Raw genomic sequence first — 45,650 nt, 5'->3', positions numbered from 1 at the left:
CGCTCTTACTTTGACAATGACTACAACGGGCTAATCGGTTATAGCTTACATCTAATATTAATGGTTGATATCCGCTCACTTTTACTATGGAAAATCCAGGTAAATTTAGGATAAGATTGTACTTCGGCACTTTAATCTCCTTTTGATCGCTAAATCAAGGACTTAGTTTATACTAACTCGATTAAAGTGCCCCCTTAATTGGTGTAGAGCCTTAAATTTGCAGCCTCCAATAAATTGCTCAACTCAGCCTGAGAATAATGAGTAGTAATCCTGCCAGAACGATGCCCCAACAGATCCTGTCTATCCTCATAACTTACACCGGCTGCTCGAAGTCTTCTTCCAAAAGTATGTTTTAAATCATGAACTCTCAGATCACTGAGATTTGCTTTTTTACGCGCATTTCGCCAAGCAGTGTTGTTCATGCGTGTAATTGGCTTTCCATTGTAAGAAAACACAAACTCAGAATGAATACCTCTAACCTCCTCAATGACTGCTTTAGCTTCATCATTAAGGATAACCAGTCGATCTTCCCCATTTTTTACCAGTTGTCTTAATTCACCATCCCTATTAATATGGCTAGGGATAATGAAAACGCTCGTATTTAAACTTGGAACACGTTTTTCCCATTCCCAACGTAATTGACATACTTCTTGCTCTCGGCATCCTGTATTAACTTTAAAACGTGCCATTTGATTTAAATGAACTGGCAACGCTTCTAAGAACCTTGATTGCTCTGACCAAGATAAAGGAAATGGTGCTCGTGCATCTTTAACTGGCAATAATTTAATCTTAGGAGCAACCAGAAGCCACGTTAAACTATTCTCATCAATCCACTCAGTTGCTGCAACGTTTAAAATATGCCGAACTAACTCTAGTGTATTATTAATTGATTTCGTTTTAAGTTTCGCTTCCTGTTTTGCTTTTATAAATGATTGCAACGTTCCTATATGTACTTGCTCCAAGGTCAAATCACCAATAAACGGGCAAATAGACTTTAGGAGTATTGCATCGGTATCAATGCTGGCCTTATGTTGATTTTCATTTAAAAATCGCACCGCAGCTTCTTTAAAACTGCGTTTTGGCCTTACTCCATAAATCGTTGCCTGTCTAATCTCTTCGATCCGCCTGGCTAAGTATTGCTCCGCTTCCTGGAGCGACTTTGTGCCAGTGCTTTCTCGAATGCGATGTCCAAGGACTTGCTTTTCGATATGCCAAACTTGGCCTCTTTTAAATAGTCCTGTTGTTTGTTTACGTCCCATGGCTTTGTACTCCTTTGCTCTTTGCCGCCTGGACGCCCACTACACTGCTTATATTGATCTACCCAAGCATCCAGGTCAAGTCGATCAAACGCTACGCCTTGTTTGCCTATAGGAATTTCTATAAGATTAGGTCTTACGAAAGTATTAAATCGATTTCTGTCCATGCCAATATACTTGGGGACATCTTTCAAACGAATAAGTCGAGGTAGTAAAGCGATAGTAGACATATTAAAAACCAAAAAACACGATTTGTTGTTTTATTTAAACATATCGTGTTTTTTGGTTCAATTGTTTTTCTTTAATTTTTTGAAAAATAATTTATTTAGAACACCTGCTATTCATCATTGTCCCACTGTAATGCAAACTCGTGTAACTTATTTTGCAATACAGCTTTACTAATTAATTTGGTTTCATACTCTGCAATTAACGTTGGAGAAGCATGTCTATTCATCGCATATTGAACAACCTCCTCATCCTTCGTTTTGCAAATTAATATACCAATCGTTGGATTTTCATGTGCTTTTTTTATGTTTTTATCCAATACTTCTAAATAAAATTGTAATTGTCCTAAATGCGAAGGACTAAATTCGATGCACTTTAATTCTATTGCAATCATACAGTTAAGCGCGCGATGAAAAAGCAATAAATCCACACGAAAATCTTTCATTCCTACTTGCAAAGGGTATTCCTCTCCCATCAAACTAAAATCTGGACCAAGTTCAAGTAGAAATTTTTTTAGGTTTGCGACCAAGGCTCGTCTTAAATCTTTTTCTTTGTGATCATCAGGTAAATTTAAAAACTCAAAAACATAACTGTCTTTAAACCTCCCCTTGCTATCAGGTAATTCTGTCAGCACTGCTGACAGTTTTTGATCGGCAAGCACTGTTCTTTCAAATGTTCCGACGTTTATTAACCTTGAGAAATCGCGCTCAGAGTAATGATGTTTGGCAGCTAAACGCAGATAAAACTCTTTTTCTTCCATAGACTTTGTTTTAGACAAAATGTGCAAATGATTTGTCCACGTAATTTCTGTCAGCACTGCCGACAGTTCTGTATTCTCATGATAAGTCTCATAAAATTGCTTCATTCTCCATATATTACGCGCTGAAAACCCCTTAATTGTTGGTAGCTCTATTGATATATAGTCCGCTAGCTCTTCTACAATACCCTTGCCCCAACCATCATGTGTTATCTTATTAGATACATACTGTCCGATAGACCAATACAACTGAATAAGAGTCTTATTGACTTGTTGCCAAACCCTGGATTTAGCCTCAGTAATCATTTGATGCACTTTAGCAAAATCTGACTGATTATTTCCTTTTAATTCTTTGGCCACTTATAAATTCCTAAAAATTATTAAATTGATATACTTAACACGTCGGTTGGATGAGAGAACAAACTACCCTCACAAACCACTTTCGCACCATGTTTTTCATATAATCGATTTAAACTAGGCTTTAGCGTATCTAGCAAAATCAAATCCGAACCTACCGCTGTGGCTAATCGTTTTGCTTCTTCAATAATCTGTTTACCAAATCCTAGTCCTCGATAATTTTTATCTACATAAACATACATTAGTTCACGTGCACTTAATCCACGCGAGTTAGGAAATTCATGCTCTAATAGAGCAAACATCGCTACAGGCTGTCCTGCATAAGTACCAATGTAGAGATCACGCCTCAGCGTATGCATCACGCCCTCGCGATATTCAACTCCTTTGTTTCGTATATATCCCCATTCATCTTCAGCCCATTTGGCTGCGAGGGGAATATACTCCATACAATCACTTAATCGTGTAAAAGTAAGTCTATGTTTTGATAAAGCGGAACTAAACAACATCACAAACACCTCATTTTTAATAAGCTAAAGCAGATTCCAAACGCATCAATTTTCTTCGACCTTGTTCACAAATCATTATGGAACCTAATCCTACGATTGCCCCAAACATATAATACCAGGCTGGCGAAATAAAATTACTTGTTGTATTCACCAACCACATCATCACTACAGGTGTTGTACCACCAAACAATGAAATACCTACATTAAAAGCGACCCCAAACCCACTATAACGATATTGATGAGGAAATAGAGAAACCATATATGCGTTGAGTGGCGCATAAGTAATGGCAATCAAAATAGACATGAAAACTAATCCTAGTGCAATCAAAACAACATTCCCAGTGGCAAGTAGGAAAAAAATGGGAATACTTAAAAGTAACATAGCAACCATACCCAATCGAATTACTTTTAATAACCCTATTCTGCCTGCTAACAAAGCAATAAATGGTTCAAGTGTGGCATCAACTGCTAAAGCTATGGTGATAATTAATGTAGCTAAACCAAGTGAAATATGAAAATAGCTATGCAGGTATGTGGCTGTAAATACATAGGTTCCAAAAGTCATTATACTGACTAACCATGCTATCCCTATAATACCAACTACTGCCAAAGGCGCTTCTTTTAGCGCAGCTAGAAATGGCAGGCGTCGTTTATCATGTTGAACAATATTTTCATATTCAGGTGTTTCAGCAACATGGGTTCGTAAATAAAAAATCAAAATGCCAGCAATCAAAGCCAATCCAAAACCGATTCGCCATCCCCAGTCTGGCATAAATGAGGCCGTAAAGAATGAAGCAGCTAAGCCTGCTAGTATCAAACCAGTGCTGTAAGCCGAACTGGTTAAACAACCATACAATGCTTTTTTCTCAGTCTTAGCATGCTCAACAAGAAAAATAGCGGATCCAGTAAATTCGCTACTTGCGACAAAACCTTGAATTATCCTCAACAAAGTAATAAGAAGAGGCGCTGTAATTCCAATATATTGGTAAGAAGGAACAATACTGATCATAGCTGTAGGGATCGCCATTGCTAAAATACTAAGAGTTAAAGCACGCTTCCTGCCGAACTGATCACCAATATAGCCAAAAAAAAGTGAACCTATTGGCGCTAATAAATAACCAACAGCAAATACTCCAAAAGCACTTAAAAGCGAAGCAAATTGATTGTCATTAGGAAAATAAGTTGCTGCAATAATTGGAGCGAAATATCCAAAAAGTGCAAAGTCATACCATTGTAATGCCGTGCCAGAAACTCCAGCGAATAATGCTTTACTCGAAGAGGATATGTTCATTAGCAACTCCTATGCTCATCAAGTTATTAATACCAATTTGGTCACATTTAAAAATTTGCCAGTCTAATAAAGCGACCCCACCAATTTTTTTATAAAAATGCCTGGCTTCTCGATTATTTCGAGATACCCACCACTCTATTCTTGAACAGTTATGAGCTGCTGCTTTACACGCAACATACTTGAATAAAGCACACCCAATCCCTTGACGCCGATATGGAGGAGAAACATATAAATTCTCAATATAAATCCCCTGCGTTACATTGACACAAATATTATTTTGAGTGTAATTGAACATCACTAAACCACAAATTTTTTCTTCCACCAAAGCAACACCAATGAAATGGTTAGGCTGATTACAAAAAAGAAGTTCACCAAGCTGTGATTCGGTTATTTTAATTTTATCCAGAATGTTCTCATATTTTGCCAGCTCCAGAATTATTGTATAAATTTGACTCAAATACTCAGATTTTGCTTGAATTATTGCCACCATAGGATATCTTAATAACGGTTGTAAATAATGTGATCATAACTATGAAGGATATAGTACTCATTCCCGGAGCATTGGCAACCCCTAAGCTTTGGTATCAGCAAGAGATATTTTTTCAGAGAAGCAGGCGACTTCATTATGTTGATGTGCTCAATAGCGATTCTATTGTGGAAATGGCTCATCGCTTTACCTCAATCGCCCCTAAAAAATTTACTTTAATTGGTTTTTCGATGGGGGGCTATGTTGCCCTCGAGTTATATCGTCATATCCCCAATAAAATTGAAAAACTCATCCTAATTAATTCCGCTGCAAAATTAGTGTCAGAAAAGGGACAATTAGAACGCGAGCGTTCTCTCGATTTAATGAACAAAGGGAAGTTTGATTTCTTAATCAAGCTTATCTTTAAAAACTCAATTTATGATAAAGAAAAGCACAACGTTCTATTACCCGTGGCACAAGAAATGGCTCAGGAAGTAGGGGTTGAGAATTATAAAAATCAATTGAATGCTATTCTCAATAAACCAGATCATTCATCATTATTATCATCAATTGAATGCCCAACACTATTAATTGCGAGCGAGCAAGATCACGTTATGCCTATTGAACGATCGGAGCATATGGCGAAAAACATCAAGCGTTCGGAATTAATTTATATTGAAGAATGTGGTCATATGGCCATGTTAGAACAACCAGACAAAATTAACAAAATATTGGTTGATTGGTTGTAAGTAGTATCGATGTTAGGGATGTATCAATGCATAGCGTCAATGAAGATGGAACTATTTGTGTTAACTTAAATGACTACAATGAACTGTCTGATTCTATTCGATTCCGTGCAAAAATTGATTACCTAATTGAAAAGCTTAACTGCCCCAAAGAAATTCCTAATTTTTCTATTTCAATATTTTTTCATGGTGGTCAACGATATTATATTTCTAATCTTTACCTATGGGCAATCCCTTATCGAACCGAAGGTTTATATCGTGGAGACGTTGATCATGATCGCACTCTTTATAATGGGAAAGAATTTTTTATCCAGCGCGATATAAAATATGATGCGATGCAAATTCCTATTATTCAAATACTCGAATCACGTTACAGTCTAAGCACCACTTTTGCTATGGTGAGGCAATGTGAAGAATGTGATTTTATTATCGAAGCCTACCATTCTGAAAAAGTAGAGGATCCCAAAAAACTCTACTATCAAGTACGCGATAATTTTGAACAGTTTATATGCCTTTTTTTTGATGCGATGCTGCCAGAAATAGTAACAGCCATACCCAACCAAAAATGGTTAGCTATATTCAACGATAGTGAGTTTAGAAAAAATGTAATCATGCGCAAAGCAGTCAAAAAAACCCTGGCACAGCTCACTCCAAGAGAATTACAATGTTTAAGCTTAATTTCCAAAGGAATGACGATTAAAAAAATATCCGAATATCTTCATCTATCAAGCGAAACAGTGAATACCCATGCCAAATCCATCCGAACTAAAATGAGCTGCGTTAATATTACCGAAGCGGTATCAAAAGCATTTCGTTTAGGCCTATTATCTTAAAATACCCAAATTTGGGGATAGGATATTTTGCCAAACATTTTATACTCCACCATGTTGTCATAATATTTACACGGAGTTGTAACATGGGATGTATTATAGAATTTAACAACGGCCTTCGATTTGATTTTATTCAAAATAAATGTAAACAAAAACTATGGATTGACGTTTTATTGCGATCTAGTAAAGCTAATATTGAGCATTTAGCACATATCCTTGATTTACCAATTGAAACGGTAATCAAGGTACATCAAGGAAACCTTTATCTTGAGGAAGAATCCGCCGAACGTTTGGGACAATTATTCCTGGTAACATTTGGAACTTAAGAAGCAGACCGAGCTATAATAACAGCTCTTTAAGAATAATCAACGTCTATTTTTCAATAATACATATACAGAAAAGTACTCTATAATTAACAAGTAAATGGAGACTAAACGAAAGGAGTAATGCCATGTTTAGAGATATCGTTCTATTTTTTGCGGGATTTGAATTTTTTCATACGATGGCACACGTCTTTTTTGCATTTTTAGTTCCGTTAGACCTCAAATTTATAATTCTGACTCCCACTTTAAATACTTGGTCAATTGTTATCAATGCCCTGATTACTCTAGCTCTACTTTGGTGGGCAAAACGATTACGAAGTAAGTAGTTATCTATCAAAACAATTAGGAAGAAAAATGAATAATATTAAATATGGATTTGGAAAAAAGACATTGTATTCATTTGATGATGCAATTAAAAAGGTTACTGAGGAACTGCAAAAAGAGGGGTTTGGAGTTCTTACAAATATTGATGTGTCAGCAACTCTGAAAAAAAAGTTAAATCAGGATATGCCTCCTTATCAAATTCTTGGTGCATGCAATCCCCAATTTGCTCATCATGCTTTAGAAAAAGAACCATCTATTGGTTTGCTTCTACCCTGTAATGTAGTTGTACGCCAAGATAATACAGGCATAGTGTATATTGAATTCATGGATCCGCAAGCGGTATTGGAATTGGTCAGCAATCCTGAAATTAATCAGATCGCTAGTGAAGTCAGGAAACGACTGGAGAGGGTATTAAACGCATTATAATTACTCCTCTACGGTTAAGATTTTAACATACGAAGACCACTTGCAATAACAATAAGCTCACTGATTTCATGAGCTAAAACTGCTATCGGCAACGTAAAATAACCTGTTACTGCCCCGACAACAAGAGAGCTAATTACAATTATAGAAAGTCCCAAATTTTGTAAAATTATATTCCAAGTTCGACGACTAAATGCGATAAGATAAGGTAATTTTAATAAATTATCACCCATTAAGGCTACATCCGCAGTTTCTAATGCAACATCGGTTCCGACAGCACCCATAGCAACTCCTACATGAGCTGCTGCGAGTGCTGGAGCATCATTTACTCCATCACCAACCATCATTACCTTACCATAACGTCTTTCTAACTCTTCAATTTTTCGTGTCTTATCTTCTGGTGATAAATCAGAAAATACTTCATCAACACCCGCCTGTTCACCAATTGAAGAGGCAGTTATCAAATTATCTCCTGTGAGCATAACCACACGTTCAATACCCATCAATTTTAAGTTAGACACCATCTGCCTTGCTGTTGGTCTTAGAGGATCAGCAATTGCAATTAAACCGAGGATTTCCTTATCAGTTCCTAATAATACTACTGTCTTTCCAGAGGCCTGTAATTTATTTATTTCCTGCGTTAATGTTTCTATCAATAGGCCCATATCAATAAATAATTTTGGATTGCCTATGTAGAATTTTTTCCCATTGATAAAACCAAGTACACCTGAACCAGTTAATGACTTAAACTGTTCAACAGGATTATATTGAATATTTTCTTCATTGGCTTGTTGCAAAATGGCTTGGGCCATGGGATGCTGGGAGCGCGATTCAAGAGTTGCTGCTGCATTTAAAATTTGGTTCCGAGTATGGTTATTCAATGGAATGATATCAGTAACCTTCGGTTTACCTTGTGTTAATGTTCCTGTTTTATCTAGTGCAATAACTTTTATCTTCACTAGTTGCTCCAAATATAATCCACCTTTTAGTAATATTCCATTTCGACTTGCTGTGCCAAGAGCAGCTACAAGTGTAATGGGTATAGAAATCACTAGGGCACATGGCGCTGCAGCAACAATAAATACTGTGGCACGAATCACCCACTCTTGCCAAGGTTGCCCAAATAGAGGTGGTAAAGTAGCTATGAGTATTCCCGCCAAAAGGATAAATGGACTATATAGGTTGCCAAAACGTTCTATAAAACGTTGACTACGCCCCTTTTTGTCTTGTGCTTTTTCAACAAGAAATATGATACGAGATAATGTATTATCAGCAAATTTTTTGGTTGCACGAACAGTAAGAGTTCCTTCACCGTTTATAGTTGCAGAAAAAACTTTACTCCCTATAGTTTTTTCTACTGGAATTGACTCACCCGTAATAGGTGCTTGATTAACACTAGAATGTCCTGAAATGACTTCTCCATCTGTAGCAAGACTTTCACCAGGAAGAACAATGAATTCATCTCCAATATGAATTTCTTCTATGGGTATTCGAAATTCAGTATTATTTCGCCGGATTAATGCTGTTTTTGGGGCAAGATCCATCAATGCTCGGATAGCATGCCGCGCTCTTTCACCGGAATAACCTTCCGCAGCTTCAGAAATAGAATACAAAAATACCAATGTTGCTGCTTCCGCCCATTGCCCCATGATACCTGCAACAATGGCTGCAAGAGACATCAAGAATTCAATACCGATTTCATATTCTTTGATAAATTCGTCTATTGCTTCGCGTGCGAAATAATATCCGCCAATTAATACTGCGCCTATGTAAAACCCATTAGCGATAATCATTGGTAATGCCAAATATGAGCCTACAAAACCAATAGTTAATAATAAACCAGCTATAGTTGCTGTAATGACTTTGGGATTATGCCACAACTTTGGCATTGGCTCCTTATGTGAAGAGCATGTCGAGCAGCCCATTTATTTACACTCCTTATTCGTAATTTTTTTAAACACTGATGCTATATGTCGCGTAAAAGTAACGGTTGTTAGAGAACCATCTCTATCATAGATATTGAACAGATCCATTTACTTTGTTATTTCAATGTTACCAAGGGAGTCAATTTATTGATGACCTAACCAAAATACTCCATTTTATTATTAATACACTTGCTAAGCTATTTTGATGTTCCTCCAACAACAAGCAAAACATCATCAAGAACTTATGACAATTATATCTCATCGATTAGAAAATATTTTAAACCTTCATTCTCTAAAAAAAAGCATTATAAAGAACTGGAAGGATGGATTAAAAATGAGTTACTGCCAACTAACGGATCGTATTCCGAAGTGCTAGGCCAATTAATGAAGCTTAAATGATACTCCATGTAAAAAAATAGCAAGCATGATAAGAAAACTCACTAAGGAAATAATAAAAGATAACTTTTGCTTATTTTTTTGAAAATAAATCATAAGACTGAATAAAATAATGAGAAAAATAACAAACATGCCTAATACCCAAGCATTTATTATCACTTTTATCCCTAATTCTAGTCGTTATAATAATCATGCTCATGCTGAGCTTTGCCATCTGAACCTTTATCATGGCCACTTTCAGGATGTGCTCCAGAAGCAGGTTGTGTGTGAGTGCATGAAGTTAATCCAAATCCTGAAATAAAAATACCTATCAGTAAGAACATCTTAAATCTTGGCATAGTCATTACATCTCCATATATAATCATAAAAAAATTCATCTTACTAAATTGGAAAATAAGATACCTCATATACTAACATAATAAATACCCACTTTGATGGGGGTAAAAATCAATTATTTTTATTCATTAATAATCACAATAAGATTAAAACATTTAGTTTTGTAATGGATTTGTGCTAATGAGCCATCAAATACCAAAATTGACTCATTTTTCATCCTTTACTTTAAAAAATATCTTAGACTTACGTTATTTTATTAACTACTTTCTTGATTAATCATCTGGGGACATATACAACAATCGCAATCCATTAGCCACTACGATTAAACTCGCTCCCATGTCTGCAAAAACTGCCATCCATAACGTTGCATACCCTACAAGAGCCAAAATAAAGAAAATGCCTTTAATCGCAATAGATAAACTGATGTTTTGATAAAGAGTACGTGCTGTCTTACGACTTAAATCAATATAAAAGGGGAGTCTTGCTAGATTGTCGTTCATTAGGGCAACGTCTGCAGTTTCTAAGGCAGTATCTGTTCCTTTCCCCATCGCAAAACTCACGGTAGCTTTTGCCAATGCAGGGGCATCATTAATTCCATCTCCTACCATCCCAACGCTATTATAGTGATCTAAAAGACCATTAATCGCTTGCAGTTTTTCCGCAGGTAATATATTTGCATTTACTTCATCAATACCTACTTTTTTAGCAATAGCCTGAGCCGTTACCGCATTGTCTCCCGTTAACATCGCGGTTTTTATACCCCGTTCATGTAGTTGTGCAATCGCCTGTTGGCTTGTAACACGTAAAGTATCAGCTACTGCAAAAATAGCCAAAACAGTCGTAGCATTACTTAATATTACGGTCGTTTTACCTTCTTCCTCCAAGCGCTTCAGCTCTTGTTCGACAAAATGATTGCATACCTGATTGTCTTCAGCTAACTGATGATTGCCTACAAAATAGAGTTCTTGACCCACTAATCCCTTTACTCCTCGTCCAGGAAGTGCTGAAAATTGCTCAATTTCAAGTAAAGCGTTTTGAGGTTGTTCCTGTTGCCAGTACTGTACTAAGGCATTAGCGACTGGATGCTCTGAGTGACTATCAAGGCTTGCAGCTAACAATAACAAACTCTCCTTAGTTCGATTTTCATCCCAAGCTATGAAGTCAGTTACAACTGGCTTTCCTTCCGTTAAAGTACCTGTCTTATCTAAAGCAATTAACCTCAGTCGATGACCAACCTCTAAGTAGCTTCCTCCTTTAATAAGAAGCCCTTGTTTTGCTGCCGCTGCAAGGCCACTTACAACAGTCACGGGTGTTGAAATCACTAAAGCGCAAGGGCAAGCAATAACTAATAAAGTCAGTGACTTATAAAGAGAATCATAAAAAGGATAACCAAATGCTAAAGGTGGAATTAATGCAACAAAAAAAGCCATCAATACCATAATTGGAGTATAATATTTAGAAAACTGATCAACAAATCGTTGTGTTGGAGCTCGATCCGCTTGCGCTTGCTCTATCGCTTTACCAATTTTAGCAAGCAATGTATCGCCTGACACTTTACTGACCTGCACTTCAAACGCGCCGTGCTCATTTAATGTTCCTGCAAAAACCAAATCACCCACTTTTTTTGTTATTGGCATTGATTCACCAGTAATCGGCGCTTGATTGACCGTGCTCTGACCTGAAATAACCACGCCATCCAGGGGAATACGCTCTCCAGGTTTTACTCTAAAAATAGCACCAGGCACCACTTTTTCAATGGCCAAGGTTTGCCATTGACCATCGTCCTGTTTCACTGAAGCCACCTCAGGGGCAATTTGCATTAAGCTTCGAATCGCAAGACGTGCTTTATCTAAGGAGTAGCGCTCGATACGTTCGGCCAATGCAAATAAAACAGTCACCATTGCCGCTTCAGGCCACTCTCCAATAAGAACAGCCCCTGCTATCGCAATGAACATCAAGCTATTGATATTCATTGTTTTAGTCCCTAAGGCAAGCCACCCTTTTTTAAAGGTAGAAGGCCCACTAAGACCAATAGCCAACAAAGCTGGAAGAATAGTCCAAATGGATTGTTCCGTAGCCAAAAAATAAGCTGCCAGCTCAGAAAATAGGGCAAGAAAACCTGCTAGTCCAATAATTTTCCAGGAAAAATCCAACGATAATTGTTTTCTTTGTGGTATAGGTAAAGTGCTTTCCAGCGTTCGAACACTCATTCCCAACGCCTCAATGCGTTTTTGCAATTCTTCACTTGAAGCCAACCGGTGATGAATAGTAACTTCTTCAGCAATAAAATTAAAATCCAACTGCTCCACTTCAGGAATATCCTGTAACTGCTTTCTGATTAGTTGCTCTTCCGCTGGACAATCAAGTCCTGCAACAAAAAATTTGGTTTCATTTAAAGGTACTGTCATTTGGTTTTTCCGCATTGTCCGTAAAATATAACCTTTGTAATGAATAAAGCATCACAAGAACATCGTCTGATACACATCACTCTGTGATCTCTTGCTTAAGACCTTGCTTCTTGCGCCGCTCATGAAATATATAATACAACCCTGGCAATACCAGTAATGTCAAAAACGTGGAAGAAATAATTCCACCAATAACCACAGTGGCCAGAGGTCTTTGTACCTCAGAGCCTGTACCCGTAGCTAATGCCATGGGGACAAAGCCTAATGATGCGACCAGTGCAGTCATTAATACCGGACGAAGACGAGCTAGAGATCCTTGCAACACCGCATCCTTTAAATAGTATTTCTTCTGTTCGCGTAGCTTATTGATGAACGTAATCATCACCAAACCATTTAAAACAGCGACTCCTGACAAAGCAATAAATCCTACTCCTGCTGAAATTGAAAGTGGAATGCCTCGCAGCCATAAAGCAAAAACGCCTCCAGTCAAAGCCAAGGGAATACCAGAAAATACTAGCAATGCATTACGTGCGTTCCCAAAACTCATAAATAAGAGTAGAAAAATACCCAATAAAGTTATGGGCACCACGATTTGTAGTCGTTGCGATGCCGATTGCAGCTGCTCAAATTGACCACCCCAGGTTATCCAATAACCACTAGGTACCTTAACCTTTTGCTCAATACGCTGCTTTGCTTCATTAACAAAAGAGCTTAAATCCCTGTTCCTCACATTTGCAGTGACTACTACACGACGTTTACCCACTTCACGACTGATTTGATTGGGACTTTCACTGCGTACCATTTTAGCAACTTCACTCAATGGAATAAAATGACGCTCTCCGTCTTTTGCAAGAGGTAACGGAATAAACACTTGCCTTAAAACAGTAGGGCTTGTACGTAATGCCTCAGGCAGGCGCACGATTAAATCAAATCGCTTGTCACCTTCAAACAATTCTCCACCTTTTTTCCCCCCTGCAGCAATGACTATAGCGTCTTGGACATTACCAATTTGTAGACCGTAACGAGCCAATGCATCACGATTGATTTCTATGGTCAGAAGCGGCAACCCACTGACTTGTTCGACTTTCACATCAGAAGCACCCGGTACTTTTTTAAGCTCTGCACTAATTGCGTCCGCAGTCTTTAATAAAGTAGGCATATCATCACCGAACACTTTCACTGCGACATCGCTTCGAACTCCTGAAATTAATTCATTAAAGCGCATTTGAATCGGCTGGGTAAATTCATAATTATTTCCTGGAATTTGTTTCACAGCCTGCTCAATTTCTTGTACAAGTTGTTGTTTGCTTTTCTTAGGATTAGGCCATTCGTTACGTGGCTTGAGCATAATAAATGTATCAGCCACATTAGGCGGCATGGGATCAGTAGCAACTTCTGCGGTCCCCAATTTGGCAAACACACGTTTTACTTCAGGAAATTGCCGCACGCGTTTTTCAACTAAATCTTGCATAGCAATGGCCTGAGTTAAACTGGTTCCAGGAATACGCATCGCATGCATAGCAATATCCCCCTCATCAAGACTGGGAATAAATTCCCCACCTAAGCGAAACGCAAGCATAAAACTGATAATAACCAGAACAACTGCTGCTCCAATCACTTGCCTACGTGCATGAAAGCACCGTCTTAATACTTTGGCATAACCTATAGAAAGGAAGTGAACCAGTCGATTTTCTTTCTCTTGTATGTGTCCTCGTAAAAAAATAGCGACCGCTGCCGGTACAAACGTTAAGGCAAACAGCATGGATGCCAAAAGTGCAATAATGACGGTTTCTGCCATGGGCAAAAACATTTTTCCTTCAACACCTGTTAAGGTTAAAATAGGCAAATAAACCACAGTAATAATAAAAACACCAAAAATACTAGGTCGAATCACTTCAGTGGTAGCATAAGCAATGGTCTTTAAACGCTCTTCAAGGTTTAAAATTCGCTGTAGAGCATGCTGTTGCTCTCCTAAATGCTTGATGCAATTTTCAACAATGATAACCGCTCCATCGACAATCAAACCAAAATCAAGTGCACCTAAACTCATTAAGTTGGCACTGATTTGATTAGTCACCATACCAGTGATAGTCAGCAGCATGGATAATGGAATGACCATCGCCGTAATGAGCGCGGCGCGAACGTTTCCCAGAAAGAGAAATAAGATAACGCATACCAATAAAGCACCCTCAAGTAAATTCTTCTTTACAGTATTAATGGTGGCATTAACAAGCAATGTCCGGTTATACACCGTGACCGCTTCGACTCCCTCGGGTAATGATTTATTAATTTCCTTCATTTTTGCAGCAACGCGTTGAGACACGGTACGACTGTTCTCACCCATTAGCATAAATACCGTTCCTAAAACGACCTCATCACCATTTTCCGTTGCAGCACCCGTTCTTAGCTCCTTGCCAAGAGCCACCTCTGCTACATCACGAATTCGAACAGGAGTTCCTTCAAAGTTTGCCACCACAATGTTTTCTATGTCGGCGATATTCTTTACTTGACCGGGTACACGAATAAGATTTTGCTCACCGTTTCGTTCAATATAACCTGCTCCAACATTGGAATTATTGCGTTCAAGCGCTTCAACGACATTATTTAAGCTCAGACCATAACGCACTAATTTGGTTGGATCAGGGGTAATATGAAATTGTTTTTCATATCCACCAATGGTATTAACTTCTGCCACCCCTTCTACATTGCGTAATTGGGGTTTAATTATCCAATCTTGAATAGTGCGTAACTCCATTGGGTTGTAGCGTTGGCTTTTAGGTAGGTTTGATTTGTTAGTCACGGTATACATAAAAATCTCACCAAGTCCTGTTGAAATGGGACCTAATGTTGTTTCTGCTTCTGGTGGTAATTTATCTTTGACTTCCTGTAAGCGTTCGTTAATAAGCTGTCGTGCAAAATAAATATTCGTTCCGTCTTTAAAAACCACAGTCACTTGCGATAAACCATAGCGCGATAAAGAACGGGTATAGTCAAGATTAGGCAGACCACTCATGGCCAATTCAATAGGAAACGTAATACGTTGCTCCACCTCAAAAGGCGAGTAACCTGAGGCTTGTGTGTTGATTTGTACTTGCACATTGGTGATATCAGGGACTGCATCAATGGGAAGGCGTTGAAAATTGTAAACACCAAGCACTGCGATAATAAATGTAAACAAAAGAACAAACCAACGGTGTTTTAAAGAAAAACGTATGATTTTTTCAAGCATCACTATTCCTTAGTGGTCATGGCTTGCGCCTTCTTTGCCTATTTCTGCTTTCATATAAAAACTGTTTTTGCTCACATAGCGCTGCCCCGCATCCAATCCCGAAATCACTTCTGCCCACTGCTCGTCTTTTTCACCCAGATTAACTGGAGTGGCTTCAAAATAATCGCCTTGCTGAACAAAAACCACGTCTTGTTCACCCATTTGTTGGAGTGCCGAAAGAAGTACTGCAACTGGGGCTGTTTTCTCTTTAATCACGATGGCACCATTCACATACATACCAGGAAGCCAGATGCGAGTGTCATTATTAAGAACAGCACGTGCCAATGTGGTTTGACTGTCCTCAACCCCTAAAGGTGAAATGTAGCTAATGGTACTTACTGATTTGGGCTTTCCTTCATCCCCAGTCACAATGACTTCCATACCTGGCTTCACTAAAGGCGCATCCTTGCGATATAAGGTAAAATCAGCCCAAACAGTAAGTAAATTGGCTACCTCAAAAATAGGTTTGGTGTTTTGAGCAAACTCACCATTGGTTGCATATTTTTGTACTATCGTTCCCGTTATGGGTGACCTTATTTCGTAATTTTGCAAACTCTCATTACTTTCAATCGTTGCCAACACATCCCCTTTTGTCACTTCATCGCCTAAATTTTTATTCAATGCTTTAATAATTCCCGAATAACGTGCATAAATAGGTGCTGAAGTATCACGATTGGTGACGATTTTACCTACAGCATTTAATTGCGTTTTTATCGTTTGTTCTTGGGCAACTGCTGTTTCTATCCCCGCTGCTTTAAGAACAGCAGGAGCAATTTTTACTCGACCTTCATACGTGGAGTAATGCCAACTCAATGGCTTTCCAAAACTATTTAATTGAATTGTTACATCAAAAGAATGAGGTTCTTCAATGATCTGGTTGCTTTGCAAAAAATTTTCCACAGGAATAAAAGTAATCTGCTCTTTTTTTCCACTAAATCGAGTGAGATTTACGATTAATTTTGCCTTTTGGGGCAAAATCATTTCCCCATTTTTATAAAGATAAGCTCTAAAGTGAGGTGGCATACCACGCTCAAAAATTAAAAACTCTAAGGCCAAATCGCCATCTTTAAACAAACGGCCTCCATGAGGTCCTTTTTCCATGGTCTCTTGATGATTATTTTCTTCTGTAGCATGAGTTGTTTCTTCCGCCCAAAGCGAAAAAGAGCTCATTCCTAACAGGAACACAGCAAGTTTTAGGGATAAACCGATTGGTTTTAATAGATTCATTTACTCTCCTTGGTAGGATGAAGACCTAAAAGCCCTGTAAGTTGAATTAATGTTTTATGATAATCTGCATGTGCCTGTTGATAGTGTCGTTCCTCTTCATACAAAGCATTTAAGGCTGTAGATAATTCAATGTAGGTATAGCGTCCCATTTGATAGCCATCTTGAGCGAGTTTTATTGATTTACGAGCAAGTGGTAACAAAGTACTGGTTACTAATTCTGCTTCATAATGACTTTGTTGGGCTTGTAAAAATACAGTATATGCTGTTTGACGTATATCGAGCTTTGTTCCCTGGTATTCATGCGCAGTTTGCGTGAATTGCGCTTCCGCTGTCATTATTTTTCCTTGATTGCGATCAAAAACAGGAACTTGTGCATAAGCCGACATCACTGCAGCATTGCTTCCATCATCAGAAAAATGGCGAGCGCCTAATTGAATGTTTAAATCCGGCCAAACGGATTTTTTAACTGCTGTAATGGTTGCTCGTTTGGCTTTTAGTTGTTGTTGCATTTGTATCAATTGCGGGCTTTGAGGTAATGTTTTTAAAAGCACTGACCAATTTAATGTAACATCAGGTAGCCCTTTATCTACTAATGGTTGATCCACCCTTAATCCGATACCTAATAAACGAGCCAATTTAGCACGTTGTGACAGTGCATCACGTGCCGCTTTTTTTTCTTGAATGTGCGATTCACCCAATCGAATTTGAGCTAAACGTAAATCCAATTCAGCTCCCGCACCCGCTTTAACACGCCGCTCAATTGCTTTAACGATACTCTCATTGAGTGAAATAAGCTTTTTAGTTACCTGGTGCCATTGTCCGGCATACAATGCATCGACATATGCGCCACCAACAGCCATATAAATCGCTGCTTTTTGGACTTGAATTTGTGCTAATGAGGCTAAATAATCTGCATAGCTGGCTTTTTTCAAATAAGATAAACGATTACCTAAAGGAATAGGCTGTGTCACTGATGCGGTAGTTTCTGCAGATTCGTAACTGGAATAACTGCCAGATCCGCCAAAATTCTCGGCAGTTAAGGTAAGTTGTGGATTAGGGTAAAGCCCGCTTTGTACAAAATACCCACGCATGGCCTGCGCTTTATCTATTTCAGCTTGTAATTCCGGATTATTCCGATATGCAATTGCCAAAGCATCTTTGAAAGTAAATGAGGATGATGCCATAGCTTCATGAGTCATGAGGTTCATCCATGCAATAACTAAATAAAAATAAATACGCATCCCTTAACTTACCCTTAACTTGCAAATATACTTTTTTAGTTTAATTGTATTTGAGTGTTTTTACACGTTTATATTGTGATAACTTATTGATAAATCTTCATTCAATTAGATTCGAAGCATTTGCTCAGTCGAATAAAACTAATTTTATGAATGACACCTAAATTTATGCTTTGAATAACAAGGCCAACAAGAGCGATAACACAAAAAACAATACCCATATAGAGCAACTAACATATCCTTTTTCATAGCTATAGCCTAAACATCTATCGTAAGTATTTTCTGATTTCAGTAACCACACCAATCAGATGAGCATCATTAGATTGCTTGATACTTATAGTGGCCCATAACTCACTACTTGCTAACAACTGAAATAAACAACCATCTGCTTCTCCGTATTGACGTAACACCGTCTGCTTTTTTTGTGTTAAATAAACTAGAACATAATGGCCTGGACTAGGTTGCAATTCACCATCGACAACTACTACATCTCCAGGGTTAAGCTCTGGCTGCATGCTGCTATCTTCTACTAAGGTGGCAAATAACGCTGGACTTTTAATCGAAGGATTTAACGAATCAATCAAAATTGTTTTTTCAAAAATAAAGGGTTCTTGTTCCCCTAAAATTTCTTTTGCATGTGGCGCGTCCTTCACACTCAATATAGGAATGTGTCGAAATCTATTTTCAGGATTCTGAATCAAATCGCCTTGCGGATTATCCGTTAAGCATAACAAATAAGCAGCAGATACATTTAACTGATCTGCAAGCAATTTAGCTTCCAACGGCCCAGGGCTTCGCGTTCCCTGCTCCCAATTACTAATTCTTGCAGGAGATAGTTCTGCTGTTCTTGCTGCTAATTCTTTAATCGTAATACCCAGTTCTTTACGGGCTTTGGTAATACGATTACCTATTTGCTCTCTAATATCCATTGTGATCCTTCAAAAAAATGAGACATACCCATTGACAAAAACACGTTTCGTTTTATATTATAAGCTAATTAAAACGTTTTGTGTTTTATAAATTAGTGATACTTACCATATTTAATCATAATTTTATTTAAAAATCACATCCTGTTTTATTTTTCATTTTTATTCATTGATAATAGGTCATGCTATGGAATTTTTTATTATCACCCATCAGGAACTTTCTGCACTTAGTGGTTTACCATATCTACAACAATTAACTTATCTTCAAGGCATTAAACCCTACGTTGATTACAAAACAGGGTTAGTCGGTATTCGTCGTGGTATTAGTTATCAGTCATTAAGTGAAGCGCTTTACATAGAACCTCATTCAGGTATTAGAAGCGGTAGCCCAAGTAAAGATCAATTGCGACGTGCTTTGAAAGGGCTTGAGAAGGCTGGTTTAATTCAAATTCAGTCTTGGGAAAGGAAGCTTGTTTTACGTTGTTTATTACTGGACAGGCATGATTCTGCTCATAATAAAGCCGCCATAAAGGCACATGACTATAGCGCATCTCAAGACCCACAAAAAAGTCTATTAGATTCAACAAAATCCGATACGAATAAACAATATCCCGACACAACCTCAAAGGATGAACCCGCCACTCCTCAAGATAATAATAATTATTTTTTTATTTCTTTCTCACAAGCCTTTGAGGCCTTCTGGGATCTGTACCCTCTGAAAAAAGAAAAAGAAAACGCTTTTGAGGTATTTAAAAAACTAAAGCCCTCTCAGAGCTTAGTCCAGCAAATCATTGCCCGCTTAACTGAACAAATTCAACTTGAGACAAAAAAACGCGCCGAAGGCGTTTGGGTTCCGGCCTGGAAGTATCCAGCAAATTGGTTAACACAGCGATGCTGGGAAACAACATCAACAAACCTTGAAGCCAAGGAGAATGACTATGCAATCCATGAAACAAATCGTAAATACGCATCATCTACAAACAGCATCAGGACTACAGAGTTGCGTGAAAGCCCAAGTTTCAGTGACTCCGAGTTCCAAAACCTCTGGAAATTGCATTGAGCAAGTCAACAAACTGTTTCTGAAATTTTCAACCTTCTATGGACATATATGGCGTAGCCAATTCAAGAATGAAGCTTATTCAAATTTTGCACGTCAAGAATGGTCAAAAGCACTAGAAGGATTCGATGTGCAGTTAATTGATCAAGCAATTGATGAGTGTCTTAAAAACCGCGAAATGCCACCTGCGCTGGCGCAATTTATTGAGTGTTGCAAGCAACTATCAGCCAGAAAAAAACAGTGCTTTCACAGAGAACCTTACAAACCTTGTGACCCTGTTGTTGCCAACACACACCTGAAAAAAATAAAAGCAATCTTAAACATGAAATAAAAATAACCGGAGAAAAATAATGTTGGTACTGACAAGAAAAAAGGGTGAGCAAATATTAATTGATAAAGGGCAGATTGAAATACACGTCATTTATCAACGAAGAGGCGTGGTCGCTTTAGGTATTAAAGCTCCAGCTCATATTGATGTTGATAGAAAAGAAATTTTTTTAAGAAAGCAAACCAATCCTCAAAACACCAATATAGAGGAACCAAAATGAAAATAAGTGCTCAACTCTCTGTAATTGGCGTACTTAGCCTGGCAGTCTTTTCTTCTATGGCAGCTAATGTTACTCAAGTAAACCGCTACGCGACTGTTGCTAACAAACCATTAGCAGCCCAGATCAATCCACTCCTTGCCATTCAACAAGTCCATTTTCCTCATGAAGTACAAACCATAGGTCAGGCAGTTGAATGGTGGTTGAAGTTTTCAGGATTTTCTCTGGTATCAAAAGAAAAACAACCTGAAAGCCTGCAAACTGTCATGCGCCAAGCCTTACCTCAGATTGACAGAAACCTCGGCCCTTTGACTGTTAAGGACGGTCTTGAAGTCCTTGTTGGCCAACAATCTTTTGTCTTGATCGAAGATCCCTTATTGCGGCAGGTAAATTTCAAATTAAAAGCTGGAATGCGAAATGGGGGTAAATCATGATCAATCGAGCAACAACCTTAAAGTATTTATTGGCAGCAGGTTTAGGCCTGGCAGGTGTCATTGTTGGCATTAACTCTGTTCCAACAAATAAAATGAATGATTCAGATGTTATTTCACATCGTCTTGATACGTTGCAAGCACAGCTTGGTGCTTTGCACGAGGAAGTTAAAAAGCCCGTTGAGACAGTAGATTTAACCGCGATTAACCAGGATTTTCATAAACTGACCTCCTTGATTGAACAGCTCAAAAATCATAATGAAACAGATATTAATCGCCTGATCAATGATAATCGTACTGAATTAACACAAAAGTTGGATGTCTTGCGTGAAATGGTGAGGTCTTTGGATAAAAAGCAGCATCCTATTAAATACCTGCCCATTAACACCTTACCGTTTAAAGTCATCAGTATAGACAGCATTCAGGAAGTCAGTGTGGCTACAGTGGCTTATAACTTTAAGACAGTGCCTTTGGAAAAAAGCGACCAATTAGCTGGCTGGACAGTATTAAGTATTGACTTCGGTCTACAACGCATGGAATTGGAAAACGGTAATAAAGAGCATGTTGTGGTGAAGATGAATGTATTGCAGGGGGAATCTGATGCTTAAGTATTCTGCTTTCCTGATTCCAATATTAGCCTGTCATGCAGTACATGCTGAACTGACTATTCCAGGATTAAATCAACAGCCCTTAAATCACTTTGCCATTGAAGATAAAACATTGGCAAAAACAGGGTTAACGGTTAATGAAGACGAGCTGACCTCAGAGCAAGACATCAATAAAATTACACTGACCGATACCCAACTGCATGAAGCTAAAGTGTGGGGATTAACGCCTGACGAAGAGAAACGTTATGTCCTACTCATGCAAAATAAAAGTAAATTCTACTACAAAGGCTTAAGACAAACACCTATTGATATTCTGGGTATTAATGCCAGAAATGAAACCGAACGCAACCATTTTGCAGAATTAGCAGCAAGACAGGAAGCCCAGAAAGTAGCTAAAAATATTGCCTGGAACAATGCTTTTTACAAGGCCTATAACGAGTTGTTTGTTAATGTCCCTGTGGTTGGTGATTTTGACCCAACTCCTTATTCACCCTATGCCCACAAACCAGTGCAATTAAGCCAGGGCGATACGCTGTATTTCTTTATCAAAGAACAAGATGCTGTAAAAACCATTTTGCTGATGCTCTTTGATGCCATAGAGCAAACACCAAATGCACGGTTGCATCTGATGTTACTGGACATGAATGATACGACCATCCAAATCTGGGCAAATCAACATCAAATACCACAACATCTTGTAAATGGTGGCCGTATTACCCTTAACCACGGCGAACTAAGCTACCAATCTCTCAAGATCAAAAAGTCACTACCGATGTTGCTACTCTCCCAAAACGGTCATTCCAGCATTGTGGATTTGGGGAGGTTTTAATATGAAAAAGTCAGCCATACTCTTTGGATTGTTGATGATTACCTCCTGCTATGCCTGGCAAGCCATTAACATGGAGCAATTCATTAAAGAAAGCCAAGCTCAGATCACCGAAGAATCTTTAAAACTACAAGAAAAGTTGGATGCAAGACTGCCCGTATCAAGTAAAGCCACTACTGGCAAAGTAGAAAAGCGAACACTCACACTCGTTAATTTCTCAAACCCTGTGTTCATCATTGGGGATGATACGGACTCTTACCAATGGTTGCAAAAAAACGCGAAAAAGCTGGAAGAAGCACAAGCCTTGGGCTTTGTCGCCAACATTAATACCAGTGAACAACTTCAAGCATTACAACACCTCACCAAAGCGCCTTTATTACCAGCTAACGTTGATGACTTAATGGAACTCTTTCAAGAAACCCATTACCCGCTCGCTTTCTTTGGGGAAGAATTATGGCAATAAGGACTGCAACGCCCAAACCCTCCAAAAAAACGGTCATGAGTTTTATGCTGCTTGTTTTATTGGGCTGGTTAATCCTTATGGGTTGGGTATCCAGTCTTTGGTGCTGTTTAGGATTTGAAAAAGCGTTTAGTTCAGTCACCACACTTTCCCAAAAACAAACGCAAGCAATTACCGCATTTAACGGAGTGATAGTTGCTAACACTATTAAATCCTGGTTAAAAACCATTCCTACTCAAGGTGTTGCCAACAAAGCGGCGCAAACAGGCTCCCTGATTAAAAAAGGGCTGGATGAGGTGATGCCTGATGAAACCAACGATTTAAATGAAATAGGACAAGATTTTATCCTAATTGCCAATCAAGTTTGGTTACTGATGGGATTAACTACTCAAGTAATGTTCATCAAACTGGTTATTCTGATTTCGGCTATCCCTCTGTTTTTATTAATGGTCGTGGTTGGACTGGTTGATGGGTTAAATCAACGCGCTATCCGCACCGCATCATTAGGCCGTGAATCATCCTATGTCTTTCACCAACTCAATCGCCACGCCAAGCGAGGCCTTTTATTGTTATTAAGCTTATGGCTTGCGCTGCCCATAAGCATCACGCCTGCCTTTGTTTTTGTACCTGCAAGCCTATTGCTAGGCATCATGGTTTCAATCACCGCCAGTCGATTTAAAAAATATTTGTAGGAGAAAAACATGAAACGATTATTGTTATTACTCATATTAAGTCTGCCAATGGCCTCTCATGCGAGTGACGATGCACTCAACCAAACGCTAGTCAGAATAATTAATCAGATTAATGCCATCATGCCTTTGCTTGATGAAGCGAAAACGGAAATTGAACCCAATACCCGCATCCAATTGCATATAGATCATTTTGAAGGCTCTGATGGAAAGATACACGCAGGCCTTCGTACCGATTTACTGTCCATTCGTAATGCGCTGATTGATTACATCAATAAACCAGTCATTGAACCTAAAACCATCAAGCCGTTAGCGTTGGATTTTATAGGAAAGTGACTATGAGCAAAGTAGATATTGCCAAAACTTTTGCTTCCAGTTTTAAACAAGCTGCGGGCGATACAACTGCAAGTGCCTTTTCCGGCAGCATCCGATTTGTCGCCATCATGCTAGTCATTATTGGCCTTATTTGGTGCATTAATCAATTCATGGGCAATACAGAAAAAGAACAAGAAGGATTTCTTATCCTTCTAGGTTCCCGCTTAATCCGCATTGTTCTTGGGTTTTGTTTATTCATTCTAATTTTAATCGTTAAGGGGAATTAATCATGAAAAAGTCAATTGCAGGTGTCAAACAATGGGGGCAACGAATGGGTGCAGGACTCATTACTTTAAATTATGCGCCTGCATTGTTTGCCGACAACTGGTTTCCAAAAATCTCTAATGCCGATGACATCAGTGATGGTAATAAAAGCATGATGACAGTTACAGGTAACTATGTTCGTCAAGGCCTGGGATTATTGCTTTTTATTGCTGCGGTCATGAGTTTTATTAAATTCATCACCACCATTCAGCACGGCATTGAAGAATCCAAGAAAAATGACGGTTCTATGGTGGCCTTTGGTACGTTTGCGGTGATGGGGATTACTTATCTTGCCATCAGTATTGTAGCAGGTTATGTCGGCTACAGCATGATTACCAAATTCAAGATTTAGGGGAACTCATGAATCAACCATCCTCACGTCATCTGTCGTTTGATTATGAAGCCTATAAAGGGTTAAGCCTAAGAGAGCTTTTCTGGATAGTGGTGGTAACAACACCACTAATTAGCATGGGATGTACTTTGGCAGGACTTTTTATTGGCTATCCGTTGGCCTTCGGATGTATTGGTTTCATTGTTGGTTTTATTGTGTCCATTACTTTTTGCCCTAAACGGGCAGCTGCCATTAAGGCTGGTAAACCGCATGGCTATTTAATGAAAAAAACCGTGTTGTTGATGGCAAAGTGGGGGTTAAGACACTCGCCCTACATTCACCATCAAGGTGTCTGGCAAAAATCAAGACTCGTGAGGTAGTTCTATGTTTCATTACTGGAAAAAAGTGGACAGTTTAAATCATATCAATCGGTTGTTATTAGCCTTTGTATCCGTACTCATTTTGATTGTATTTGGCCTGATCATTACGCTGGCTAAAATACCCAATCGTTTTGAATTTTGGCTAACACCTTCTATGAGTAGTAATGGTGGATTAGTCAAGGAAAACGCCATACCCAAAGAGTACGTTCAGGGTTTTGTTGCCACACTGCTACCCACCTTAAACACCTGGTCACAAGGTGGTAAAAAAGAATTTGCTACTAATCTTTCAGGCTTTCATTACTACTTCACTCCACGACATCAGGCATTAATGGATAAAACCTTGATAGCTTATAAAGATGCTCAACTTTTTAATCGCATACAAGTAGCAAGTCTTTATCGGTTTATGGAAAACGAAGATGTCAAAGTAATCGCTCATAACACATGGGAAGTTCATCTGGTTTTACGCATTACCCAACGCTTAAAAGACGATAGCCCCATGGTCATTGCAGACAAGATTGTGGACTACCATGTGCGTGTGGTCAAGGTCAATCTCTCTCGCTTACAAAATCCTTTTCAACTGGCATTGGATGGTTATACCCAACCAGAAACACTAATCACCGATTTATTGGCAACCAATACAAGAGGTACACAACATGACAACAACTAAATGGTTACTCACCATAATTGCCTTAATTAGCAGCCAATACGCGCTAGCTCTGGATGCAGAACATGTCTTGTGGGATAAAACACCCATCCCTGTCGAACTATCCTTGAATGAGGAAAGGCTCATCCATTTTCCTCAAGCCATTAGTATTGTAGATAATGAAGCAGCCTCTCAAACCGCGCTTTTGAAAATTCAGGATGCTTTGTATCTGAAAGGCAAGGACGTTTTTAAAAACAAAAGGCTCTTGGTGCAGCTCATGCCTCAAGGTGAGGTCATTATCTTAAACTTAAGCGTTAATGATAAAACTCATGATGTAAAACCAATAGAAGTACTTTTGGAATCCAAAGAAAATACCAACTCCCCTCAAGAAGTGGTTAACCCGCTGGATTTAAATGCAGTAACACTGACGCGCTTTGCCATCCAATCTTTGTATGCCCCACAAAGACTGTTGGTTATTCCTGATGCTGTGGGGCGTGTTCCTATGCAAACCCGAAAACAAGTAAGCCTTTTTTATGGTGCCAGCATCGAAGCAAGACCATTGATTTCATGGCATGGTGGTGCATTTTATGTAACTGCGGTGGAATTGAAAAACCTGCTGAACAAGGAAGTAATTGTTGATCCTCGCCAAATGATGGGTAACTGGCAAACCGCTACCTTTTACCCCACCAACACTTTATCACCTCGTAGTAATAAAGAGTCCACTACGGTATTTCTGGTATCAGACAGGCCCTTTGGTACAGCGCTTTCCGCAAGTCGGGAGTACGTACGATGAAAAAAAATGCTGGACTCAAAATATTAACCGTAACAGTGATCGCTGTTGTTGCACTCATTATGATGAACAGCAAACATCATGACCGTGAACCCGAAGTCACTCGCCCCGATCCCAATAATCTGAATGAAGCCATTGCCAGCCAGTTTAATGACAACATCCGTGATGTTGCTGCAAGACTACAGGAAACCGAAAAGAAACTTGCCAATCTTGAGTCGGAAAACAAGCAACTCAGAAGCAAAAAAGAAAATGTGCAGGCTTCTTATAATCCTGAGGTGATTAAAGAAATAGAACAACTAAAATCCGAATTGGCCAATGTCAAAACCAGTCAGGAATCCCAACAAAACTCTCAACCCTACACCGTCAATGGAGAATCGACTCTTGCTAAAGAACAAAGTGTTAAGGACATCGATGCTTTATTAATGAATCGTGAAAGTAATCCTAATGAACAAGCCTATTGGGAGGGATTAAAGAAAACAAAGCAAGCATTAACCCCAAAAGTTAAAACAGCGGCTTTAAACAGTAAAGATAAAAAAAGTATTCCCTATTACACCATTCCAGCTGGCTCTGATTTAGGCAGAACTACCTTGTTATCGGCACTGATTGGTGAGGTGCCAGTTGAAGGCAAACTCATGCAGCCTTTATTTCCCTTCTCAGCCATTATTAATCGTGGTGATTTAATGGCTGCTAATGGTATCCCTTTGCCTCCCAATATTTCAGGTATGAAAGTTAATGGTTATGCAATCGGTGTTGGTTCTTTTTTGGATAACATCAGCTGTGTTAGAGCCTATGTTACTTCTGCTTTGTTTGTTTTTGATGACGGCCATTTTGTGACTGTGGGTAAAGAGCAAATAACCGGAACGGCTGAAATGGTCAATAATGAAAGTTTAGGTTATCTCACCACCGCTTTTGGTAATCCTTGTATTAAAGGTCAGTATTTCACCAATGCTCCCAGAGTACTTACGGCACTTGTGGCCACAGATGGAATCAAAGGGTTTGGTAATGCACTTTCCCAATGGCAAATGACCTATACAGCCAATACCAATGGCGCGACAGGTATACCTACCGGCTCTATGGGCAATTATGCCTTGGGTGGCGCGCTTTCCCAAGGAACAGTCAAAGCCGCTGACTGGCTCGAAAAACGCATTCAAGGCAGTTTCGACATGGTTTTTGTTCCGGCATCTCTGGGATACAGACCGACACAGCTTTCATTTCACGTCACACAAACCATCAACCTTGATAAAGAAACCAATGGGAGGGTATTGGATTATGGTCATTTACAACAAACTACACACGATTTTAGCCTTAGGTAGCATCTTGGTGCTTAGTGCTTGCGCCTCAAAGACAGTTGGCTCCACGGCTATTCCCGAAGGAGGATTGACTGTTAGCCAACTTTATCAGCAAAGCTTAGGTGATGCCATGCCTGGCTGGTCTGTACCTAAAAGACAGGCGAAGATCGTCAATTATTCAGGGTATACACGAGATGCTTCCAACGAGATCCAACATTTGTTCAAGCCTTTGGATAACCCACAAGTTCCGATTTATGTGTTTCCTCATGTTGCTGTCATTGGTGATGAGCAATTGTTAAAACCAGGCTATACCACAGCCTTTTTTCTCTACAAACAAAATCAATTTGCACTAGCTTCCGAACACTATTAAGAGGTAAATAATGAAATTATTCAGCCAAATAAGTGACTGGCTGTTAGGACAACCCAATAAACCAGCATTAACGCAACAAAACATAAAAAAAAGATTTGAGAATCACAATCCTTCCTTTGCCAATCAATTGTCTATGGTGGATTTCAATGATGAGCTCAATTTCTTTTTACTCAATGATGGAGTCAGCATTGGTTCAGGTTTTGAATTAGCGTCCATTCCAGCGGAGGCCGCCTCTACTGAACATTTACACGCAGTGTTTAGCAAAATTCGAGATACTTTTGCCACGGTAGTCCCTTTGCACAAAGAAGATCCCTGGGTGATGCAAATGTATGTCAATGACGAATACACTTTGAAACCTGTTCTCACTCATATTCAAAAAAGCATTGCACCAGACATTGCTGAAACAGCCTTTACTCATGACTATTTGGCAAGGTTGGATGATCTGTTTTGTAAGATGACAAGACCCGAAGGATTGTTTGTTGATCCCAAAACCGATGCACCTTATCGCGGCAGACGAAGACGAATCAGGGTTTTATTTTATCGCCTCTATCAAAAAACGCAAACCACCAGAGAGCTGGCACTTGCCGAGCATCAGGAAGTCATGGCTCAAATTGAAAGCAAATTACTATCACCTGGTCTTCAACTAAAACAACTAACCGGTAAAGATTATTATCAGTGGTTAGTGCGTTGGTTTGCAGCCAACCCCGAAGATCTATTAGCTCGCTTTCCTTATCCTAAAGACAAAAAACCCGCAGGTTATACCCTAAGCCAGAATGTTTTGTTTCATGAACCACAAAGTGACGAGCAAGGTTTTATATTTGATGAGATGGTCCATCGTATTCTTTATATTGATGGGCTGAAAGAAGCGCCTGAAATTGGTCTTTTATCTCGTGAAAAACCACAAGCCAATCCCAAACATCGGTATGCACTTTTAGATAAGTTGCCTGAAGGCGCTACCTACACCATTCAGGTTATCTTTGAAAATGATGAAGCCTTAGACGCGCATTTGATGCGTCTTGAAAAGGGTGTAGTAGGGACAAGCCTTAAACCTTCACAAGTCAGAGAAGACATAAAAACCGCACGAGATGAATTGTCTATAGGAAACCGTCTGTTTTGGGTTAATCAATCCATTTTTTATCGTGCCAGCACAAAAGACCAAGCAGTACTTATTGAAAAAGAACTAAAAGAATTATTCATTGAAGCCAAAATGCCTTTGATTTCTTCTGGTTTTGACATTCATCCCATTAACAGTTATCTCAATGCCTTACCTTTTAATTTCAATCCACAATATGCTCGCCAATACTTGCGCTTTGACCGATTGATGTATGCATCCGAATTAGCCTCTTTACTGCCTGTATATGGACGTAATCAAGGGGCAAGACACCTTCCCTGTTTCACCTTTTTTAACCGTTTGGGAGAACCAATACTCTTCGATGTGTTGCATCATGATTTTATCAGCCAAAACTCCCACATGGCCTTGTTTGCTAATTCCGGTGGCGGCAAATCAGTGGCTACAGGCTGGATGATTAATTCGCTGATGGCCACTAAAAATGCCCGCATCATTCTATTTGAAATGGGAAATTCTTTTGATCGTATACTTCTACATGCCAAAACACACGGCAAAAAAACCAAGCAGTTATTACTGAGTAATAAAAAAGATGAAGCCGTTCCATTAAATCCATTTTGTGAAGCTTATAAAGCCATTCCTGAAATCACGGACAATCTGAGTGCAGAACAAGCAATCTTAATTGCGCAAAAAATTAGAACAATCAAAGAAAATCTCGAACAGCCTGCCAGCTCAGAAGAGTTGGCCTGTAATGATGGCTCTCGCTCGTATCTAGCAGAGCTGGCCTTAGCGTTGCGTACCATGATTACTGAAGCCAATGCACTGGAAGAAGAGCAATTTACTCTGGCCGATGAAACACTGTTAATCGAAGTCTTAAGTGATGCCATCTTAACGTCTTTTAATCATGATATCCCGCAAATGCTAACTGAGCATATTGTAAGTGGCTTTAAACGGCGACTGGATAAAGAAACAGTTCCCCGCAAAAAAGACCGCATTTTGGATATGCACGACCGATTAAACAGTTATGTCATTAACAGCGCCAAATCACGCTTTTTTAATGTGCCAACTGAACCTTTAGGAGATTTTGATATCTTCCATGTTGATATCTCCGCGATTAAAGATGATACCGGAAAGCTCGCTTTAGTGATGGTGTCTTTATTACCAAGAATATTGGCTATGGCAGAAGCCACTCAAAACGACAACAGACCAAGCTTTCTTTTTATTGATGAATCTCATTTGCAATTTCAAATTCCTTCGGTAGTGGCCGTGTGTTTACTGGTTGCCAAAGTAGCCAGGAAGTTAGGTCTTTGGCTGGTTGCTATTACCCAAAACGTCACCGATATGAATTCGGAAAAAGCCACCAAGATTTTATCGCTAATTGAAACCTGGATTTTATTAGGCCTTGATGAAAAGGAAATTAGCGATGTCAAACGCTTTAAATCATTAACTCCACAACAAGAAGCCTTAATTAGAGATATTGATTCTCAAAAAGGCTTATATGCAGAAGCGGTTTTATTAGGCTCACGTTATCAAGGATTATTTCGTGTCATTCCACCTCGCTACTTGCTTGCTCTTTTAATGACTGAAAAATCAGAAAAAGCACAGCGCCATACTCTGGAGAAACAACATGATGTCCTTAAAGCCGCTGAATTACTTGCAGAACAACTCGAGAATAAAAAACAAAGCAAAAATCATGATGCTTATTTCTATGATGATTAGCTTACCCATCCATGCAAGAGAAAGCATAGAGCCACCTAGTCCTATTAGCAGTTTTGGTATTGCCACCAAGGTATTGGGCAAGATCTTTACCAACAGCCACTATAAGGTGATTGGTTCCTGTACCTGGGCAGTAGGAAAATTTCCGCCTAAGCTGGTAGCTGTTCCAGCAATCGAGCAGTTTTTACCTGATCTAATTATCACAGTGGCCAATCGCCCCGAAACCAATCCATGGATTGAAGCGCGTGCCCTTTATGAAAATCCGGCAAGCCAAGCCTTGTATCAAAAAACCTATCGACTGGCGACTGGTTCAGCGCTAGGGTTTGGCGATGATGCAGGACAAACCTCAGCCATGCACATCAATGAAGAACGCACACGGGTTGTAGATGTAATTGGCAGTCCAGCAGGTCTTTATCGTTTCCCTTATTTGTCACATAAACCTGAAACACGTTTTGGTTCTCCCTACTACATCAGTGAGGCTGATGCCGTATCAGACCGCACAGAGATCGCTGAAATTGCTTATATGGCAACTCATCCTCACCTGTTATTCAACCATGATATAGGCTCCACAACACAGTCGTGGGGACATGAAATCCCAAGGATTATGCGAGTCACGCAGCCCTCACGCTTTAGAGCATCCGTTGTTGCAGCCCTTCATGCAGCAGACATCGTGACCAATAAAAACAGTCTTCATGTGACCCAGAGCACCAGTAATTCTTGTGGTGCTAATTGCATAGTAGCCAATGTCATATTCGATGGCCACAACAAAAACATCATCTGGCAGGAAGTATACCCCAAAAACCGCAACATCAACTTTAATGATACCAGCGATATGGGTGTAGAAGATGACAAAGCAGGAAATGGAAATTATGTCTTTGTAGTTTGGCGAAAATATCGAGGCTGTATTGCCAATGAAGGGAAATTGGTTCGCGCACTTTCATTCCCCAAAGTGGGGCATCCTCAAAAACGATAGGAGTTAATCATGCACAAACTGTCTCTTTCTTTACTTGCACTCATATTACCTAAAGTACTCTTAGCCAGTTCTTTTATGCCTAATGAATCGGATTATTATTACAAGTTGGGTGGATCATCCAATCTATATGTACCTCCTGTCAATAATGACCAAACCATTACTATTGGCGGTAATGTCGATGGACGGCTTGGTTTTACCTGTAACGGGTTTAATCCTGTAGTCTCCATTACTAATACATTTCAGGATATGAAGTCTTCTGCCATGAATATTCCTGGCGGTATTATTGATAACCTCAAAGGATCTGTTGCAGGATTTCCGCTGTATAAGCTACAACAATCCATGCCTGCGCTTTATAACGTACTGCAAAATACGGCCAGTTACGCACAGAATGAATTTAGTGTCAAAGTCAAAGACTGCCAGGATGTGAAGAAGACCTTGGAAGAAGGCCAATCGCCTATGGAAAGCATGCTTTCTGTGTCTGATAGTCAAGGTTGGCTTGAAGCAGCAAAACGAGCGAAAACTGAAAATGTAGATGTGACTTCAACAGCTAAAAGTATTGCTAAAAAACGTGACGAATATGGACTACCCTGGATAGGTCGGGAAAGCGGAAATGCTGGTGGAACATACCAACGGCCTATCAAAGTCATTAACGATGTAGTCATTGCGGGTTACAATATTTTACTGAATCGCAAACCACTTAATAATGAAAAGAAGCCCGATACCAAAACACCCATGACGCATACTTGGCCAACACCTGCTGATGCCAGTAAATGGGCAGTTAAAGTATTAGGTGATATTCATGTAAGCACCGCTACAGATGCAGATAAAACCAAACACGATGCCAAAGCTGGCATTGGATTATCCGCGTTATTGCAAAGTTGTGACAGCTCCAACACCTGTACTTCAAATGTGTCTAAAGCACTGTGGAATCTAGTAGACAAGCAATGGCCGTTGACTGAAGAAAAACTCAAAATGGTTAGTGCATCCAACTTGATGATTACAGATGAAATTATCATCACCATACAACGTATGCCGCGGGAAGAGCAAATTTTAACTGTTTCCAAATTGGCTGAGGAAATTGCTGTACAAAACATGCTCGATAAGGCCTTGATGATGCGCCGTATCTTACAAGCTGGTCTTCAAGTACAAGAAGTACAAAACTTAAAGCCCGCGCTTGATATGGTGAAATTTGCCTTAAAGAAACTCGATGATGACATTCATTCTTTAGCTTTTGAAAGCGAAGTCCGTAAAAAAATGATGACTGAAACCTTAGGTCTTTTGATGGATATGCGAGGTAGCGATATAGCCAAGGGCTTGCCTGGTGATGATCATGAACAATCGCAAGTTAAAAATGGCGCAGTCTATGCGAAACCTGATTCCAAAGGAGCATAAGATGGTTGTATTTAGCCCTTTATCCTTGTACACCACCTATTTAGGCTGGCAGCAATATGAGGTTATTTTTAATGCCCTGTGGCAAACCGGTTTGTTATACCTTGGTTTTCTTATGGTAGGGTATCGATTCTTAAAAAATGTGCTGGCACCTTCTGGTGCTACACATCACGCGGCAGAATATGCCTTGAATCATTTTCTTTATGAATTGGCAATTACTTTTTTGATTTGCGGCATCTTTATCTACCCCTGTGTGCCATTGGAAGAAAAAGCCATGAGTTTTAAGCCTATGTGCGGTATAAAAAAAGGAACAGATGCAAAAACCTCTACGTTAAAAGATACAGGTACTACTTATGATGAAGCATTTGCAGACGTACTGACCCCCAATGTCAAAATGCCTATTGGTTTTGCACTTTTGCAAAATTACATGTCAGGAATTACCTACGGCTTAATGAAAGTTACCGGTTGCACCGACAGCTTACAGGCGATTGAAGGCGATTTAATTTCCACCTATTTACCTGCCGATGTACGTGAACAAGCATTGAATTTTCACAGACAATGCTTCCTTGAGGCCAGAAGCCAATATCACAATGAACCGCACGATAAAACTAAGGTCAATGACATTTTAAAAAAATACGGTGGTGAGGAAGATTTGAAATGGGTGGGTTCCAAAGTCTATCAAACACTATACTATGATAAAATTTACGCAAGACAACCCGTAGCTGGCTTTACCTTTAACGAAGCCCCCAACAAAAATCTCGAAAAAGCAGCAGAACGTGGTGATATTGATGCCAAACATCTGCCAGAGCAAGGCTATCCCACCTGCAATCAATGGTGGAAAAAGCTCAAAACAGATTTGGTGCAAGTAGCCAATAACGCCAGTGTCTTTGACAGCCACCTGAATTACTACGCGGTTTTAGACAGGGTACGCACATTCAAAAATGACCATCCCAAAGCCTGGGGTTCGCAGTTAAGCTCAGAAGACTACATTGCCAAGATGTTGCTTAATGACAGTCGCGACATGCAGGCTAACAGTATGAAAAACCTAATGGGAAACACTAATGGGGCTTTTGGTGGTGCCATTTCTCATGGGTTAGTAAATATTGGGCAATTAACAAAATCATGGACATCAACTCCATTAAAGCGTGAAGCCATTATGCAAACGCTACCTGTCATGCAGGCCTTTTTGTATTTCTTCCTGATTATCTTGACTCCTGTGATTTTGGCTCTAAGTGGTTATAACCCTAAGGCGTTAGGCAGTATTTGCGGTCTGTTTATAATGGCAATATTCCTGCAATACCTATGGCATCTGGTGGGCTTTGTCGAACGCAGTGTGCTTGATCCTTTAGGACAAAACGATGCCATTGCAGCCATGCGCAATATGGCGGTTTTATTCTACTTTATTGCACCCATGTTGCTATTAAAACTGTCTAGTCATTTTGGTGGGGAAGCAGGGGCAGCCCTTGGTGCATTGGTTAATGACGCAGCGCAGCACAGTAACAAAGTTGCCAACTCAGGTGTGGATACCATCAAGCAAGGGGCAAAAATAGCCAGCATGGGGAAAGTAAAATGAAGCTAGTCTCCATGAATATGTCTGGCGTATTCAGAGCCACTGATTGCACCATCTTCATAAAGTTCAGTTGCCTTCCCCGCAACATAGTATGGTTTATCTTTTTCATCGGAAGCAAAGGCAACAATCGCTTGCAAAGCAAGAAGACTTATCTTGCCAAATATTTTCAATCCCTTCAAAACCACCGACTGTGTTGGGTTGTTCTTCCTAATCATAAGGAGTTTTTCCATGTTAAATAAACGATTCTATAAATCCATTATAGGCATAAGCAAATTCATTCTGCCAGTGGTATTGCTTTTGTTATTAGCACCTCAATTGATCCGATTCAGTACTGAATTTAGCAGCATGAATGACTTTTTCAAAACCCATCAAATAGGTTTTTTACTCTGTCATATGCTGTTTTATCTGGCTCTGTATTGGGCTTGGCCAAAACTGATTACAAGCATGGTCAACCGACGCCCACATGAACTTGATGAGGTTCAAATTAAATTGGCTTTGCAAGCAAAATACTACCTGCTTGCGGCGCTAATCTTTTTTGAATTACTGGTTTGGTGGAGATAAATCATGAGCCAATATCCCGTTGAAAACCTTTTGCGTGAACCCACTGAATTCTATACCTTTCTGACCTGCACTTCACTGGCATGGCTAACTGTCGCCAAACCACACCTGTTTTTACTCACTCAAGACATGGGAGTCTATGCAGCACTTAGCCTTATGACATTGGGTCTAGTTAGAGGATACCAGGCTTTCCGCATCAAGCGTTATCACCGCAGACTTATTGCTATGCCTTATTATGCTTTGTCCACCACGGAAGTGCCATTATCAAAGAAATGGTTGTTTCTTGGGAAAGGGTTTCGTTGGTTGCCTCATCATACGCAGCGATTACATCAAATTAAACAAATTAGAAATGAATTATTTATGCAACGAAATACGTGCTATCGCAAAATACGTGATTATTGCAAAAACCACGAAAGTTCATTATTGACCCAACTATTTAATACTCCATCAAAATTCAATCCATTCAAACCTGATCCACCTGTAGGTGGCAGCTCATACCTACATGGGTTAGGTGAAAAAGATAGTTCTGTCTATATCCCGCAGGAAGTTCGAGTTGGTCATACTTTTGTAGTAGGTACAACTAGAGTTGGTAAAACACGCCTGGCAAGCATCCTAATCAATCAGGATATTAGAAATGGCGATGCAGTGATTGTCGTTGACCCCAAAGGAGATTTAGATTTAGTTCGTGATATGTACTCAGCCTGCAAGGCTAGTGGCAGATTACATGATTTTAGAGTGGTGCATTTAGGTTTTCCTGAATTGTCTGCTCACTACAATCCGCTCAAAAACTATGATCAAGTCAGTGAGGTTGCTACACGTGTTACCGATGCGATTCAAGCTGAGGGCGAAGGAAAACAGTTTGCAGCCTTTGCCTGGAAATACGTGAACATTGTAGCGATCTGCCTTGAAGAAATGAAACAACTTATTTCTTATACTTCTATAGGATTTTACATCAATCGATTGGATCAACTACTAATGGCCTACTCCGATGCCATACTCCCCGCACATGATCCAAATTATCATGAAAAAATAGAAGAAATCATCGCTAATAATGATTGCCGTGTAGATAAATACGGCAATACTCCGCCGCCTATGAGCCGCTCAAAGGCGGTGGTGAAATATTTACAAGAGCATATCAGTAAAACCATCACTTCAGGCAACGTTGAAAGCCTTCATGATCAAGTACTCATTGATCTGTTTGATGCGGCCATCATGGATAAAAATTATTACGATAAAATCACAGCCAGTGTTGGTCCTGTATTATCAGAGATTAATAAGAGTAATGCCTCAAGGATCTTTTCATTTCATAAAAGCAATTGTGAAATCGAATTGATGAGTGCAATAAAAAACAAACAAGTCATCTATATCGGGCTGGATAGCTTAACAAACCCCAATATTGCCCAGGCAGTCGGTAAAGCCTTTTTGTCAGATTTAGTATCCACTGCTGGAAAAATATATAAGGAAAGTAACGCGAATTACCGTCTCAATCTCCATTGCGATGAACTTTCTGAAATCATCCAAGACTCATTTGTCAAAATTTTAAATAAAGCCGGTGGAGCTGGTTTTCAAGTCACCGCTTATGCTCAGACCAAACAAGATATGGAGGTGGCATTAGGCTCTAAAGCCAAAGCAGAAGTGACTGAAGGAAATCTAAATACGCTCATCATGTTACGTGTTAAAAATGAAGAAACAGCCAATTTATTAGTTAAAGTGTTACCAAAAATTGGCGTGGTCGAGCACACTCAAGTGTCCATGGTCAACGACACACCCCATGGCGAGGATGGCGTTTATTTTAACACCACCAATGAAGATCGAGTACAAACCACCGCAGTACCTATGATTGATGTCAATGACATTATCTCATTGCCCAAAGGGCAAGCCTTTGTTTTAGTGAATGGCGGAGAGCTGTACAAAGTAAGAATACCCTTACCTGTGAACGATGGATTAGCCCCCAAGGATATCAAAAGCGCTATTCGTGCAATTAACCAATTGGATGATAACCTTGGAGATTAATATGAAAGCAGAAATTACTTTAAACCTTCGTACCCGTGAAGTGTATAAATTATTTGAGAGGAAAATTAGTGGGGATAGGTTATTTATTGATGTTATTTTGCATAAGATGAATATTGTCATTGGGCAAAATCGTAAGCCAAATCCCATGGCTCTTAAGATGCTGAGCGAGATGGAACAACAACTCAATTCTCTAACAAATGCATTTTCATCTGAAATTAGGCGATTTGAAGAATTGCTAGCTAAGAAAAAAGAGTTTAAGGACAAACAAATCAATTTTGTTGTGCAGTTTCATCCAAAGATTATTGTATGTAACCCTCTAAGTATTAAATTAGCTGAATTGATCGAGGTTTATGACCAACTGATAGCAACTTTGAAATTACTCCGACTTGCAGGATGCTTTGAGACTGATCAGGCATATTTTATCCATATGAAACAAAAACAAAAGCTCACTAACCAATCACTAAGCAAAATTATTTTGGCTGAGTGAATTGAATTCTCTTAGAAATGGCATTGAGTTAAAGTGAAGCCACTATATCTGACAATGCCATAAAAATTATTCAAAATCCCTCAACTAAGTTGATGATTTGTTTTTCTCAAAATCTTTAAATATTGCTTCTGCTTTTTTTTGTTGTTCAAGAAGTTTGCAATAATGCTCTCGCATAGAAACATCTTTGCCATTTTTACACAACTGTTTAAATGTTTCTATATTCTTACTTTCTTGAGCTGGATTTGCAAAAATCATCGTAGGAAAACACAATAAGATAAAAATCAATTTTTTCACTATTACATCCTTAATAAATAAAACAACACTCCAAACAAGATTGTAAATAATCCTGCTCCGCTAGAATAATATAATGCATTTACTAGCACAACATTAACATTTGAGTGCATCGAAACTGTACTATTTCGGAATTAATTAAAAAGAAACTATTCTGATAGCAGTTCTAAAATTTTAGGAATCCAAGTTTCTTGATACCACAACCACTGATTATTAACGACTAATTCGCCATATTGCTTTGCCTGTATATTCCGTGTACTAGCATCTTTCCACAATCTTTTCCATAAATTTTGATGAGCTGTTTTGTCAAAATTCTTCCCCTGTTTTTTAATAATATCTATTACCTCATTTTGAGTTAGTTTTTTATATTGTTTGTATTTAAAGAGAATATTATCAATCGCCATTCCACTGGCTGATTTTTCATCAATAAATCGGTAAGCTCTATCAGCTTGATTTTCATGATTGGTATTTATCCGCATATAAAAGACTCGATAACTATATCTTGAATCGGTTAAAGAATCACAATCTGTTTCATAATCTGAAATAAAATCCAGTAGATTTTTAGGCAATTCTTTTTTTTCTATTAGTTCATCAACTTGACTTTCACCAAAAGAAAACAGTTGTAATGCAATCGGAGTAATTTTCTCAAGCCCATAGTCATTCCCAAATAAATTCTTCAATGTAGAATTATAATTTATGCAACACGCTTGGAATTTTGCGCTAAAAAACGAATCAATTTTACTTGTCATTTGATGCTCAATTTCATGCCTAATTCCAATCAAGAATAACAAATTATCTTTGATGGCTTTCTCTAAAGGACAACTCTCATGGTTTAAACACTTTTCTAATTCCCAATATTTATAGGCACCATGTTTAGTTTTGATAAATAACTTTCTGGATTTTGGACTGTTATAATATCGATATTCAACATTATTTTTTCTGAAATAAGCATGTAAAAGATATGTCCAAGCAATATTCATCAGAACAATAAATGATTCTGATTTAAATGTTATAAGAGGATTATTGTAAAGCTGAATTGCGGCCAAAGCCGCCTCTTGTGATTTTTTTATTAACTCATTTTTAATTGAAAAAACTGACCGCTTCCTTTGTTTAGCCATAATTTATCCAACTAAATATTGTCTTTATAGTTTAGATTAATATCTGACAAATAAATTTGCGGCTGCGTCACTGAGGATTTATCCGCAGTGACGCAGCCGAATGGCTGCGAAATTTTTCAATAAATTCAATCTACTACTTATCATTGAGCAAGCGCGTGCAACGCGATTGCTCAAAATAATCATTTAAAAGCCCTTGTCCAACACGAATCGTTTTGCTAATGTGACATTAAGCATAACTGACGAGACCGGTGCGATTCCGGCGAAACCTTAACAGGTCTTATGCAATAGCCACTCTCATTCTCTAATCTTGTGGCAGAACGATAAGTCGAGAACAAAACACCATCTGCACTTCGCAGAATCTATTGTAATAAAAAGCAATACAATTCTTTAAGAATTGAACCTCACAATACCATCTCTGTATTGCCCCGTGCGCTACAATAGTTCGTAGAGACTTTGTTGTATTTAAAACCATTAAACCTAAGGAGATCACCATCATAAAAAAGTAGTACCTATGTAATCAGGTCAATAGAAGTTTGTAGTTTAAACTGATTTGCCCCTGAACTGAGTCTTGAGGCACTACGCCTGGTACTGCAATCTTGCAAGCCGCTCTACCAACACTAAACAAAATACCAGGGCAAATAGTTTTAGAGGGTTACAGATGAGAAAAAGTCAGCTCAGACAACAAGTAGATCAGTATTGTAAACACAATCACACGGGGTCATTCCGCGCGAAAAAACACCGTCATTTTGTATTACACAAAATGATTCGTGATTTATATCATATTGGCCATGTTCCCTCCAAATGGCATGCAGTTACTCATGATCATATGGTGCGACTTGTTGCTCATTGGCAAAAAGAAGAGATCAAACCCAAAACCATCATGAAATACATGACCCTCATTCGTAGATTTTTTCAAAGTATCGACCATACAATTGATAATATTAGCAACCAGAATTTGGGAATTAAATGCGCTCAACTTCGCTCCAAGACAATCCTATTTCCAAATAATCATTTGGAAATACTAAAAAATCCCATTGCAAAAATAGTGATTGAATTTCAGATTTATTTTGGATTAACGCTGAGTGAAGCAATGCGTCTAAATCCTGCTATCCATATTCAGGAAAATTCACTTTGGATTACAAGAGATATTGCCACAAATAGCCACGACAGGAGGATTCCTGTTAGAAATGATAAGCAAGCTCAAGCCAATAAAACACTTCAAACACTATGCAAAGAAGAAAGTTTGATTTTAACTTTTGGATATCATTCTGTACGCGGTGCGTACAGCCATGCAATAAAAAAAATAGGCTTGTCATCATCAAGGAGCTACCGCTGTTTTTATGCCAAGAGTATGTATCCAGAACTGTGTCAAATCTTGTCCCCTTACCTAGCGAAACAAACAATCATGCGTGAAATGGGGCTGCAATCCAGACGCACGCTTTGGAGTTATCTGCATGAGTAATACAAAATTGCGTTCGGCAAAATTTTCAATCAATGAATTGGTTAAAAAAGCATATAACCACTCCTATGCCAGTCAATCAGACATGCGTCACATGCTATTTCGATGTGTGAAAGATTTACATGAGCTTGGCTATAAAATTGGTCATATAAAAGGATTAAAAGCAAAACATATCTACGTGTTAGTAGAACACTGGAAATCTGAAGGGAAAAATACAGGAACAATTAAAAACTATATGGCCAAACTACGCAAAACAGCTTGTCTATTGGATAATCCCATGCTCATTAAGCCAGAAAATGGTGCCTATAACATCGGTCAACGCTCTTATGTATCTTCAATCAACAAAGCAATTCATCATATCGATCTATCCAGGTGCACCGATCCTTATATTAGATTATCCCTTGAAGGTCAGATGCTTTTTGGCCTAAGGCGTGAAGAATCCATGAAATTTACGCTTAGTGAAGCACACCATGGGGATAGCTTGACGATTAAACCAAGTTGGACAAAAGGAGGCATAGGCAGAACATTAAACATAACAAATGAGGCGCAACGTCAATGGTTAACAAAGGTTTCTCAGCAGGTCAAGACTGGGGAATCGCTAATACCGTCTAATAGAACCTATAAACAGCACTTAAGTCATTATGAAGAACAAGCAAAAATCATGGGAGTTAGTAAACTGCATGGCTTAAGACATGCCTATGCCCAAAGACGATATAGAGAGCTAACCCAATTATTTGATTCAAAAAATAAAGGAATGCTATGCCCATTTGAAGGCGGGAAAAAATTTCAGGACATGAATCCAATAGAAAAAGCCATGGATAGAAAAGCACGTCAAATGATTAGCCTTGAATTAGGACACTCTCGCATATCAATAACAAGGATCTATTGCGGATGAAATAAATCAAAACGTGTTTTATTTTTAAATAAATAACACGTTTTGATTGATTTATTTGTTGTAACAGTTTAGAGTACTAGGTATATAACACAACTGAAGAGCCAGTGAGAGCCTGGCGAAACCTCAATAGGTCTTGTGAAGAGCCACTATCATTCCCTAATCTTATGGCAGAACGTTAAGTCGGGAACCTCAGTTTCGATCACTGATCACCCACCAGGGTGAAACCACATTAAAACCTCTTGTTTTAAACCTGTTTATCCATTCGCAATTGTTCATTTTGCGAACGGCTGTTCTTTAAAAATTAGGCGAATCAACCAGACTTGTCGTAATCGAGTATGGATGACTCATTTTTTAATCATCTGGGAGAAACTTCCCTGATGTGGTGGTTTTCCCAATTTTTGGAGAAAATCATGGAAAATGTGAGTTCTACTATCTCAAGAAAGGAATATGTATTTTTTGATTTAGCTTGTTGTATTAATGAATTTCATGCCTTGCACGAAGAGTTATCAGCACAAGATATAGAGGAAATTAAACGGCTAAGCAAAAAATTGCATTCTCTTTTAGAGGATCAACATCCTCGACTCAATTTAGTTTAACCCTAAGTAGGAGTGCTTATTTCTACTTAGAGAGTAGCACTCCTTTTACAAGGAGTCTTAAAATGGATACACCTCAAATTTATGTTGCATGTCTTGCAGCTTATAACAATGGCATACTACATGGAGAATGGATTGATGCAACTCAAGATGCAAACACCATTTATGATGAAATTCATGAAATGTTGGCTAAAAGCCCCATTGAGGATGCAGAGGAATTTGCGATCCATGATTTTGAAGGATTTGGTGGTGCACAAATTAGTGAGTATGACAGCATCAATGATGTTGCGGAGCTTGCCTCCTTCATTATGAAGCATGGGGAGTTAGGTGCTGAACTTTTTAGCTACTACTCTATTGAAGACGCAGAGAGGATGTTAGAGGAAAATTATCACGGAGCTTATGATAATGAAGTTGATTTCGCCCGTGCGCTTTTTGACGACTGCTACAGCAGTACAATACCGGAGGATTTGCTATTTTATTTTGATTATGAAGCTTTTGCGCGTGATCTATTTATAAGCGATTATCTTTCGGTAGAAGCAGATGGTCAAACGCATGTTTTTTCTAATTACTAAGCCCCTTCTTTGGGGCTTTTTATTTGATGTCTGTAGAATGATATTGACCGCTATGGCTTTCTCAATAATACCTTTACACAATATTATTCAACACTGTCCATTTAATAATAGTGCTGCTCTGTAATTCTCGGAAAAATATCTTCATCTTTATCAATTTGTCCCTTTCTCATTTTAAAATTGATATTGTAATCAAGACAGTGCTCTACTAAATAAATTGGAGTTTCTGAATCAAATGAGGTAGTTTCATCAATCGAACTTCTATTCCAAAATTTATAAATAAAAGGATCAATAACGTTAAAGGTTAATTCTAATCCAGAGTAAGTGTAATCCAAACTAAAACTGTGCCCAATATGTATTATTTTACACCTATTAATCCATGCTATTTCTAGCAAGTTATATTCAATTTGGTAATTGGTTGTCAAAGCTAAAAGATCTGGAAGATCTAAAAAACTACGGGATCGGGCTTTCTTAAAAAACTCATTCAATTGATCATTTTTCGACGTTAATTTTGGTATTTTTTCATAAATTAATAATGGGTGCTTCTCCGCAATAGCTGCTTTCATTAAAATTTCTAATGCTTGCACAAGACTTGAATAAGCATAAGGGTGAACACATTCACCTCCCATTGGAGCAAAAGTTAAGTCATATAAACTTTTTCCTAATAGTGAACAACCAAACTCTACCATTCCACTATTAATTGCATTTAGATCTTCCAACATAATATTCCCACCATGCTCCCCAAATAATGATGTTATTTAAAAACTGAATTAACCCATTGAACAAACTCAGTCATACTCATTAAATCGATCTTGCGCTTAGAGGTTGTGGCTTCTTTTAGATTAAATTTTTCGCATGCATCACGGAGCCATTCTATTGCTCCAGGTTTTGCACCACCTCCGTCTAGCAAAATAATAATGTGTGGTTCAACCATTTTTTCAGAACAGTTTAAAAATAAATATGGAAGTTTTTCGTCTACACTTCCAGAAACTTGTTGCCATTTACATTCAATTCTAGTGTTTAGATTGTAGGCTTTTGACATTAAGACAAATTCTGTAGCACTAGCATGCTTATAAAGCCCCTCATATGGAACATTTTTTAATAATAACTCCTCACTATAACTCGATGGGTTTAATCTCCAATCTTTATACCGAACAACAGTAAATCCTTTTTTTGTAAGGGCAAATTCTACTAATCCTTCCAGAACCCCTCCACTACTGTTTGCATATGAGCCACCTTGTTTCATAACATTGCCCCTAATCAAATAAAGCAAGTACCTCTCTCGCTCGTGTTCTTGCGCTGCCGTTACAACTTATATTACGCTGCACATCAAAACTGACGATACGTGATCCTTGATATAAGCTCTGAATAAAAGTCGTATCATGATTGGATATAATCACAGGAACTCCCTTAGCAGCTAGTTCTTTAGCTAACTCAACTAACTGCCTCTGATCTTCTAGCCCAAAACTAGTTGAATGATATTTTGTAAAATTAGCTGATGCAGATAATGGAGCATATGGAGGATCACAATAAATAACATCTCCCTTAACAGCCTCTTTCATAATCACCTTATAGTCAGCACATCTAAATTCTGCTTTTTCCGCTTTTTGAATAAAAGTAAACATTTCATTTTCCGGAAAATAGGGTTGTTTATAATCTCCAAAAGCTGTATTAAATTTACCAGAGCTGTTATATCGAATTAATCCATTAAAAGAATGACGATTGAGATAGAGAAATAATGCAGACTTTAAGTAACTATCCTTCGTTGAATTAAATTCTGAACGTAATGATAAATACACAGATTGCGAATTAGAGTCCGTATTAAAAAATTTCTTACAAAAATAAATAAAATCACTTTTCTCAACCTTCAAATGTTGGAATAGGTTGATTAGATCCGCATTGATATCAGCAAGTAGAAATTGTTCGTAATTGGTGTTTAAAAAAACAGATCCTGAACCTAAAAATGGTTCAATTAAACGACTTCCCTCGGGAAGACTCGAACGAATCTTACTTATTATCTGAAACTTACCACCAGCCCACTTTAAAAACGGCCTAATACGAGTAATTGAATCCATCTCACTCCCTAAGCAATTGTTTTTCTATCATTACTTATCCCTTTTGTTTAATTTTAGCCTAATTATTAAAATTAATAGTTTATGAGCCAACTATGCCACAGATGTCCGTTGTATTCAGATGAAGCTTTTACCAAAGTGTATTTGTTGTATCACCAAACGCATAGTCGAACACTGATGGAGTCACTCTATATTTGGCTCAGCAATTATTTTTTTGACCAATAAGAACCTAATAGTAAATTCGATTAGGCTTTAAAATACAGCCTCGGGTACCACTGGCACATAATGTCGGCCTATTTATTCGACTACTCTTGCAAATTTTGACTGTGGGGATTTTGTGGGGATCAGTACAGTGCTGTTATGCACTGTACTGCAATTGTAGTGGGTGGCGACATTTAATTATATAATAAATTCAATGAGTTAATTTTAAATTACCGGGCTTCGAACCAAGGTGTCGGGGGTTCGAGTCCCTCCGAGCGCGCCATACAGGGCTCATCCCCAAATCCGGGGGCACTAATCAAGAACACAAAACCTTAACCCTTAACCTATAATTTTCAAAATTTCTAAACCCATAGGCACGACGTTGAATGAGTTTCAT

At 38.7% G+C, this 45,650-nt stretch carries 50 protein-coding genes and 1 pseudogene; 31 read left to right on the top strand and 20 right to left on the bottom strand.

Going from position 1 to position 45,650, the window contains the following annotated elements; all coding sequences use genetic code 11:
* The 6 genes and pseudogenes from E1O52_RS13500 to E1O52_RS12230 form a co-directional block, all read right to left on the bottom strand.
* Positions 1-130, bottom strand: a pseudogene (locus tag E1O52_RS13500) (ISL3 family transposase); the annotation flags it as partial.
* Between the two features lie 64 nt (positions 131-194).
* Complete coding sequence (locus E1O52_RS12255; protein ID WP_133128951.1) at positions 195-1,259, bottom strand: tyrosine-type recombinase/integrase; 1,065 nt, start codon at positions 1,257-1,259, stop codon at positions 195-197.
* A gap of 334 nt (positions 1,260-1,593) precedes the next feature.
* Entirely contained in the window at positions 1,594-2,598 is a 1,005-nt protein-coding gene (locus tag E1O52_RS12245; RefSeq protein ID WP_014326936.1) for a PDDEXK nuclease domain-containing protein, read from the bottom strand.
* Positions 2,599-2,618: 20 nt separating this feature from the next.
* Positions 2,619-3,104, bottom strand: a complete 486-nt coding sequence (locus E1O52_RS12240) for a GNAT family N-acetyltransferase (RefSeq protein ID WP_027220144.1) — start codon at positions 3,102-3,104, stop codon at positions 2,619-2,621.
* Positions 3,105-3,117: 13 nt separating this feature from the next.
* Entirely contained in the window at positions 3,118-4,392 is a 1,275-nt protein-coding gene (locus tag E1O52_RS12235) for an MFS transporter (RefSeq protein WP_016356949.1), read from the bottom strand.
* Positions 4,370-4,882 carry a GNAT family N-acetyltransferase gene (locus E1O52_RS12230; protein WP_014326939.1) on the bottom strand — a complete coding sequence of 171 codons (513 nt, stop codon included), beginning with the start codon at positions 4,880-4,882 and terminating at the stop codon, positions 4,370-4,372. The genes E1O52_RS12235 and E1O52_RS12230 overlap by 23 nt, the downstream gene beginning before the upstream one ends.
* 41 nt (positions 4,883-4,923) lie before the next feature.
* Between E1O52_RS12230 and E1O52_RS12225 the strand changes: the two genes are divergently transcribed.
* The 4 genes from E1O52_RS12225 to E1O52_RS12205 all read left to right on the top strand — a co-directional run bounded on the left by E1O52_RS12225 (position 4,924) and on the right by E1O52_RS12205 (position 7,507).
* The gene (locus E1O52_RS12225) at positions 4,924-5,607 is read left to right on the top strand and encodes an alpha/beta fold hydrolase (RefSeq protein WP_016356950.1); all 684 of its coding nucleotides are present in this window, start codon (positions 4,924-4,926) and stop codon (positions 5,605-5,607) included.
* 26 nt (positions 5,608-5,633) lie between these two features.
* Entirely contained in the window at positions 5,634-6,437 is an 804-nt protein-coding gene (locus E1O52_RS12220) for a helix-turn-helix transcriptional regulator (RefSeq protein ID WP_016356951.1), read from the top strand.
* Positions 6,438-6,520: 83 nt separating this feature from the next.
* Positions 6,521-6,760, top strand: coding sequence for a hypothetical protein (locus E1O52_RS12215; RefSeq protein WP_027220146.1), 240 nt, complete (start codon positions 6,521-6,523; stop codon positions 6,758-6,760).
* 351 nt (positions 6,761-7,111) lie between these two features.
* The gene (locus tag E1O52_RS12205) at positions 7,112-7,507 is read left to right on the top strand and encodes a DUF302 domain-containing protein (protein WP_011947213.1); all 396 of its coding nucleotides are present in this window, start codon (positions 7,112-7,114) and stop codon (positions 7,505-7,507) included.
* Positions 7,508-7,521: 14 nt separating this feature from the next.
* Here the strand turns inward: E1O52_RS12205 and E1O52_RS12200 are convergent, their stop codons facing one another.
* The 7 genes from E1O52_RS12200 to E1O52_RS12175 all read right to left on the bottom strand — a co-directional run bounded on the left by E1O52_RS12200 (position 7,522) and on the right by E1O52_RS12175 (position 19,228).
* Complete coding sequence (locus E1O52_RS12200; protein ID WP_225969162.1) at positions 7,522-9,393, bottom strand: heavy metal translocating P-type ATPase; 1,872 nt, start codon at positions 9,391-9,393, stop codon at positions 7,522-7,524.
* Between the two features lie 605 nt (positions 9,394-9,998).
* Positions 9,999-10,169, bottom strand: a complete 171-nt coding sequence (locus E1O52_RS13230; protein WP_011947217.1) for a hypothetical protein — start codon at positions 10,167-10,169, stop codon at positions 9,999-10,001.
* 264 nt (positions 10,170-10,433) lie between these two features.
* Positions 10,434-12,569, bottom strand: a complete 2,136-nt coding sequence (locus tag E1O52_RS12195; RefSeq protein ID WP_027220149.1) for a heavy metal translocating P-type ATPase — start codon at positions 12,567-12,569, stop codon at positions 10,434-10,436.
* 76 nt (positions 12,570-12,645) lie between these two features.
* On the bottom strand, positions 12,646-15,795 hold the full coding sequence (locus E1O52_RS12190; RefSeq protein ID WP_016356954.1) for an efflux RND transporter permease subunit: 3,150 nt from the start codon (positions 15,793-15,795) through the stop codon (positions 12,646-12,648).
* A gap of 9 nt (positions 15,796-15,804) precedes the next feature.
* The gene (locus tag E1O52_RS12185) at positions 15,805-17,061 is read right to left on the bottom strand and encodes an efflux RND transporter periplasmic adaptor subunit (protein ID WP_011947220.1); all 1,257 of its coding nucleotides are present in this window, start codon (positions 17,059-17,061) and stop codon (positions 15,805-15,807) included.
* A complete protein-coding gene (locus E1O52_RS12180; RefSeq protein ID WP_011947221.1) occupies positions 17,058-18,302 on the bottom strand; it encodes a TolC family protein in 1,245 nt (414 codons plus the stop codon). Before E1O52_RS12180 ends, E1O52_RS12185 begins: the two co-directional genes overlap by 4 nt.
* Positions 18,303-18,565: 263 nt before the next feature.
* Positions 18,566-19,228 (bottom strand): LexA family transcriptional regulator, encoded by a 663-nt coding sequence (locus tag E1O52_RS12175; RefSeq protein ID WP_016356955.1) that lies wholly within the window; start codon positions 19,226-19,228, stop codon positions 18,566-18,568.
* Between the two features lie 184 nt (positions 19,229-19,412).
* Here E1O52_RS12175 and E1O52_RS12170 point away from each other — a divergent pair, with 184 nt between their 5' ends.
* The 20 genes from E1O52_RS12170 (at position 19,413) to E1O52_RS12075 (ending at position 35,000) form a co-directional block, all read left to right on the top strand.
* On the top strand, positions 19,413-20,285 hold the full coding sequence (locus E1O52_RS12170) for a hypothetical protein (protein ID WP_016356956.1): 873 nt from the start codon (positions 19,413-19,415) through the stop codon (positions 20,283-20,285).
* A 127-nt stretch (positions 20,286-20,412) separates the two neighbouring features.
* The gene (locus tag E1O52_RS13385; protein WP_229309627.1) at positions 20,413-20,613 is read left to right on the top strand and encodes a hypothetical protein; all 201 of its coding nucleotides are present in this window, start codon (positions 20,413-20,415) and stop codon (positions 20,611-20,613) included.
* 19 nt (positions 20,614-20,632) lie between these two features.
* On the top strand, positions 20,633-20,830 hold the full coding sequence (locus E1O52_RS12160) for a carbon storage regulator (protein ID WP_011947232.1): 198 nt from the start codon (positions 20,633-20,635) through the stop codon (positions 20,828-20,830).
* Positions 20,827-21,261 (top strand): PFGI-1 class ICE element type IV pilus protein PilL2, encoded by a 435-nt coding sequence (pilL2, locus tag E1O52_RS12155; protein WP_011947233.1) that lies wholly within the window; start codon positions 20,827-20,829, stop codon positions 21,259-21,261. Before E1O52_RS12160 ends, pilL2 begins: the two co-directional genes overlap by 4 nt.
* Complete coding sequence (locus E1O52_RS12150; RefSeq protein WP_016356957.1) at positions 21,258-21,866, top strand: hypothetical protein; 609 nt, start codon at positions 21,258-21,260, stop codon at positions 21,864-21,866. Before pilL2 ends, E1O52_RS12150 begins: the two co-directional genes overlap by 4 nt.
* A complete protein-coding gene (locus E1O52_RS12145) occupies positions 21,859-22,695 on the top strand; it encodes a TIGR03759 family integrating conjugative element protein (protein WP_011947235.1) in 837 nt (278 codons plus the stop codon). Before E1O52_RS12150 ends, E1O52_RS12145 begins: the two co-directional genes overlap by 8 nt.
* A 1-nt stretch (position 22,696) precedes the next feature.
* Complete coding sequence (locus E1O52_RS12140; RefSeq protein WP_016356958.1) at positions 22,697-23,155, top strand: integrating conjugative element protein; 459 nt, start codon at positions 22,697-22,699, stop codon at positions 23,153-23,155.
* Complete coding sequence (locus E1O52_RS12135; RefSeq protein WP_016356959.1) at positions 23,146-23,844, top strand: TIGR03747 family integrating conjugative element membrane protein; 699 nt, start codon at positions 23,146-23,148, stop codon at positions 23,842-23,844. The genes E1O52_RS12140 and E1O52_RS12135 overlap by 10 nt, the downstream gene beginning before the upstream one ends.
* Positions 23,845-23,853: 9 nt before the next feature.
* Entirely contained in the window at positions 23,854-24,177 is a 324-nt protein-coding gene (locus tag E1O52_RS12130; protein WP_011947238.1) for a hypothetical protein, read from the top strand.
* Between the two features lie 2 nt (positions 24,178-24,179).
* Positions 24,180-24,443 carry a hypothetical protein gene (locus E1O52_RS12125; protein ID WP_014843982.1) on the top strand — a complete coding sequence of 88 codons (264 nt, stop codon included), beginning with the start codon at positions 24,180-24,182 and terminating at the stop codon, positions 24,441-24,443.
* A 2-nt stretch (positions 24,444-24,445) separates the two neighbouring features.
* Positions 24,446-24,832: a hypothetical protein gene (locus E1O52_RS12120; RefSeq protein ID WP_016356960.1), complete on the top strand. Its 387-nt coding sequence runs from the start codon at positions 24,446-24,448 to the stop codon at positions 24,830-24,832.
* Positions 24,833-24,840: 8 nt separating this feature from the next.
* Positions 24,841-25,191, top strand: a complete 351-nt coding sequence (locus E1O52_RS12115) for a TIGR03750 family conjugal transfer protein (RefSeq protein ID WP_015961513.1) — start codon at positions 24,841-24,843, stop codon at positions 25,189-25,191.
* A gap of 4 nt (positions 25,192-25,195) precedes the next feature.
* The gene (locus E1O52_RS12110) at positions 25,196-25,858 is read left to right on the top strand and encodes a DUF2895 family protein (RefSeq protein WP_014326960.1); all 663 of its coding nucleotides are present in this window, start codon (positions 25,196-25,198) and stop codon (positions 25,856-25,858) included.
* On the top strand, positions 25,845-26,627 hold the full coding sequence (locus tag E1O52_RS12105) for a TIGR03749 family integrating conjugative element protein (protein ID WP_016356961.1): 783 nt from the start codon (positions 25,845-25,847) through the stop codon (positions 26,625-26,627). The genes E1O52_RS12110 and E1O52_RS12105 overlap by 14 nt, the downstream gene beginning before the upstream one ends.
* On the top strand, positions 26,624-27,937 hold the full coding sequence (locus E1O52_RS12100) for a TIGR03752 family integrating conjugative element protein (protein WP_016356962.1): 1,314 nt from the start codon (positions 26,624-26,626) through the stop codon (positions 27,935-27,937). The genes E1O52_RS12105 and E1O52_RS12100 overlap by 4 nt, the downstream gene beginning before the upstream one ends.
* Positions 27,894-28,283: a TIGR03751 family conjugal transfer lipoprotein gene (locus E1O52_RS12095; protein WP_016356963.1), complete on the top strand. Its 390-nt coding sequence runs from the start codon at positions 27,894-27,896 to the stop codon at positions 28,281-28,283. The genes E1O52_RS12100 and E1O52_RS12095 overlap by 44 nt, the downstream gene beginning before the upstream one ends.
* Positions 28,284-28,293: 10 nt before the next feature.
* Positions 28,294-31,068 carry a conjugative transfer ATPase gene (locus E1O52_RS12090; RefSeq protein WP_016356964.1) on the top strand — a complete coding sequence of 925 codons (2,775 nt, stop codon included), beginning with the start codon at positions 28,294-28,296 and terminating at the stop codon, positions 31,066-31,068.
* Positions 31,043-32,038: a TIGR03756 family integrating conjugative element protein gene (locus E1O52_RS12085; RefSeq protein WP_016356965.1), complete on the top strand. Its 996-nt coding sequence runs from the start codon at positions 31,043-31,045 to the stop codon at positions 32,036-32,038. The genes E1O52_RS12090 and E1O52_RS12085 overlap by 26 nt, the downstream gene beginning before the upstream one ends.
* A 9-nt stretch (positions 32,039-32,047) precedes the next feature.
* Positions 32,048-33,430: an integrating conjugative element protein gene (locus E1O52_RS12080; protein WP_016356966.1), complete on the top strand. Its 1,383-nt coding sequence runs from the start codon at positions 32,048-32,050 to the stop codon at positions 33,428-33,430.
* Position 33,431: 1 nt separating this feature from the next.
* Positions 33,432-35,000, top strand: a complete 1,569-nt coding sequence (locus tag E1O52_RS12075; RefSeq protein ID WP_016356967.1) for a conjugal transfer protein TraG N-terminal domain-containing protein — start codon at positions 33,432-33,434, stop codon at positions 34,998-35,000.
* 2 nt (positions 35,001-35,002) lie between these two features.
* On the opposite strand, the gene E1O52_RS12070 is transcribed toward E1O52_RS12075, so the two are convergent.
* A complete protein-coding gene (locus E1O52_RS12070; RefSeq protein WP_027220156.1) occupies positions 35,003-35,212 on the bottom strand; it encodes a hypothetical protein in 210 nt (69 codons plus the stop codon).
* Between the two features lie 13 nt (positions 35,213-35,225).
* Between E1O52_RS12070 and E1O52_RS12065 the strand changes: the two genes are divergently transcribed.
* From E1O52_RS12065 to E1O52_RS12055, 3 genes are read left to right on the top strand one after another with little or no spacing between them, the layout of a single operon-like run.
* Positions 35,226-35,558, top strand: a complete 333-nt coding sequence (locus tag E1O52_RS12065) for a hypothetical protein (RefSeq protein ID WP_027220157.1) — start codon at positions 35,226-35,228, stop codon at positions 35,556-35,558.
* 3 nt (positions 35,559-35,561) lie between these two features.
* Entirely contained in the window at positions 35,562-37,568 is a 2,007-nt protein-coding gene (traD, locus tag E1O52_RS12060; RefSeq protein WP_014326970.1) for a type IV conjugative transfer system coupling protein TraD, read from the top strand.
* Position 37,569: 1 nt separating this feature from the next.
* Positions 37,570-38,055, top strand: coding sequence for an AcaB family transcriptional regulator (locus E1O52_RS12055; RefSeq protein ID WP_016356968.1), 486 nt, complete (start codon positions 37,570-37,572; stop codon positions 38,053-38,055).
* Between the two features lie 84 nt (positions 38,056-38,139).
* Here the strand turns inward: E1O52_RS12055 and E1O52_RS12050 are convergent, their stop codons facing one another.
* Both E1O52_RS12050 and E1O52_RS12045 read right to left on the bottom strand, forming a co-directional pair.
* Positions 38,140-38,349 carry a hypothetical protein gene (locus tag E1O52_RS12050; protein ID WP_025519966.1) on the bottom strand — a complete coding sequence of 70 codons (210 nt, stop codon included), beginning with the start codon at positions 38,347-38,349 and terminating at the stop codon, positions 38,140-38,142.
* 146 nt (positions 38,350-38,495) lie between these two features.
* Positions 38,496-39,464 carry a DUF3644 domain-containing protein gene (locus E1O52_RS12045; protein WP_014326973.1) on the bottom strand — a complete coding sequence of 323 codons (969 nt, stop codon included), beginning with the start codon at positions 39,462-39,464 and terminating at the stop codon, positions 38,496-38,498.
* Positions 39,465-40,122: 658 nt separating this feature from the next.
* Between E1O52_RS12045 and E1O52_RS12040 the strand changes: the two genes are divergently transcribed.
* From E1O52_RS12040 to E1O52_RS12025, 4 genes are all read left to right on the top strand, one after another.
* Positions 40,123-40,926: a phage integrase N-terminal domain-containing protein gene (locus tag E1O52_RS12040; protein WP_016356969.1), complete on the top strand. Its 804-nt coding sequence runs from the start codon at positions 40,123-40,125 to the stop codon at positions 40,924-40,926.
* Positions 40,919-41,818 carry a phage integrase N-terminal domain-containing protein gene (locus E1O52_RS12035; RefSeq protein WP_016356970.1) on the top strand — a complete coding sequence of 300 codons (900 nt, stop codon included), beginning with the start codon at positions 40,919-40,921 and terminating at the stop codon, positions 41,816-41,818. The genes E1O52_RS12040 and E1O52_RS12035 overlap by 8 nt, the downstream gene beginning before the upstream one ends.
* A gap of 410 nt (positions 41,819-42,228) precedes the next feature.
* The gene (locus E1O52_RS12030) at positions 42,229-42,414 is read left to right on the top strand and encodes a hypothetical protein (protein WP_225969164.1); all 186 of its coding nucleotides are present in this window, start codon (positions 42,229-42,231) and stop codon (positions 42,412-42,414) included.
* Between the two features lie 62 nt (positions 42,415-42,476).
* Positions 42,477-42,983 carry an antirestriction protein ArdA gene (locus E1O52_RS12025; RefSeq protein ID WP_016356971.1) on the top strand — a complete coding sequence of 169 codons (507 nt, stop codon included), beginning with the start codon at positions 42,477-42,479 and terminating at the stop codon, positions 42,981-42,983.
* A gap of 101 nt (positions 42,984-43,084) precedes the next feature.
* On the opposite strand, the gene E1O52_RS12020 is transcribed toward E1O52_RS12025, so the two are convergent.
* The 4 genes from E1O52_RS12020 to E1O52_RS12005 form a co-directional block, all read right to left on the bottom strand.
* Positions 43,085-43,702, bottom strand: a complete 618-nt coding sequence (locus E1O52_RS12020) for a hypothetical protein (RefSeq protein WP_014326978.1) — start codon at positions 43,700-43,702, stop codon at positions 43,085-43,087.
* 32 nt (positions 43,703-43,734) lie between these two features.
* Positions 43,735-44,226, bottom strand: a complete 492-nt coding sequence (locus E1O52_RS12015; RefSeq protein WP_016356972.1) for a PD-(D/E)XK nuclease superfamily protein — start codon at positions 44,224-44,226, stop codon at positions 43,735-43,737.
* A gap of 10 nt (positions 44,227-44,236) precedes the next feature.
* On the bottom strand, positions 44,237-45,055 hold the full coding sequence (locus E1O52_RS12010) for a Dam family site-specific DNA-(adenine-N6)-methyltransferase (RefSeq protein WP_014326980.1): 819 nt from the start codon (positions 45,053-45,055) through the stop codon (positions 44,237-44,239).
* Positions 45,056-45,569: 514 nt separating this feature from the next.
* A partial coding sequence (locus E1O52_RS12005) for a transposase (RefSeq protein WP_072356411.1) occupies positions 45,570-45,650 on the bottom strand: 81 nt, incomplete at its 5' end.

It is taken from the genome of Legionella nagasakiensis, from assembly GCF_900639915.1.
GTDB classification, from domain to species: Bacteria; Pseudomonadota; Gammaproteobacteria; order Legionellales; family Legionellaceae; genus Legionella_A; species Legionella_A nagasakiensis.
The sequence above is the reverse complement of the archived record's forward strand: the minus strand, read 5'-3'. Positions and strand labels throughout refer to the sequence as shown.

Coding starts and splice junctions, on each gene's coding strand:
- E1O52_RS12200 (WP_225969162.1), bottom strand. CDS start 9,393: ATGCCAAAGTTGTGGCATAATCCCAAAGTCATTACAGCAACTATAGCT.
- E1O52_RS12145 (WP_011947235.1), top strand. CDS start 21,859: ATGCTTAAGTATTCTGCTTTCCTGATTCCAATATTAGCCTGTCATGCA.
- E1O52_RS12015 (WP_016356972.1), bottom strand. CDS start 44,226: ATGAAACAAGGTGGCTCATATGCAAACAGTAGTGGAGGGGTTCTGGAA.
- E1O52_RS12090 (WP_016356964.1), top strand. CDS start 28,294: ATGAAATTATTCAGCCAAATAAGTGACTGGCTGTTAGGACAACCCAAT.
- E1O52_RS12010 (WP_014326980.1), bottom strand. CDS start 45,055: ATGGATTCAATTACTCGTATTAGGCCGTTTTTAAAGTGGGCTGGTGGT.
- E1O52_RS12020 (WP_014326978.1), bottom strand. CDS start 43,702: ATGTTGGAAGATCTAAATGCAATTAATAGTGGAATGGTAGAGTTTGGT.
- E1O52_RS12225 (WP_016356950.1), top strand. CDS start 4,924: ATGAAGGATATAGTACTCATTCCCGGAGCATTGGCAACCCCTAAGCTT.
- E1O52_RS12130 (WP_011947238.1), top strand. CDS start 23,854: ATGAAACGATTATTGTTATTACTCATATTAAGTCTGCCAATGGCCTCT.
- E1O52_RS12120 (WP_016356960.1), top strand. CDS start 24,446: ATGAAAAAGTCAATTGCAGGTGTCAAACAATGGGGGCAACGAATGGGT.
- E1O52_RS12220 (WP_016356951.1), top strand. CDS start 5,634: ATGCATAGCGTCAATGAAGATGGAACTATTTGTGTTAACTTAAATGAC.
- E1O52_RS12160 (WP_011947232.1), top strand. CDS start 20,633: ATGTTGGTACTGACAAGAAAAAAGGGTGAGCAAATATTAATTGATAAA.
- E1O52_RS12065 (WP_027220157.1), top strand. CDS start 35,226: ATGTTAAATAAACGATTCTATAAATCCATTATAGGCATAAGCAAATTC.
- E1O52_RS12125 (WP_014843982.1), top strand. CDS start 24,180: ATGAGCAAAGTAGATATTGCCAAAACTTTTGCTTCCAGTTTTAAACAA.
- E1O52_RS12235 (WP_016356949.1), bottom strand. CDS start 4,392: ATGAACATATCCTCTTCGAGTAAAGCATTATTCGCTGGAGTTTCTGGC.
- E1O52_RS12095 (WP_016356963.1), top strand. CDS start 27,894: ATGGTCATTTACAACAAACTACACACGATTTTAGCCTTAGGTAGCATC.
- E1O52_RS12045 (WP_014326973.1), bottom strand. CDS start 39,464: ATGGCTAAACAAAGGAAGCGGTCAGTTTTTTCAATTAAAAATGAGTTA.
- E1O52_RS12110 (WP_014326960.1), top strand. CDS start 25,196: ATGTTTCATTACTGGAAAAAAGTGGACAGTTTAAATCATATCAATCGG.
- E1O52_RS12080 (WP_016356966.1), top strand. CDS start 32,048: ATGCACAAACTGTCTCTTTCTTTACTTGCACTCATATTACCTAAAGTA.
- E1O52_RS12190 (WP_016356954.1), bottom strand. CDS start 15,795: ATGCTTGAAAAAATCATACGTTTTTCTTTAAAACACCGTTGGTTTGTT.
- pilL2 (WP_011947233.1), top strand. CDS start 20,827: ATGAAAATAAGTGCTCAACTCTCTGTAATTGGCGTACTTAGCCTGGCA.
- E1O52_RS12030 (WP_225969164.1), top strand. CDS start 42,229: ATGGAAAATGTGAGTTCTACTATCTCAAGAAAGGAATATGTATTTTTT.
- E1O52_RS12055 (WP_016356968.1), top strand. CDS start 37,570: ATGAAAGCAGAAATTACTTTAAACCTTCGTACCCGTGAAGTGTATAAA.
- E1O52_RS12180 (WP_011947221.1), bottom strand. CDS start 18,302: ATGCGTATTTATTTTTATTTAGTTATTGCATGGATGAACCTCATGACT.
- E1O52_RS12070 (WP_027220156.1), bottom strand. CDS start 35,212: ATGATTAGGAAGAACAACCCAACACAGTCGGTGGTTTTGAAGGGATTG.
- E1O52_RS12040 (WP_016356969.1), top strand. CDS start 40,123: ATGAGAAAAAGTCAGCTCAGACAACAAGTAGATCAGTATTGTAAACAC.
- E1O52_RS12105 (WP_016356961.1), top strand. CDS start 25,845: ATGACAACAACTAAATGGTTACTCACCATAATTGCCTTAATTAGCAGC.
- E1O52_RS12230 (WP_014326939.1), bottom strand. CDS start 4,882: ATGGTGGCAATAATTCAAGCAAAATCTGAGTATTTGAGTCAAATTTAT.
- E1O52_RS12025 (WP_016356971.1), top strand. CDS start 42,477: ATGGATACACCTCAAATTTATGTTGCATGTCTTGCAGCTTATAACAAT.
- E1O52_RS12175 (WP_016356955.1), bottom strand. CDS start 19,228: ATGGATATTAGAGAGCAAATAGGTAATCGTATTACCAAAGCCCGTAAA.
- E1O52_RS12255 (WP_133128951.1), bottom strand. CDS start 1,259: ATGGGACGTAAACAAACAACAGGACTATTTAAAAGAGGCCAAGTTTGG.
- E1O52_RS12140 (WP_016356958.1), top strand. CDS start 22,697: ATGAAAAAGTCAGCCATACTCTTTGGATTGTTGATGATTACCTCCTGC.
- E1O52_RS12035 (WP_016356970.1), top strand. CDS start 40,919: ATGAGTAATACAAAATTGCGTTCGGCAAAATTTTCAATCAATGAATTG.
- E1O52_RS12135 (WP_016356959.1), top strand. CDS start 23,146: ATGGCAATAAGGACTGCAACGCCCAAACCCTCCAAAAAAACGGTCATG.
- traD (WP_014326970.1), top strand. CDS start 35,562: ATGAGCCAATATCCCGTTGAAAACCTTTTGCGTGAACCCACTGAATTC.
- E1O52_RS12100 (WP_016356962.1), top strand. CDS start 26,624: ATGAAAAAAAATGCTGGACTCAAAATATTAACCGTAACAGTGATCGCT.
- E1O52_RS12075 (WP_016356967.1), top strand. CDS start 33,432: ATGGTTGTATTTAGCCCTTTATCCTTGTACACCACCTATTTAGGCTGG.
- E1O52_RS12170 (WP_016356956.1), top strand. CDS start 19,413: ATGGAATTTTTTATTATCACCCATCAGGAACTTTCTGCACTTAGTGGT.
- E1O52_RS12215 (WP_027220146.1), top strand. CDS start 6,521: ATGGGATGTATTATAGAATTTAACAACGGCCTTCGATTTGATTTTATT.
- E1O52_RS12115 (WP_015961513.1), top strand. CDS start 24,841: ATGAATCAACCATCCTCACGTCATCTGTCGTTTGATTATGAAGCCTAT.
- E1O52_RS13230 (WP_011947217.1), bottom strand. CDS start 10,169: ATGACTATGCCAAGATTTAAGATGTTCTTACTGATAGGTATTTTTATT.
- E1O52_RS12150 (WP_016356957.1), top strand. CDS start 21,258: ATGATCAATCGAGCAACAACCTTAAAGTATTTATTGGCAGCAGGTTTA.
- E1O52_RS12185 (WP_011947220.1), bottom strand. CDS start 17,061: ATGAATCTATTAAAACCAATCGGTTTATCCCTAAAACTTGCTGTGTTC.
- E1O52_RS12085 (WP_016356965.1), top strand. CDS start 31,043: ATGATGCTTATTTCTATGATGATTAGCTTACCCATCCATGCAAGAGAA.
- E1O52_RS12205 (WP_011947213.1), top strand. CDS start 7,112: ATGAATAATATTAAATATGGATTTGGAAAAAAGACATTGTATTCATTT.
- E1O52_RS12195 (WP_027220149.1), bottom strand. CDS start 12,569: ATGACAGTACCTTTAAATGAAACCAAATTTTTTGTTGCAGGACTTGAT.